This window comes from Stenotrophomonas sp. Ps181 (assembly GCF_025697425.1).
Lineage (GTDB): Bacteria > Pseudomonadota > Gammaproteobacteria > Xanthomonadales > Xanthomonadaceae > Stenotrophomonas > Stenotrophomonas sepilia.
Genome location: NZ_JAHWBI010000001.1, coordinates 455251 through 511971, shown reverse-complemented (window position 1 = coordinate 511971; position 56721 = coordinate 455251). Strand labels below are relative to the sequence as shown.

Below are 56721 nucleotides of genomic sequence, written 5' to 3'. Positions count from 1 at the left end.
CCGGCCATGCCCGCCCGCGCATCGTCGAGGCCATCGCCGGGCAGGCGCGCACGCTCGACTACTCGCCGGCATTCCAGATGGGCTCGCCGCCTGCCTTCGCGCTGGCACAGCGGCTGGCCGCACTGGCTCCGGCCCCGCTCAACCATGTGTTCTTCACCAGCTCCGGCTCGGAGGCGGTGGATACCGCGATGAAGATCGTGCTGGCTTACCACCGCCAGCGTGGCGAGGGCCAGCGCACGCGCTTCATCAGCCGCGAGAAGGACTATCACGGCGTCGGTTTCGGTGGCATGGCCCTGGGCGGTCTGCCCAACAACCGCAGGGCGTTCGGCCTGCAGCTGGGCGGCGTGGACTATCTGCGCCACACCCTGGACCTGCAGCGCAACGCGTTCAGCAAGGGCCTGCCGCGCCAGGGCGCGGAGCTGGCCGACGACCTGGAACGGCTGATCGCGCTGCATGACGCCTCGACGATTGCCGCCGTCTTCGTCGAGCCCATCGCCGGCTCCGCCGGGGTGATCCTGCCCGCGCCCGGATACCTGCAGCGCCTGCGCGAGTTGTGCGACCACCACGGGATCCTGCTGGTGTTCGATGAGGTCATCACCGGTTTCGGCCGGGTCGGCATGCCCTTCGCCGCGCAGCGCTTCGGGGTCACCCCGGACCTGCTGACCTTCGCAAAGGCGGTCAGCAACGGCGCGGTGCCGCTGGGCGGCGTGCTGGCCAGCGACGCCGTGCATGCCACGCTGATGCAGGCCCCGCCGCAGGCCATCGAGCTGTTCCACGGCTATACCTACTCGGGGCACCCGCTGGCCTGCGCCGCAGCGCTGGCAACACTGGACGTCTACGCCGAAGAGCGCCTGTTCGAGCGCGCCATCGAACTGGGCGAGTACTGGCAGGAACGGCTGCACGCGTTGCAGGGCCTGCCCAATGTGATCGACATCCGCAACTTCGGGCTGGTCGGTGCGGTCGAGCTGGCGCCACGCCGGGACATGCCCGGCAGCCGCGGCTACGAGGTGTTCCGGCGCTGCTTCCACGACGGCCAACTGCTGGTGCGCTGCACCGGTGACATCATCGCGCTGTCGCCGCCGCTGATCGTGGACAAGGCGCAGATCGACCAGATCACCGGCACCCTGGGCGAGATGATCCGGGTCACCGCCTGAGCCCGGGCCGGCGGTGGCGAGCGGGTACAATGGGCGGTTCCGCTCCTGCTCGTTGCCGTGCCCATGGATATCGTCGTCAAAGAAGAACTCAAGGCCTACATCGACCCGCTGACTGCGGACGAACATGACGCGCTGGAGCGCAGCATCCTGGCCGAAGGCTGCCGCGATGCGCTGGTGCTGTGGGGTAATGTGCTGGTCGATGGTCACAACCGTTTCGGCATCTGCCAGAAGCATGGCCTGCCCTTCAACACCGTGCAGAACACGCGCTTCCAGAGCATGGAAGACGTGCACCTGTGGATGATCGAGCAGCATCTGGGCCGCCGCAGCGTGTCCGACTTCCAGCGTGGTGTGCTGGCACTGCGCAAGCGCGACATCCTGGCCGCCCGCAAGCAGGTCGAGCAGGCGCAGCTGCAGCGCGAAAGCGACGGTATCGCCGAGATTGCCGATGAGGCGGGCGAGGACAGCCCGCCGTGGGAGCCGGCACCGAAGCTCAGCCGCGCCGAGCTGGCCCGCGAGGCCAAGCTGAGTACCAGCCAGGTCGGCATGATCGAGCGCATCCACGCCCAGGCTGCACCCGAAGTGGTGGAGGCAGTGAAGGCCGGCGTGATCTCGATCAGCGCCGCTGCGGCCGTGGCCGACCTGCCCGAAGAGGAGCAGCGGGCCGCCGCCGCCGGTGGCAAGGACGAGCTGAAGCAGGCGGCCAAGCGCGTGCGCGAATCCAAGCGCAAGCCGCGCGCACCGAAGCCGGACGCGGCCGAGATGGACTTCGAGGAGCCCGGCGAGGACGAGATCGCCAGCCGCGACGCCGAAGTGCTGTTGGCACTGGAACAGCTGGGCGAGGATGCCCCGGCACTGCGCCGCCGCGTGGTCGCGTTGACCCGCGAGAACGACACCCTGCGCGCGCAACTGGCCGCGCTGCGCAAGCAGCTGGAAGCACTCTGAACCAGCGGGTAATGCGCGGCCGCTGGCCGGCACCCCCATGAACCTTCCGCGAGCGTTGCGGATGCCGGCCAGCGGCCGGCACTACCAGATGCTCATGCCGTGCCGGTTAGACTTCCGGCATGACGCCTGCCCACGATCCGCGCCGCGCCCAGCTGCGGCGCCTGAAAGCCCTCGCACTGGGCCTGCTGCTGTTGATGCTGGCCGGTTTCGCGATCAGCCATTGGCACGGCGAACGCGGCATCTGGGCCTGGGTTTCGGCTTTCTGCGAGGCTGCTGCGGTCGGCGCGCTGGCCGACTGGTTCGCGGTCGTTGCGCTGTTCCGGCGGCCAATGGGCCTGCCGATTCCGCACACCGCGATCATTCCGCGCAGCAAGGAGCGCATCGGCGACAGCCTGGCGCTGTTCGTGCGCGACCAGTTCCTGGAACCGGGTGTGCTGCTGGCCAAGCTGCAGGTGTTCGATCCGGCCAGCCGCCTCGGTAGCTGGCTGGCCGACCCGGCACGCTCGCGGATGCTGGCCGACATGGCCCGCGGCTGGGCGCTGCAGGCACTGGATTTCTTCGACGAAACCGCGGTGCGGCGGCAACTGCATGCCTTCGTGGTGCAGCAGCTGCGGCAGTGGAATGCCGCTGCCACCGCCGGTGAACTGCTGGCCCTGCTGACCGCCGATGGACGCCACCAGCGCGTGCTGGACGAGGGCCTGCAGCGCCTGGGACGCTGGCTGGAGCAGCCGGAGGTGAAGGAGCGCGCCTCGCAGCTGATCGTGCGCTACATCCAGCGCGAATGGCCGACGCTGTCGAGCACGGTGAACTGGGTCAAGCCGATCGACGAGATCGGCGACAGCCTGGCCGAACGCCTGGCGCGGGCGGTACTGGAAGAACTGCAACAGGTGCTGGCCGAGCCGCAGCATCCGCTGCGCCAGGACTATGAGACCTGGCTGCAGAACTACGTGCAGCGCCTGCGCGAAGACCCGGCACTGGCCGAGCGCATCGAACAGCTCAAGCAGGACATGATCGACCACCCCGCCCTGCAGGACTACGTGCAGGGGCTGTGGGCGCGCATCCATGCCAGCCTGCGCGCCGACCTGCAACGCGAGGACTCGGCGCTGGTCGGCCACCTGCAGCGCAGCCTGGCGTCGCTGGGCAGCAGCCTGCAGGCCGACCCGGCCCTGCGCGAGGCCCTCAACCAGCACCTGCTGGAAGGTGCGCAGCGCCTGACCGGGCGCCTGCGCGAGGGCGTGACCACGCATATCGCGCAGACCGTGAAGGGCTGGGACGAGCGGCACCTGGTCGAGCAACTGGAACTGAGCGTGGGTCGCGACCTGCAGTTCATCCGCTTCAACGGCACCCTGGTGGGCGGGTTGATCGGCCTGCTGCTGCATGCGGCAACCGTGGTGTCCAGGTTCTAGCTCCGGCCGATGCCCACGATCAGCGCGCTTGATTCATAAAATGCGAATACATATCATTTACTGATCGGTTGTACGCTTAGCCAAACGGGCACGAAGACGCGCCCATCGCCCGCGTACTTCCCCGACCTCTGGGCTGCCCGTCTGCGCGGGCAGTGCTTCGTCGATGGGACACGCTGGGCGACATGCGCAGGGCGCAAGGGGGCCGCGGACGCGTTCCATCCCTTCTCCTACCTGCAGGAACGCCGTGGACCGCTCGCCCACACCCGCCAGCCCCCGCACCTTGTTCTCCAACCCGCGCTGGGGCGTGCTGTCGCGCTCTTTGGCCGCGATTTTCGGCGGCTATGCGCTGGCCTCGATGACCAGCGTGTTCTGCGCGGTGGCATTGCCCGGCGCGCGCGGCCAGACCGTGCTGACCGGCATGCTGCTGGCCATTCTGGTGGCTGCCTGCGCGGCGCTGTGGGCCTTTGCCACCCGCAGCGCGCTGCGCGCCTGGGTCGGCATCCTCGCCCCCGCCCTGCTGATGGCGGCGGTCGCGCGCCTGTTGGGAGCCTGGGCATGAAGAACGGATTCCGCCAGTCGATGGCCTGGCTGCATACCTGGACCGGGCTGCTGGTCGGCTGGTTGCTGCTGCTGATCTTCATGGCCGGCACCGCCAGCTACTATCGGGAGGAAATCAGTCGCTGGATGCGCCCGGAGCTGCCGTCCAGCAACGTCAGCATCGACGTGGCCGCGCAGCGCGCGGTGGCCTACCTGCAGGCCAATGCGAGCCACGCCGAGAACTGGTTCGTCACCCTGCCGCAGCCGCGCAACCCGGCCATGCAGATGTTCTGGCGGCTGCCGCCGGAACTGGCCGACCCCAGTCGTGGCCGCCGCGGTGGCTTCGGCGACGCCACGCTCGACCCGAACACCGGCCAGGCATTGAAGGCGCGCGAGACCCGTGGCGGCGACTTCTTCTACCGCCTGCACTTCGACCTGCACTACATCCCGGTGTACTGGGCGCGCTACCTGGTCGGGTTCTGCGCGATGTTCATGCTGGTGGCGATCATCACCGGCGTCATCACCCACAAGAAAATCTTCAAGGACTTCTTCACCTTCCGCAAGGACAAGGGCCTGCGGTCCTGGCTGGATTTCCACAACGTCAGCGCGGTGATGGCCCTGCCGTACCACGCGATGATCACCTACACCGGCATCGTCACTCTGATGATCATGTACCTGCCGTGGGGGGTGAAAGTCGCCTACCCGCAGGACGAGGACAAGTTCTTCAGCGAAGCCTTCGGCGGCATGCCGGAAGTGACTGCGCCGGCCCAAGGCCGCGCCACGCCGCTGCCGATCGCACAGCTGCTGGACAGCGCGCGTGCACACTGGCACGGCGTGGAAGTGGCCGGCTTCACCGTGTCCAACCCGGGCGCAGCCAATGCGGTGATCGACATCCGCCAGCGCGACGGCAGGCGTTTGTCCACCGACACCCCGGCGCTGCGCTACAACATGGTCAGCGGTGCGCTGCTGGAAGAGACGCCGCCGTCCGGCGGCGCCACCGCCACCCGTGGCGTGCTGTATGGCCTGCACCTGGCGCGCTTCGCCGACTGGGGCCTGCGCGCACTGTTCTTCCTGTCCGGCCTGGTCGGCTGCCTGATGGTCGCCAGCGGCGTGGTGCTGTGGGCGGTGAAGGAGCGTCCCAAGCATGCCAAGAACGGGCGTACCGGATTCGGCCTGCGCCTGGTCGATGCGTTGAACATCGGCACCGTGGCCGGCCTGCCGATCGCCTTCGCGGCGTACTTCTGGGGCAACCGCCTGCTGCCGCTGCAGATCGCCGAGCGCTCCAGTGCCGAGGCCAACGTGTTCTTCTACGCCTGGGGCGGCGCGCTGCTGGCCGCCTTCATCTGGCCGAAGCGGATGATGTGGGCGTGGCAGCTGTACCTGGGTGCGGCCGCGTTCGCACTGGTGCCGGTGGTCAATGCGCTGACCACGCACGCGCATCTGGGCATCACACTGCGCAGCGGTGACTGGGTACTGGCCGGCGTCGATCTGTCGATGATCGCGTTCGGTGCAATGCTGGCGCTGTGCGGCTGGCGCATGCAGCGCTGGACGCCACCGCTGAGTGCGGCCGAGAAGAAGAAGCGTGCGGCCGCTGCGGCTGCGCCGAAGGCATCGGTGAACACTGCAGAAGCGGCCGAAGCGGAGGCCAGCACATGATGCTGCTGGCACTGGCGCTGTCGTTCTCTGCGTTCACCGCGCTGTCGCTGTCGATGGAAAGGCACCAGCACGACTTGCATGGCAAGGCCGCGGCCGCACCCGCACGGCGGATGCAGTGGCGGGTGCTGGGCTGGGCGCTGCTGACGGCGGCGTTCGCACTGTGCGTGGCCGACCACGGCTGGGCGATGGGCCCGGTGCTGTGGCTGGGGGCAATGACCCTGGCCGGCGTGGCGCTGTCGTTCGGGTTGTATCCGTATCGTCCAACGTGGATTGCGCCGCTGGCGATCGCGCTGCCGGTGCTGGGGTTGGTGCTGGAATTGCTGTAGCCGCAGGACGGGGACGGCGGCATCAACGCATGGCGTGGATCTACAGGCCCAATGCGGTAGTGCCGGCCGCTGGCCGGCATCCCGCGGACCTTCCACGGTTCTGACGCAGTTGCCGGCCAGCGGCCGGCACTACCGGGCTTACCCCAACCGCTTCAGTTCCCATGCGCGGTGGATGCGCGCGTTGCGCTCGAAATCCGGACCAATCGTGCGTGCAGTGATCTCGCGGCACTGGGCGAACTCGGCGATGGCGTTCTCTTCCAGCTTGAAGCGGCGGAAGTTGTTGGAGAAGTACAGCACGCCACCCGGTGCCAGCCGCGCCACCGCCGCACGCAGCAGCTTCAGTTGTTCGCGCTGCACATCGAAGTCATCGGCGCGTGCGGAGTTGGAGAAGGTCGGCGGGTCACAGAAGATCACGTCGTACTGTCCACGGTCGCCTTCCAGCCAGGCCATCGCGTCGGCCTGGACCAGCAGGTGCTGGTTGCCCCCCTGCCCGTTCAGCGCCAGGTTGTCGTAGCACCACTGCAGGTAGGTAGCCGACAGGTCGACGCTGGTGGTGCTGGCGGCACCCGCCACGGCGGCCTGCACGCTGGCCACGCCGGTGTAGCAGAACAGGTTCAGGAAACGCTTGCCACGCACCTGCTCGGCCATCATCCGGCGCAGCGGGCGGTGGTCAAGGAACAGGCCGGTATCCAGGTAATCAAACAGGTTCACCTGCAGCAGCGCGTTGTTCTCGCGCACCACGATGAACTCGTCGCGCTGCTCGAAGCGGCCGTACTTGCTGCCGCCCTTGCCGCGCTCGCGCGATTTCATCGACACCTGCTCCGGCGGCACGCCGAATACTTCGCGCGCGGCGGCCAGCAGCTCATTGCGGCGGCGGCGCACGTCGTTCTCCGGAATCGCTGCCGGTGCCGCATATTCCTGCACATGCAGGAAGGTACGCCGCCTGCCACCCTCTTCCTCGTAGACGTCGATGGCCGCCGCGTACTCCGGCAGGTCGGCGTCGTAGGCGCGGAAGCAGGTGATGTCCTCGCGGGCACGCCAGCTCTTGAACTTCTTCAGGTTCTTGCGCAGGCGGTTGGCCACCATCTGCGCGCCTTCGCTCAGCTCGCGGGGCTGTGCCGGATCACGGCCCGGCACCGCGATCGGATCGCAGACGATCAGCGCGCATTCCAGCGCACCGTTGAACATCTGGTACTTCTTGCTGGCGCGCAGGCCGGTAGCGAAGGCCAGTTCGTCATTGCCACACAGCAGGCTGGCGCGCCACTGCGGCACCGCCTTCTGCAAGGCATTGCCCAGTGCGCGGTACAACGCCGGATCGGCGGCCAGGCGCTCGTCGTACGGTGGGTTGCAGACCACCGCACCGATCTCCTGTTCGGGCGCGGCCAGGTCGGCGACATCGGCGCGGGTGAAACGGATCGCGTGGGCGACGCCGGCGACCTCGGCGTTCTCGCGGGCCGCCTGGATCGCGGCCGGGTCGATGTCGCTGCCGTGGATGACCGGCTTCAGCGCGGCCAGGCCGGCCGCTTCGCGCTCACGTGCTTCGCTCTGGATGGACTTCCAGGCCGCCTTGTCGAAACCCAGCCAACGGCTCGGCGGCAGGCTGCCATGCCGCATCAGGCCGGGGGCAACGTCGGCGGCCATCAGTGCGCCTTCGATCAGCAGCGTGCCGCTGCCACACATCGGGTCCAGCAGGCCACCGCCGGCGGCATGCAGGCGCGGCCATTGCGCGCGCAGCAGCAGCGCGGCTGCCAGGTTTTCCTTGAGCGGCGCCTCGTGGGCGGCACCGCGCCAGCCACGGCGATGCAGCGGGCCACCGCCGAGGTCGATCGACAGCGAGGCGCGGCCCTTGCGCAGCGAGAGGTTGACGCGCACGTCGGGCAGATCGGTGTTGACCGAGGGCCGCTCCAGGCCTTCGTCGCGCATGCGGTCGACGATCGCATCCTTGATCCGCTGCGCGGCAAAGCGTGCATGGGTGATCTTGTCGCCGGACACGTGCGCATCCACCGCCAGGGTCATCTCCGGCGAGATGTGCTCGTGCCACGGCAGTGCACGCACGCCGTCATACAGGGCCTGCTCGTCCGGGCAGTCGAACTCGTCGATCGGCCACAGCACCCGGCTGGCCAGGCGCGACCACATCACGATCCGCAGCGCCTGCGCCAGTTCGCCCTCGGCATTGACGCCGGCAATGGTGGCAGTGGCCTTGCCCAGGCCCAGGGCCGACAGTTCATCGGCAAGCAGGTATTCCAGGCCCTTGGCGCAGGAGACGAAGAATTTCACGGGATCGGTTCGCAGGTGGTCGGGCGCGGCAGGGGAGCCGCGCCAGTCGAAAAGGAGGGCCGTGGGAACGGCCGGCAGGCCCGCGCCGGGGGCGGCGGGGCTGCCATTGTAGTCAATGCGGGCCGGCGCGCCGTGCGCCCCGGCTTCACAGTTGGCGCAGCAGGCGCTCGAAGGCCTGTGCGGAAGCGTCTACGTGGCGCTCCAGGCGGTGGCCATCGTCAACCAGCAGCAACTGCGCCGAACGCGCCTGCGCCCAGGCAATCACGCCGGCAGCCGGCACTACATCGTCATGCCAGGCCTGCACCACCGTGGTCGGCACCGCAGAGGCGTCCAGCGCCGGCATCGGGCCCATGGTGGTCGGCGGCACCATCAGGAACAGGCCGGCGACCGGCACCTGCAGCGAGGCGATGGCGGAGATGTAGGCGCCCAGGCTGGAGCCGGCCAGCACCACCGGCCCCTGACGGGCAGCGATGGCGGCGCGTTCAACCAGACGGCGCAGGCGGGTCGGCACGTCGCCCACCCGGCTGACCTCGCTCATCGCGTCCAGGTCGGTGTAGTCGGGGCGCTCGTGGGTCCAGCCCAGGCGTTGCGCCACCTCGGCCAGCGCGGTGACCTTGGTCGCCTCCGGGCCGCTCTCGAAGCCATGGGAGAGGATGCAGTGGCCGCGGCTCATGCGCGTGCTCCGTGGGCGCGGGCCGACGAGGAAAGGGAAGGCAGGTTCATGCCGCAATGCTAGCATCGCCGGATGCCCAACCCGCTCCTGCCCGGCCTGCAGCTGCAGCCCCTGCCCTATCACGACCGACTGCCGCTGCGGGATCCCGCCTCGCTGGAAATGGTGGTGATCCACTGCACCGAGCTGCCCGATCTGGCGATGGCCCGCGAGTACGGCGAGCGCGTGCTGTACGACAGCGGCGCCGGCAACAGCGGGCACTTCTACATCGACCGCGATGGCAGCGTAGTGCAGTACGTGGCGCCGGAACGCGTGGCCCATCACGTGCGCGGCATGAACGCGCATACGCTGGGCATCGAGCTGGTCAACCGCGGGCGCTATCCGGACTGGTTCGACAGCCGCCACCAGGCGATGGACGAGGCGTACACCGAGCCACAGCTGGAAGCGCTGGAGCGGCTGCTGCTGGCGCTGGCGGTGCGCTATCCGTCCTTGCGGCGGATCGCAGGGCACGACCAGCTGGATCTGGAGCAGGTGCCGGCCAGCGATGATCCGACGCTGAGGGTGGCACGCAAGCGCGATCCGGGGCCCTTGTTCCCGTGGGCGCGGGTGCTGGCGAAGGTGCCGCTGCAGGGGTTGGAGTAAGCAGCAGGGCTGCGCCCTGCACCCGCAGAGGCAACGGCAACGGCAACGTCAACGGCAACGGCAACGTCAACGTCAAACTCTGGCATTCCGTGGGATGGCGGGGTGGGTCCGGTTGCGGGGGACGCCGTGAACCCGTCCATGGGGTCTTGGCCGCGGCATCCATGCCGCGGACACCCCCGCAACCGGACCCACCCCGCCTTCGACAGTTTCCCGCTGCTGTTGGTGGGTGCCGACCTTGGTCGGCACGGGGTCGTATCCCGTTGCCACGCAACGGGCTCTGACCCCCGATTTACGCTCGATGGGTCAGAGCCGTTTTCCGTTGGAAAACGGATCCGACCGCGCGCTTCTCAGGCGCCGGTCGCCACCGGACGGCTGCTGTCGCTCACCCACCCACTCCACGAATTGGTGGGTGTCGACCTTGGTCGGCACGGGGTCGGATCCCGTTGCCACGCAACGGGCTCTGACCCACGATTTACGCTCGATGGAGTCAAAGCCGTTCTCCGTTGGAAAACGGATCCGACCCCGCGCTTCTCAGGTGCCGGTCGCCACCGGGCGGCTGCTGTCGCTCACCCAACCGCTCCAGGAGTCGGCGTAGATGCGTGCGCCGCTCAGGCCTGCGCTTTCCATCGCCAGCAGCAGGTGGCAGGCGGTCACGCCTGAGCCGCACATCAGCACCACCTGCTGCGGATCACGGTTGCCGATCACGCCCTGCAGTTCGGCGCGCAACTCCTGTGCGTCGCGCAGGCGGCCGTCGAGCACGTTCAGTGCAAACGGGCGGTTGACCGCGCCCGGCACATGCCCGGCCACCGGGTCCAGCGGCTCCACTTCACCACGGAAGCGTTCACCCGCGCGCGCGTCGACCAGCCAGCCCGGCGCATGCTTCAGCCGCGCGGTGATTTCATCGGCGTTGGCGATCTGGGTGGTGTCGAAACGGCCCGGGTAGGCCGGCAGCGACGCGACCATGCCCTGCCCGGCTGCCAAGGGATGACCTGCGGCCTGCCAGGCGGCAATGCCGCCGTCGAGTACGGCCACCCGGGTGTGCCCGATCAGGCGCAGCAGCCACCACAGGCGCGAGGCGGCCATGCTGCCGTCGCTGCCATCGTAGACCACGACCTGGGTGTCGGGGCCGATGCCCCACTGCCCCAGCGTCGCGGCAAAGGCATCGCTGTCCGGCAATGGATGGCGACCATGGCCGACGCGGCTGAGATCGGACAGATCACGATTCAGATCGGCATACACCGCACCCGGGATATGACCTGCCAGGTACTGGCCGCTGCCCGCCTGTGGATCGGCCAGCGAGGAACGCGCATCAACCACGCGCACGGCGGTGCTGGCGGTGGCACGCGCATCGACCACGCGTACGCCTTCGCCCAGTGCAGCGGCCAGGGTGTCGACATCGACCAGGGTGGTCCACGGCTGCTTGATCGGGTTCATTGCACTTGCTCCAGGCGGCGACGCAGGTTGTAGAGAATGGCCGCGGTGGCACCCCAGATGCGCTGGCCGGGCCAGCTGTACTCAAGGACGTGACGGATGCGGCCGCGATGGTTGATTTCGACCTGGCGCAGGCTGTCAGGGGTCATCAGGTAGTCCAGCGGCACCTCGAACACTTCGGCCACTTCGCTGGGCTGCGGCACCGGCACGAACTCCGGATCGACCACCGCCACCACCGGCGTGACGCGGTAGCCAGTGATGGTGACGAAGGGATCGAGATACCCCAGCGCCTGCACCTGGCCGGGCGCCAATGCGATTTCTTCCTGGCTCTCGCGCAGCGCGGCCGCCAGCGCGTCGCGGTCATCGGGTTCGGTGCGGCCGCCGGGGAATCCGACCTGGCCACCATGGGTGCGCAGTGTTTCGGTGCGACGGGTGAGGATCACCTGTGCACCGTTGGCGCGCGGAACGATGCCGGCCAGCACCGCAGCCTCCACCGGAGGCCCGGGCGGCAGCAGATCGACCAGCTCACTGCGGTTCCAGCCGTCGCCGGCAGGTGGGTGGGCCAAGGGGTGCAGCGCGCGCATCAGTCGTTCGTGGTCGGCCAGCGAGCCGCGCAGGGAGTGCTGCAGTTGTTCGCGCAGGGGCTGCACGCGATGCAGGATGCGGCTGCGTTCCTCGTTGCTCATCGACGACCACCGCGCGATCTCATCGATATGCCGCCCGCAGCCGGCGCATTGCCGGTCCGGATCCAGCGTGCACACTCCGATGCAGGGACTTGCGACAACACGCGCCGTTTCTTCCATTGTTTGCACCCGCCAACAGTAGCGCGATCGGGCTGAATTTGCGCGCGCAGCGTGGGCGTTTCCTCGATGTGACCCAAGAGCAGTCGACTGACAGTCGACTCTACCGTCAGGCACTGCGCAAACAAAAACGCGCCGGTGGGGTCACCGGCGCGTTTGGTTTGCTGCTTCGATTTACTTGACGCTGACCAGCTTGATCTCGAACTGCACAGCCACGTTCGGCGGGAACGGGGTGCGCGGATCGGCACCATAGGCCTGGTCCGGCGGCAGGGTGACTTCCCACTTCGAGCCTGCCGGCATCTGCAGCAGGGTCTCGCGCATGGCCTTCATTTCGACTTCGCTGACCTTGATCGACGGGATCTGCTGGGCCGGGCGGGCTTCGGTCGGGCGCTGGCCGTACGGGAACGGACCGGCCACTTCCAGCTGCACAGTGCTGGCCTGGGTCGGCTTGGCACCCTTGCCGGCTTCGATCACGCGGTACTGGACGCCGCTCGGCAGGGACTGCACGCCGGCCTTGGCCTTGTTCGCCGCGATGAACTGGTCGCTCTTGGTCTTGTTTTCGGCAGCCGCCTTTTCGTACTCGGCCTTGGCGGCCTGGGCACGGCCCTGCTCGCGCTTCTGGAACGCTTCAACGGCCGGCTTCAGCTGCTCGGCGGTGATCGCCGGCTGCTTCTTGGCGTAGGCATCCTGCAGGCCCTTCACCACCGAGTTGATGTCCAGCTGCTCACCACGACCGGTCAGCTCCGCCAGGTTGTTGCCGTAGTCGTAACCGAAGTAGTAGCTCAGCTTGCCCTTTTCGGACGAGACGTCCTGGGCGAAGGCATTGCCCGTCAGGGCCAGGGCCGCGACGGCGACCGCGATAGAACGCAACTTCATCAAACAGTTCTCCAGGGGTGGTAACTCAGGGACGTTCTGCGCCGCCCTGAGGCGACGGGTTAGGATAACGGGCGCAACGTGTAACCGCTACTCACGATGCAGGCTATGACCCGTCTGCGTTTGCAGAGTTCAATATCACTTTTTTTTAACGTTCCAGGAGTTTCCCCGTGGCCGATGCCCTGATCGCTGTCGCTGACGACGGCGCCATCCGCACCGTGACCGTCCAGCGCCCGGACAAGCTCAATGCCCTCAACGCCGCGACCCTGCAGGCCCTGGCCGATGCCTTCAGGGACGCCGCCGCCGATCCGGAGGTGCGTGTCGTGGTATTGACCGGGGCGGGCCCCAAGGCGTTCGTGGCCGGTGCCGACATCGCGGAAATGAACACTCTCAGCGCCGTTCAGGGACGTGATTTCTCGCTGCTGGGCCAGGCGCTGATGCGCCAGATCGAACGCATGCCCAAGCCGGTCATCGCACGCGTGAATGGTTTCGCACTGGGCGGTGGCCTGGAACTGGCGATGGCCTGCCACCTGCGCATCGCCGCGGATACCGCCAAGGTCGGCCAACCGGAAATCAACCTGGGCCTGATCCCCGGCTTCGGCGGCAGCCAGCGCCTGCTGCGCCTGTGCGGCCGCGCCGCCACCCTGGAGCTGTGCCTGCTGGGGGCGCCGATCAACGCCGCGCGTGCGCTGGAACTGGGCATCGTCAACGAAGTCGTGCCGGCCGACGCGTTGGACAACCGCGTGCAGGACGTCGCCCGCCAGCTGGCGCGCTCGGCGCCGCTGGCCCTGCGTGGCCTGCTCGACGCGGTGCACGTGGGCGGCGAATGCAGCCTGGAGGCCGGGCTGGAATACGAAAGTGCGCAGTTCGGCCTGCTGTTCGCCACCGAGGACATGCGCGAAGGCACCAGCGCCTTCCTGCAACGCCGCGCGCCGGCCTTCCAGAACCGCTGACGCCATGGCATCCCGACCCAACCCCGTGCAGTTGTTCGCCCGGGTCCAGGCAGACGATCTCGATGGCGCCCTGCAGGCCGGGCTGATGGACTACGCCGTCCGTGCCGGCGACGACCGGTTGCTGCCCGACCACCCCGACCTTCCGCAACGCCTGTGCCAGGCCCAGCAGCAACTGCACGCGGCCTGGGCTGCACGCGAACGCTACCGCGCCCGTGCGGTGCGCCTGGCCCGCCGCGAGGCCGAGCGCGATGCACGTCGCACCCCGGCACCCGCCCCGGACGTGAAGCCCGCCCTGCCCGCTGCGGCAGCCGCGATTCTGGCCCGGGCCAAGGCCCGCGCCCGCGGCAAGGAACAGTGATGGCCACCACGAAGAAGACCGCACGCGCCCCGGCGCGGCGTGGCGGCACGATGCCGCGCGCCGACGTGGTGGAGATGTTCACCCGCCTGCGCGAACTCAACCCGCACCCGAAGACCGAACTGGAGTACAGCTCGCCGTTCGAGCTGCTGGTAGCGGTGGCGTTGTCGGCGCAGGCCACCGACGTCGGCGTCAACAAGGCCACGCGCCGACTGTTCCCGGTCGCCAACACGCCGGCGAAGATCCTTGCGCTCGGCGAAGATGGCCTGAAGCCGTACATCGCCACCATCGGGCTGTTCAACGCCAAGGCAAAGAACGTGATCGCCACCTGCGCGATCCTGCTGGAGAAGCATGGCGGTGAAGTGCCGCGCGATCGCGAAGCGCTGGAAGCGCTGCCGGGTGTCGGGCGCAAGACCGCCAACGTGGTGCTCAACACCGCGTTCGGCGAGCCGGTAATGGCGGTGGACACGCATATCTTCCGCGTCGCCAACCGCACAGGACTGGCGCCGGGCAGGAACGTGCGCGAAGTGGAAGACAAGCTGGTGAAGGTGATTCCGGCCGAGTTCCTGCTCGACGCACATCACTGGCTGATCCTGCACGGGCGTTATGTGTGCAAGGCGCGCAAGCCGGATTGCCCGGGCTGCGTGATCGCCGACCTGTGCCGGTTCAAGGATAAGACCACGGCCGAGTGACGGCATCCACGCAGGGCGTGGATCTACTGCAACCGGGTCGCAATCCGGGCGTCATACGCAAGCGGTTTCAATGGCAGGCCCTGCCGTGACGGGGCCTGCGGCGGATGTCTGCCGCGCGTGAACTGTCACATTTACGCAATCTTTACCTTCTAGCCTGCGCGCATCTTCCCACCTGCCTGCAAGGCTCCTCTCCATGAAACTGCATCACCAACTCCTGACGGTGGCCGTGGCTGCTGCGCTGTATGTGCCGGCTGCACACGCCGAAGTCGCCATCGACGTGATCGGCGGTTCGGAAATCACCTTCGAAGGCCTGGTCCAGGCCGACGGCAACTGGTTCCACAACGATGTGGTCGACCTCAACGGTGGCGACGCCGGCAACGGCAAGAACAGCGAATTCGAACTGCGTCGCGCCGAGCTGGTGCTGAAGGGCAAGGGCCCGGGCAACGTGGAGTGGGTGGTCGGCTATGACGCCAAGGCCGACAAGTTCCTCGACACCAACGTGAAGTACAAGCTGCTGGGCAACGCCAACCACTTCCTGCAGCTGGGCCAGTTCAAGCAGCCCAACAGCCTGGAAGAACTGTCCAGCACCAAGAACAACGATTTCATTTCCAAGGCAGCGGTCACCAATACCTATGCCATCGCCCGCCGCCTGGGCGGCGCGTACAGCTACGGCCAGGACAACTGGTCGGTGACCGCCAGCGCCTTCGGCCGCGAGCTGACCCGCAACCTGGCCCACGGCAGCGGCTACGGCGCGCGTGGCACCTGGGCCCCGATCAATGAAAAGGGCCAGGTCCTGCACTTCGGCCTGAGCTACGTCAACTACGACGCCGACGCCGACACCCTGCGCGTGCGTGCGCGTCCGAATGCCGACCTCGCCACTGCCCGCCTGGTCGACAGCGGCAACCTGACCGACACCGACCGCGTCAGCACCATCGGTGCCGAAGCGATGTACTTCCAGGGTCCCTTCAAGGCCCAGGCCGAGTACTACACCAGCAAGGCCAAGCGCTACGACCACGACAACTACACCAGCGACGGCTACTACATCAGCGGCGTGTGGAACGTGACCGGCGAGACCTGGAGCTACAAGGGCGGCACTCCGGGCACCGGCCTGCCGAACAACCCGGCCGGCGGCCAGTGGCAGCTGGGCGTGCGCTACGACCACATGGACCTCAATGACGGCAACCTCGCCGCCAACCCGGTCGCCGGTCGCCCGCCGATCGTCGATGGCGTGCTGGGTGGCAAGATGGACATCTGGACCGTGGGCGCCAACTGGTATCTGCGTTCCAACTTCAAGCTGATGCTCAACTACGTGATGGTCGACAGCAAGAAGTACAGCTCCACGGCGCGCGGTTTCGTCAACGACGATCCCAACATCCTGGAAGCCCGCGCGCAGTTCTTCTGGTAAGTCCAGCCGCCTGCGTTGAACCGCGAAGGCACGGCCCCGGCCGTGCCTTCGTCGTTGAGTGGTACCCGTGCCGCCCTGCCGGCGCAGCGGACGTGACATCCCTCATGACGCGTGTCACGCCCGCGTCATATGACAGACGCGGACGTGTCACGCAACCGTTATGGAATGTGCACCGAAACGTCGGGCAACCGCCCTTCGACCACCACCCCAGGAGTCTCCCCGTGATCCACGCCTTCAAATCGCGCGCCGCTGTCGCCATCCTGGCTGCATCGTCCGTGTTCGCCGCCAACGCCGCCGACATCACCGGCGCGGGCGCATCGTTCATCTACCCGGTCATGTCCAAGTGGTCGGCCGACTACAGCGCCGCAACCGGCAACAAGGTCAACTACCAGTCCATCGGTTCCGGCGGCGGTATTGCCCAGATCAAGGCCAAGACCGTTGATTTCGGCTCTTCCGATGCGCCGCTGAAGCCGGAAGACCTGGCTGCTGCAGGCCTGGCGCAGTTCCCGTCGGTGATCGGCGGCGTGGTGCCGGTGGTCAACGTGGCCGGCATCGCCCCGGGCGCGCTGAAGCTGGACGGCGCGGTGCTGGCCAACATCTTCCTGGGCAAGATCAAGACCTGGAACGACCCGGCCATCGCCGCACTGAACCCGGGCGTGACCCTGCCCAACGCCAAGGTCACCGTCGTGCATCGTTCGGACGGCTCGGGCACCACCTTCAACTTCGTCAACTACCTGTCCAAGGTCAGCCCGGAGTGGAAGAGCTCGGTCGGTGAAGGCACCTCGGTGCAGTGGCCGGCCGGCATCGGCGGCAAGGGCAACGAAGGTGTTGCCGCCTATGTGAAGCAGATCAAGGGCGGCATCGGCTATGTCGAACTGTCCTACGCGCTGCAGAACAAGCTCTCCTACACCGCGATGAAGAATGCCGCCGGCAAGTTCGTGCAGCCGAGCGACACCTCGTTCGCTGCCGCCGCTGCCAGCGCCGACTGGGCCAGCGCCCGCGACTTCTACCTGGTGATGACCAATGCGCCGGGCGCCGAGTCCTGGCCGATCACCGCCACCAACTTCATCCTGGTGCAGAAGACGCCGAAGAATGCTGCCAATGGCAAGGCGACCCAGGAGTTCTTCCGCTGGGTCTACAAGAACGGCGACGCCCAGGCCCGCCAGCTGGACTACGTGCCGCTGCCGGACAGCCTGGTCCGCCAGATCGAGACCTACTGGTCGCAGAACCTGAAGTAAGCGCGTTCCCCCGCAGGAACGGGGGCGGCGGGTCCTCTCTCCCCCGCCGCTCCCACCCGGGCGCGAGATCCTCGAGATCTCGCGCTCTTCTTGTTTTCGGGCATGCACCTGCCTTTGTAGAGCCGAGCCACGCTCGGCTGCGCTCTGGAGCGCGCGGACCAACGGTCCGCAGCTACCGAGGGCAGGGAACAGCCGAGCGGGCTCGGCTCTGCCTTGCACCGGCCGTCATATCAGCGCGCAGATCCGGGGTTTCCGGGCCCCGGCCGGATCGGCGCCAACCCTGTGAAACCCTTGTCAGAACGTGATCCAGGACACCTCTGTCATGGTCGTAATACGGCTGTAACAAAAACATCATTTCATAGCCGCATCCGCCGACCACGTCGGCTCTTCCCCGCTATGGAGTGACCATGAAACTGCACTCGGCCGGCCTTGCCGCCCTTTCCCTGGCCATCGCCCTGGGCCTGTCGGCCTGCGGTGGCGACAAGCAGGCCGCGCAGCAGCCGGCTGCCGACGCTGCCGCTGCCCGTGCCAAGGTGACCGCCGAAGTGTCCGGCGCGGGCGCGTCCTTCATCTTCCCGCTGGTCTCCAAGTGGTCGGCTGACTACAACGCCAGCACCGGCGCCAAGATCAACTACCAGTCGATCGGCTCCGGCGGCGGCATCGCCCAGATCAAGGCCGGCACCGTCGACTTCGGTTCGTCCGACAAGCCGCTGAGCAGCGAGGAGCTGGCCCAGGCCGGCCTGGCGCAGTTCCCGTCGGCCATCGGCGGCGTGGTGCCGGTGGTCAACATCGAAGGCCTGGAAGCCGGCAAGCTGCGCCTGAGCGGCGCCCTGCTGGCCGACATCTTCCTGGGCAAGGTCAAGACCTGGAACGACCCGGCGATCGTCGCCGCCAACCCGGGCGTGAAGCTGCCGGACGGCAAGATCACTCTGGTCCATCGTTCGGACGGTTCGGGCACCACCTTCAACTTCTCCAACTACCTGTCCAAGGTCAGCCCGGAGTGGAAGAGCAAGGTCGGCGAAGGCACCTCGGTGCAGTGGCCGGACGGCGTCGGTGGCAAGGGCAATGAAGGCGTTGCGTCCTACGTGAAGCAGATCAAGGGCTCGATCGGCTACGTCGAACTGGCCTATGCCCTGCAGAACGGCATGCCGTACACCGCCATGCAGAACGCCGCCGGCAACTGGGTCGAGCCGAGCGCGGAAACCTTCGCCGCGGCGGCCGCCAGCGCCGATTGGGCCAGCGCCAAGGACTTCAACCTGGTCATCACCAATGCTCCGGGCGAGCAGGCGTGGCCGATCACCGCCACCAACTTCATGCTGATGCAGAAGCAGCCGAAGGATGCCAAGCGCAACCAGGACACCCTGGCCTTCTTCAAGTGGGCCTTCGAGAACGGCCAGGCCCAGGCCAACGAGCTGCACTACGTGCCACTGCCGGCCGAACTGGTCAAGCAGATCGAGGCCTACTGGGCGACCGACCTGAAGTGATGGACTCGACGGTGCCCGCCCCGCGCGGGCACCGCTTGTTCTACGCCGTGCCGCCCCGCCCCTTCCTGGCCCAGCCGTCCCCATGAATGCCATCGCCCAGCCTGTAGCCGCCCCGTCCACGCGTGATGCGCGTGATGCCCGCAACGACAAACTGTTCCGATGGGTGCTGGTCGGCACCGTCATCTTCGTACTGATCGCCCTGGCCTGCGCCGCGCTGTCGATGCTGTGGGGCGGTCGCCATGCCCTGCAGATGCAGGGACTGAGCTTCTTCTTCTCCGCCGACTGGAATCCGGTCGAAAACAAGTTCGGCGCCCTGGCTCCGATCTACGGCACCCTGGTCACCGCCGTCATCGCGATGGTCATCGCCGTGCCGGTCAGCTTCGGCATCGCCTTCTTCCTCACCGAAGTCGCGCCGCGCTGGCTGCGTGGCCCGGTCGGTACCGCCATCGAACTGCTGGCCGGCATCCCCTCGATCATCTACGGCATGTGGGGCCTGTTCGTGCTGGTGCCGGTGATGACCGAGTACGTCACCCCGTTCCTCAACGAGACCCTGGGCGAATGGCCGGTCATCGGCCCGATGTTCCAGGGCCCGCCGCTGGGCATCGGCATGCTCACCGCCGGTTTCGTGCTGGCCATCATGGTCATTCCGTTCATTTCCTCGGTGATGCGCGAGGTGTTCCTGACCGTGCCCACCCGCCTGAAGGAATCGGCCTACGCGCTGGGCTCCACCAAGTGGGAAGTGAGCTGGGACATCGTCCTGCCCTACACCCGCTCGGCGGTCATCGGCGGCATCTTCCTCGGCCTGGGCCGCGCACTGGGCGAAACGATGGCGGTGGCCTTCGTGATCGGCAACAGCGTGCGCCTGTCGCCGTCGCTGCTGGAACCGGGCACCACCATCGCCGCGCTGATCGCCAATGATTTCGGCGAAGCCACTGAAACCTACCGTTCGGCCCTGCTGCTGCTCGGTTTCGTCCTCTTCATCGTCACCTTCGTGGTGCTGGCCATCGCCCGCCTGATGCTGATGCGCCTGTCCCGCAAGGAGGGCAACTGATGTCCACCACCGCTGATTCGCTGTACCTGCGCCGCCGCATCGGTAATGTCGTTGCGATCACCGCTTCCTGTGCCACTGCCCTGTTCGGCCTGTTCTTCCTGGGCTGGATCCTGTTCACCCTGGCCTCCAAGGGCCTGGCCGGGATCAACCTGGACCTGTTCACCAAGATGACGCCGCCGCCGATGCAGGACGGCGGCCTCGCCAACGCCTTCTTCGGCAGTGCGGTGATGTGTGCACTGGCCATCGGCATCGGCACCCCGCTGGGCGTGCTGGCCGGTACCTGGCTGGCCGAGTATGGCAACGCCCGCAAGGTCGGCACCGTGGTCCGCTTCGTCAACGACATCCTGCTGTCGGCGCCGTCCATCGTGCTGGGCCTGTTCGTCTACACGCTGTACGTGATGCAGACCGGCGGCAACTTCTCGGCGTTCGCCGGTGCCCTGTCGCTGGCCTTCATCGTGCTGCCGGTGGTGGTACGCACCACCGACGAGATGCTGCGGCTGGTGCCCTCGCAGATGCGCGAAGCGGCGCTGTCGCTGGGCATCCCGCAGTGGAAGGTGATCGTGCAGGTGCTGTACCGCAGTGCTTCGGCCGGCATCATCACCGGCATCCTGCTGGCGCTGGCCCGCATCTCCGGCGAGACCGCTCCGCTGCTGTTCACCGCCTTCGGCAACCAGTACTGGAACAACAACATCTTCCAGCCGATGGCTTCGGTGCCGGTGGTGATGAACCAGTTCGCCGGCAGCCCGTATGAATCCTGGCAGGTACTGGCCTGGGCCGGTGCCCTGGTGCTGACTGTCTTCGTGCTGCTGGTCAGCCTTGCCGCCCGCGGCATCCTGCTGCGCAACCGTATCTCCCATGACTGACCTTTCCGTGGATAACGCCATGAACGACCTTTCCAACGCCGTGCCGATGCAGCGCATCGCCGTGCCGTCCTCGCACGAGAGCCTGCACACCCCGGCTCCGGTCAAGCTTGCCGCGCGCGGACTGGACTTCTACTACGACAAGTTCCATGCCCTGAAGGGCATCAACCTGGAGATTCCGGAGAAGCGTGTGACCGCGCTGATCGGCCCTTCCGGTTGTGGCAAATCGACCCTGCTGCGCATCTTCAACCGCATCTACGCGCTGTACCCGAAGCTGGAAGCGCGCGGTGAAGTGCTGCTGGACGGCGAGAACATCCTGTCGCCGAAGTACCCGATGAACCGCCTGCGTAGCAAGGTCGGCATGGTGTTCCAGAAGCCGGTGCCGTTCCCGATGACCATCTTCGAGAATGTCGCCTACGGCATCCGCCACCACGAGAAACTGAGCAAGGCCGACATGGCCGACCGCGTCGAGCAGGCGCTGCGCCAGGGCGCGCTGTGGGACGAAGTGAAGGACAAGCTGGGGCAGAGCGCACTGGGCCTGTCCGGTGGCCAGCAGCAGCGCCTGTGCATCGCCCGTGCCGTCGCCCTGCGCCCGTCGGTGCTGCTGCTAGACGAGCCGACCTCGGCGCTGGACCCGATCTCGACCAGCCGCATCGAGCAGCTGGTGGAAGAACTCAAGCACGAGTACACGATCGTGATCGTCACCCACAACATGCAGCAGGCCGCGCGCGTGTCCGACTACACCGCCTTCATGTACCTGGGCGACCTGATCGAGCACGACCGCACCGAAGTGATCTTCTCGCAGCCGTCGCAGCGGCAGACCGAGGACTACATCACCGGTCGCTTCGGCTGAGACGACGGTCGAGCGTGGCTCGACTCTACAGACAACGCCAGTCGAGCATGGCTCGACTCTACAGAGCGGAACAACCATGAACCTTCCCAACGACCACATCGTCAAGAGCTACGACGAAGAACAGCAGCGCCTGGTGGCCGAAATCGTGCGCATGGGCGAGATGGCCGTCGCCCAGCTCGAAGCGGCGATGGACGTGATCGAGAAGCGCGACGAGAACGCTGCCCATCGCATCATCGCCAACGACGAAGCGATCGACGCGCTTGAGCAGCAGATCAGCCACGACGTGATGCGCCTGGCGCTGCGTGGGCCGATGGCGCGCGACCTGCGCGAGATCCTCGCTGGCCTGCGCATCCCGGCCGACATCGAGCGCATCGGCGACTATGCAGCGAACGTGGCCAAGCGCTCGATCGCGCTGGGCAAGGTGCCGCCGCTGCCGCAGATCCAGGGCCTGCGCGCGCTGGGCCGCCTGGCCGCGCAGCAGGTGCGCCGTGCCATCGCCGCCTACCGCGACAACGATGCCGAGGCCGCACTGGCACTGCGCGAGGACGACGCCCGCCTGGACGCCCAGTACACGGCGCTGTTCCGCGAGCTGCTCACCTACATGATGGAAGACCCGCGCAACATCACCCCGTGCACCCACCTGCTGTTCATGGCCAAGAACCTGGAGCGCGTGGGCGACCACGCCACCAACATCGCCGAGAACGTGTGGTTCCTGGTGCACGGGGAGCAGCCGCTGCCGCCGCGTGAAAAGCGCGACGAGACCTCCAGCACCGGCCAGCCCTGACGCTGCACTGCAACACCGGAGTCGACTCCAAGGTGGCCGCTGTCCCAGTGACAGCGGCCTTCTTGTTTCTGGGCGTTCCGGCGATTCATCCACGCATGGCGTGGATCTACCGGGAACCGTGTTCCCCTTCTGTAACAAACCTCACGAAAATTTGAGTTCTTGGCGAGGATTCGTTGAGTAGGATCGCTGCACCATCGTTTCCACCGGCATCCCTGCCGGCCACCCGGGCACCCGCCCACACCACCCAGGAGCACCACCGATGAGCAGTTCCAACAAGACCCTGTCCCTGCTGACTGCTACCGCCCTGGCCGCCGGCCTGGGCATGACCGCCAGTGCCTCGGCCCTGAGCATGAGCGACCTCGCCCAGGGCTACCTTGTTGCCGGACAGGCAGCCAAGGCCAGCACCGATGCCAAGGCCGCCGACGCCAAGATGGCCGCCGACGCGACCAAGCACGCCGAAGGCAAGTGTGGTGCCGGTGGCAAGAGCGGCGAAGGCAAGTGCGGCGCCGACAAGGGCAAGGCTGCCGGTGCGGCAGCTGGCGACAAGGCCAAGACCGGCGACACGAAGTCGGCCGAAGGCAAGTGCGGCGAAGGCAAGTGCGGTGGCAAGCACTGACGCCCGCGCCAGCCTCGTCCACCCGCGGTCGCCGCTTCGTGCGGCGGCCGCCGGGTTGGGCCTGCGCCGGGCGCTGCTGCAGGACCTGCGTGACGCCCCGGAAGGCGACTTCGACTTCCTCGAATGCGCACCGGAGAACTGGATCCATGTCGGTGGGCCGGCCGGTGATGCACTGGCCGAACTGGCGCAGCGCCATCCGCTGAGCTGCCACGGCCTGTCGCTGTCGCTGGGCGGCAGTGCACCGCTGGATACCCAGTTGCTGGAACAGGTCGGCCGGTTCCTCGAAAAGCACCGCGTGCCGCTGTACAGCGAGCACCTCAGCTACTGCAGCGACGACGGCCACCTGTACGACCTGCTGCCGATTCCCTTCACCGACGAAGCCGTGCGCCATACCGCGCAGCGCATCAGCCGCGTGCAGGACCTGCTGGGCCGTCGCATCGCAGTGGAGAACGTGTCCTACTACCTGGCACCCGCGCCGGCGATGGACGAACTGGCCTTCACCAATGCCGTGCTTGCCGAAGCCGACTGCGACCTGCTGCTGGACGTCAACAACGTCTACGTCAACGCCTGCAACCACGGCTACGATGCCGATGCCTTCATCGCCGGTCTGCCTGCACGGCGCATCGTCTGCCTGCATGTGGCCGGTCATCTGGATGAAGCCCCGGACCTGAAGATCGATACCCACGGCAGCGCGGTGATCGATCCGGTCTGGGCGCTGCTGGCGCGTACCTATGCACGCATCGGCCCGCGCCCCACCCTGCTCGAACGCGATTTCAATTTCCCGCCCTATGCAGAACTGCAGGGCGAACTGCAGACCATCCGCCGCCTGCAGGCTACGCATGCCGGGGCGGCACATGGCTGATTCCGCCGACACCCTGCGCGCGCAGCAGCACGCCTTCACCGCGCACCTGCGCAACCCGCAGGCGGTACCCGCACCGGCCGGACTTGAGCCACGCCGGGTCGCGGTATACCGGCACCTGCTGTTCAACAACCTGCTCGGCCTGTTGAACAACGGTTTCCCGGTCTGCGTGCGCCTGCTCGGAGAACCGGCCTGGAGTGCCCTGGTGCGCCACTACTTCGCCACCCACCGCTGCCAGACACCGCTGTTCACCGAACTGGCCGCTGAATTTGTGCAGTGGCTGCAGGCGCAGCCACAGCTGCCCCACCCTGCGCTGGCCGAGCTCGCTCATTACGAGTGGGCGGAGACCGCGCTGTACCAGCTTCCTGCCGAACCGCTGCCGGTGCCGGGTGACATCGATCCGCTGCTGGTGCCGCTGCAGCGCTCACCGCTGGCGTGGCCGTTGCTGTACCAATGGCCGGTGCACCGCCTTGGCGCCGAGGACGCACCGACCCAGTTGCCGGCTGAGCCGACCGGCCTGCTGGTGCGTCGCGAGGCCGATGGCGAGGTGCGCTTCGCCGTACTCAGCCCGTTGGCGGTGTACCTGCTGTCCAGCATCGGGGAACAGCCCGGCCTCGATGGACATGCCTATCTGAAGCAACTGGCCGCCGCGCATGGCCTGGCCGAACAGGCGCTGGCCGAACCCGGTGCCGCGCTGCTGCAGCAGTTCCTGCGGGCCGGCGTGATCGGCCCACTTTACCCACCTGCCTGACACTCTCTTTCCCCCGGAGATGCACCGATGAAGCTTCCGCCCCTGGCCGCCGCGCGCGGCCGGCTGGACCGTCTCGCCCCCTGGTTGGCGCCGCTGGGCCTGCGGCTGCTGCTGGCCTGGGAATACTTCGAATCCGGCCGTGAGAAGCTGCACGGCCAGAACTGGTTCGCCGACCTGCAGGACGCCTTCCCGTTCCCGTTCAACCAACTGCCCGCTGCCCTGAACTGGCAACTGGCCACCTGGTTCGAACTGGTCGGCGCGGCCTGCCTGCTGCTTGGCTTCGGGACGCGCTTGGCCGCCGCCAGCCTGCTGGTGCTGACCGTGGTGGCGACCTATGCGGTGCATTGGCCGATGCAATGGAATTCGCTGGGTGACCTCGCGATGGGGTATGCCATCAGCGACCAGGGCTACGGCAACTTCAAGCTGCCGGTGCTGTTCATGGCCATGCTGCTGCCGCTGATCTTCACCGGCGCCGGCAAGCTGAGCGTGGACGCCTGGTTGGCCCGGTGGCAGCCATCCGTCACGACGGCACGGCCTGCGGTGCGCTAGATGCCGACCGTGGTCGGCGCGCCGTGTGCCAACCAAGGTTGGCACCTACCGGAATCCTGAGCGTGCGGTGCCCGGTAGGTGTCGACCTGGCTCGACACACGCCCCCCCAGGGAACCCATGCACAGAAGGCTGGCCGGGCGCTCAGGGTCGCTCTGCTAGAATTCACGCATGACTGACCCCACCCCCGCACCTGCCGCCGTTCCCGATTCCGCAGTTCCCCAGGCGCAGCGCGCGATGTCACAACGCTTCCGCGGCTTCCTGCCGGTGGTGGTGGATGTGGAAACCGGCGGCTTCGACAGCCAGCGCAATGCGCTGCTGGAAATCGCCGCGGTGCCGATCGAGATGGACGAGAACGGCCTGCTCTACCCCGGCCAGACCGCCAGTGCCCACGTGGTCCCGGCCGAGGGCCTGGAAATCGACCCGAAGTCGCTGGAAGTGACCGGCATCATCCTCGACCACCCGTTCCGGCTGGCCAAGGAAGAAAAAGCGGCGTTGGACCACATCTTCACTCCGGTGCGTGCGGCGATGAAGAAGTACGGCTGCCAGCGCGCGATCCTGGTGGGCCACAACGCCCATTTCGACCTTGGCTTCGTCAACGCGGCCGTGGCCCGCACCGGCCACAAGCGCAACCCGTTCCATCCGTTCAGCGTGTTCGACACGGTCACCCTGGCCGGTATCGCCTATGGGCAGACCGTGCTGGCGCGTGCAGCGACGGCCGCCGGCCTGGGCTGGGATGCCAACGAGGCGCACAGCGCGGTGTATGACACCGAGCAGACCGCGCGGCTGTTCTGCACCATCGCCAACGCCTGGCCGCGCTGAAGCAGCCAACGACGCAACCGCACCCACCCCACCGCGCAGTAGATCCACGCCAGGCGTGGATGAACTCAACCGATGCTCGTGCGATCGCGGCCGTCGCTCTTGGCGCGGTACAGCGCGCGGTCGGCGCGCTGGTACAGCAGCGCCGGGGTACGGTCGTCGGCATCCAGCTCTACCAGGCCCGCGCTGAAGGTGACACGCAGGCCCGCCACGCCGGCCCAATCGGGATGATCATGGAACAGGCCACGCAGGCGCGCGCACAGCTGTGCGGCTTCCTCCAGGCGGGTGTCGTTGAGCAGCAGCGCGAACTCTTCGCCGCCGGTGCGCGCCGGCAGGTCGGAGTCGCGGCACGCCGCTGCGATCAGTGACGCCACCTGCACCAGCACGGCATCGCCGATGCTGTGGCTGTGTCGGTCGTTGACGTCCTTGAAGTGATCGATGTCGAGCACCACCAGGCACAGCGGATGACCACTGCGCTGTGACCGGGCGAAGTCACGCGCCAGCGTTTCGTCGAAGGCGCGGCGATTGGCCAGGCCGGTCAGGGCATCCTCGCGGGCCTGCCGCTCGAAGGCTTCGGCCTGGCGCGCCAGGCGCTCGGCCAGTTCGGTCTTTTCCTGGTTCAGCGCCTGCAGGTGCACCGTCTTGGCCTGCAGGTCGAAGGTCGCTTCGTCCACCCGCCGTGCCAGGCGCAGGTTGCTGGCCTTAAGCTGCTGCAGCAGCAGCCGGTACAGCGCCACCAGTCCAGCCAGCAGCAGCATCCCCGCCAGCACCTGCACGCTGCGGCGCTGCCACCAGAACGGCTCCACGGTGAAGCTCCACACCGCCTCCTGTTGGCCCCAGCTGCCGCCGGGATGGGCGGCTGCCACATGCAGGGTGTAATCGCCCGGCGGCAGTCCGACGAACTCAACGCTGCGCTGCGGGCCGCGCTCGACCCAGCCCGCATCCAGCCCGTCCAGCCGCGTGCGGTAGCGGATCCGGTCAGACATCAGGTAGCTGAGGCCGACATAACTCACCGCCAACCGGCGCCCCCCTGGAACATGGTTGCGATCCGGCCCTTCCCAATGCACCGGCGCGCCATCCACCTGCACGCTCTCGATCGCGGCCGGCGGCGATGGCCGCTCGCGGAAACGCTGCAGGCGCTGCGGGTCGACCGTGCTCAGGCCGCCCGCGGTGACCACCCAGAACGTGCCGTCCTGGCGCAGGATCGCCGATGGGCTGGAGCTGCCGTTGGCCTGTGCATTGGCCATGCCGTCGATCTCGTTGTAGCGCTCCACCCACACCCGCGGCGTGCGGCCATCGGCCACGGCGTTGAGGGTGGCCATATCGGTGCGCAACACGCCGCGATTGCTGCTGATCCACACATTGCCAAGGCGATCCGGCACCAGCTGGAACACCGCATCCACCGGCATGCCCTGCTCAAGCCCCACCCGCGCCAGCCTGCCGCTGCGCCAGCGGTAAAGGCCGCGATCACTACTGATCCACATCGCGTCGCCCAGCTGGTGGAAGCCGAACACGCTGCGGCCACCGCCCAGCGGCGCCAGGTCGATCGACTGCACGTGGTCGCCGCGCAGCACGCGGATACCTTCGATGGTGCCGATCCACAGGTTGCCCTGATGGTCATGCTCCAGCGCGGTGATCAGGCCGCCGGGCATGCCCGGCACGTTCGAGACCTGCACCCGGTCGCCGTCGATGCGCACCACGCCCTTCTGCGTGCCGGCCCAGACCACGCCCTGCGGATCAACGCTGATCGCACGGATGTTGCCACCCGGCATGCCGTCGGCTGCGGCGTAGTTGTGGCGCAGGTGGCCGTCGCGGCCGAGCCGGTAGACACCATCGCCGAAGGTTCCGACCCACAGGTCCCCGTCCGGCCCCTGTGCCAGGCTCAGCACCGAAGGTGCCTTGCCGCCGCGGTTGTGCAGCGGCATCGCCCGGAAACGGCCGTCCGCGGTCCGCATGTCAAGCCCGCTGGCGCTGCCGACCCACAGCTGGCGATCGCGATCCTCGAATACCGTGCGCACGTAGTCGCCACTGAGCCCATCGCGCTCGGTGTAGCTGCTGAACAGAGTTTCGCGCAGGCGATAGAGCCCGCCGTTGGCGCCCACCCAGATGCTGCCTTCGGCATCCTCGCGCAGGCTGACCACGCGTCCACCCGGAAGGTTCAGGCCGGCCGGCAGTCGCTCCAGGCCATGTGCGGAGATGCGCAGCAGGCCCTGGTTCTCGGTGCCCAGCCACAGGTCACCGTGCCGGTCCTGCAGCATCGAGGTCATGTGCAGCTGGCCCGGCAGGCGGTGCACCAGCACCAGCTGGTCGTCCTCTACCCGGTACAGGCGCTCACCGGCGACGATCCACAACGCGCCATCCGGCGCACGGTAGGGCCACGACAGGCCACTGCCGGCACCCAGCCCCCACGCAGCGGGGGCGCGCTTGAGCACGCCATCGTTGTCGCGCAGCACCAGCCCGTCCAGCGTACCGACCCAGACCCGGTCCTGCGCATCGACCACCAGCCTGGTGAAGCTCATCGCCATCGGCAGGTCCGCCGCCGGCGCCTGGTAGACAATGCCGCTGTCCGGCGTCAGGTAGCCGATGCCCTTGCCTTCGTACAGCAGCCACAGCCGACCCTGGCTGTCCATCTGCATGGATTGGATCAGCACCTGCGGCGTATCGGCCTGGTGCTCCCAGACCCGCCATTGCCCATCACTGCCACGGTGGCTGACGTTGCCGCGTGAATCGCTGATCCACAGTCCGCCCTGGCGGTCGACGAACAGAGCGCCGATGCCGTTGTCGCGCAGGCCCGGGCGCGTGCTGCGGTCGAACACGGTGAAATCCAGGCCGTTGTAGCGCACCAGCCCTTCCCAGGTGGCGAACCACAGATGGCCTTCCGGTGTCTGCGCAATGTCGCGCAGCGAGTTGTGCGGCAGGCCATTGCGCGAGGTCCATACATCAATGGCGTAGTCGCGCAGCGGCGGCGCGCCTTCCTGCGCAGCCAACGGCTGCGCGAGGGCCAGCAGCAACCACAACAGGCCCTGCCGCAGTACCCGCCTGGCGCCTGATGCGCAGCACTCCGCCCAGTGCCTCTCGTTCCCCTGCCCGCCCATCACCGCAGCGGCGGCGGCCAGGTGCGGCTGCAGGACGCGGCTGCGTGCGAGGACAGCCGGACAGCGTGCAATGGCATGCCGGCGGGAACGGGCTGGCTCATCGGGGCGAGACTGGGGAGATGCGCAGATGATAGGCCAAACCCCGGCCCCGGCGTCACCGTTTGCAGTCTCCCGGCTCAGCCGGCGCGGCCGGGTGCCACCACCTGCGCACTGGCCGGCCACTGCACCACGGCTTCCAGCCCTCCCTCGGCCCGGTTGCGCAGCCACAGCCGGGCGCCGTCCTTCTCGGCCAGGGCGCGCGCGATGGTCAGGCCCAGGCCGGCTCCGCCGGTCTGGCGCGAACGCGAGGTCTCCACCCGCACGAACGGATCGAACACCGCCTCCAGCTGCTCCTCGGCCAGGCCCGGGCCGTCATCGGCCACCACCACGGTAATCGCACCGCCGCTGCGCTCAACCCGCACCCGTGCCCGCTGTGCGTACATCACCGCGTTGTCCACCAGGTTGGAGAACAGGCGGTGCATCGCCAACGGACGCAACATCAGCACCGAACCACTGCCGCCTTCGAAGACCACATCACCGCCGCCTTCGGCGGCGTCCTCGACAATGCTCTCCAGCAGCGAATCCAGGTCCAGTGCGGCGCGCTGCTCGGCACTCTCGGCACTGCGCGCCAGTTCCAGGCCCTCGCGCACCAGCGCCTGCATCGCCGCCAAGTCGCCGATCAGGCGCTCACGCAGGGCCTCGTCGCTGACATTCTCCAGGCGCAGGCGCAGCCGTGTCAGCGGCGTCTGCAGGTCGTGGGTGATCGCCGCCAGCATCTGCGTGCGTTCGGCCAGGTGCCGCTGCAGGCGGTGCTGCATGGCGTTGAAGGCTTCGGCGGCACGCTGCACTTCGCGCGGCCCGCGCAGTGGCAACGGGTCGCGCTGCAGGTCATCGCCAAGGTCTTCTGCGGCTGCGGCCAGTTCCTGCAGCGGCGCGCTGGCCATGCGCGAGACGATATAGGCCAGCACGGCAATCGCCAGCACCAGCAGGGTCAGGAACCACGGGTCCACGGCGAGGATGCCGTTGTGCGCCACCGCCGGCGAGTCCAGCGCCAGCTTCAGCAGCGTGCCGTCGTTGAGGGTCACGTCCACTGCACGGCATTTGGGCGGGATGAACGCGGGGTCGCGTTCGCGCGGCGGCCGCCGGTGGCCCGGCGGCGGCGGCGGCAGCAGCTCCTGCAGTTTGGGAATGCAGGAGCGGAACGAAGCGAAGTGCACGTGCGCGCGCGACACCGGCCCGGGGCGGTCTTCCAGTACTTCCATCAGCGCCGTGTCGGCCCGCCCCAGGCGTGCGCCCGGCTGCAGCGCGCGCACGCTCGGCCCGCCGATCGCCAGCAGGCGCTCGCGCAGCTCCGGATTGCCGTCCAGCAGGTTGACGTAGCCCTGCAGGCGGTCGGCGATGCGGTTCAGGTTCTGCCGCTCGAACTCCTGCTGGCGCTTGGAGGTGGCCAGCATGGTCGCGCCGATCGCAGCCACCGCCATGCCCAGCAGCAGGATCACGAACAACCGCCCGACCATCGAGGACAGGAAATGGCGCAGGCGCTTCATCGCGGTTTATTCCAGGTTGACCGACGAGGCCAGCACGTAGCCTTCGTTGCGCACGGTCTTGATCAGTCCATCCGGGCCACCATCGTCGCCCAGCTTGTTGCGCAGGCGGCTGACCTGCAGGTCGATCGCGCGATCCTGAGCCTCGTAGTTGCGGCCACTGCTGAGCGCGACCAGCTGCTCGCGCGACAGCACCTTGTTGGCGTGGGCGATGAACACCCGCAGCAGGCGGAACTCGGCGCCGGACAGCACCACCACGCGGCCATCCGGATCGACCAGGTGGCGATGCTCCAGGTCGAATACCCAGCGCGAGAAACGCGCGCGGCGTACCGCCAGCGGTTCCAGGTTGGCCGGCAGCGCCTCGGTCCGGCGCAGCACGTTGCGGATGCGCGCCAGCAGCTCGCGCGGCTCGAACGGCTTGGCCAGGTAGTCGTCGGCGCCCATTTCCAGGCCCAGCACGCGGTCGATCGGCTCGGCGCGCGCGGTCAGCATGATCACCGGCGTGTTCGAACGCGCACGCAGGTCACGGCACAGGGTCAGACCATCCTCGCGTGGCAGGTTGAGGTCCAGCACGATCAGGTCCACGTGCTCGCGGTCCAGCAGCTGGCGCATGGCGGTGCCATCGGCCGCAGTGCTCACCTGGTAGCCGGCGCGGCCGAGCTGTTCGGCCAGCAGCGTGCGGATGTCGTTGTCGTCGTCGACGATCAGCAGTCGATGCATCGGGTTTTCAGTCTCCATGTCGCGATCATCCCGTGTCGGCAGCTGAACCGCATCCGGGGCAATGCGTACCAGTGTATCCACCCGTGGGCGGGATACCTGTGGTTACGCCTGTTCACCGACAGTGTTACATACAGACATGCCCCGAGGATTGAGCCATCCATCGCCCGGTCTTCACAATGCCCACCAACGCCGCCCTCGCGGCCTCGAGAGTGAAGCCACGACGTGACGTTCCGCCTGCTGCCAGCGACCCGCCGGAGTCGCCTGATGCTGATCGCCCTGCTCGCCCTGATCATCGCCGCGACCGCCTGGTGGCTGCTGCGCAAGCCCGCCGCCCCGGCGGTGGCCACCTCGCCGGTCAGCCGCGGTGACATTGAACAAACGGTGGATGCCACCGGCGTGATCGACGCCTACAAGCTGGTCAGCGTGGGCGCGCAGGCGTCGGGCCAGATCAAGTCGCTGAAGGTACAGCTGGGCGACACCGTGAAGGAAGGCGACCTGATCGCCGAGATCGATGCCACCACCCAGCAGAACCAGGTGCTCAACGCGCAGGCCTCGCTGGACCAGGTCACCGCCCAGCGCGCGGTGCAGCAAGCCACCCTGCGCCAGGCCGAACTGGAGTTCGCGCGCCAGCAGCAGATGCTGGCCGCCGAGGCCACCTCACGCCAGGAATACGATGCCGCCGAAGCACAGCTGAAGACCGCCCGCGCCCAGCTGCAGTCCTACGAGGCGCAGATCAAGGGCCGCGAAACCGAGCTGGGCACCGCCCGCGCCAACCTGGCCTACACCCGCATCACCGCGCCGATGGACGGCACCGTGGTCGCGGTGGTGGCCGAGGAAGGCCGTACCGTGAACGCCAACCAGACCGCACCGACCATCGTCATGCTGGCGCGGCTGGACGTGGTCACCGTCAATGCCGAGATCTCCGAGGCCGACGTGGTCAAGATCAAGCCCGGCATGCCGGTGTACTTCACCACCCTGGGCGACCCGGACCGCAAGTATCACGCCACGCTGCGCCAGATCAATCCGGCGCCGGCCTCGATCGCCAACGAGAGTTCGTCCAGCTCCAGCAGTTCCTCCAGCTCCAGCTCCAGCAGCGCGGTCTACTACAACGCGCTGTTTGATGTGGAAAACCCGGACGGCACGCTGCGCATCGACATGACCGCGCAGGTCTCGGTACTGCTCAAGCAGGCCAAGGGCGTGCTGATGGTGCCGGCGGTGGCACTGGGACCGAAGCGCCGTGGCGATGAGCGGATGGTGCGGGTGCTGGACGACAAGGGCCAGCCGCAGCCGCGCAAGGTCACCGTGGGCATCAACAACGGCGCCTCGGCCGAGATCCTGTCCGGCTTGAAGGAAGGCGAGCGCGTGGTGGTCGGCGAAGCCGGTGCGGCCGGTGCCAGCGCCGGCGGCGGCAACCGCGGCGGCATGCAGATGCGGGTCGGCGGCCCGGGCATGGGGCGCCGATGAGCACGACGGCGCCGCTGCTGCGCCTGCGCGACCTGCGACGTGAATTCCCGGCCGGCGACGATGTGATCGCCGTGCTGCGCGACGTCCATCTCGACATCCACGCCGGCGAGATGGTCGCCATCGTCGGCCAGTCCGGCTCGGGCAAGTCAACGCTGATGAACATCCTCGGCTGCCTTGACCGCCCCACTCGGGGCAGCTACCAGGTGGCCGGCCGCGAAACCGGAAAGATGGAGCCGGACGAACTGGCCGAACTGCGCCGCGAACATTTCGGTTTCATCTTCCAGCGCTACCACCTGCTCGGCGACCTCGACGCGCGCGGCAATGTGGAAGTGCCGGCCGTGTATGCCGGCAGTCCCGGCCCGGTGCGCAACGCGCGTGCCGAGCAACTGCTGCAGCGGCTGGGGCTGGGCGACCGCATGCATCACAAGCCAGGCCAGCTCTCCGGTGGCCAGCAGCAGCGCGTGTCGATCGCACGCGCCCTGATGAACGGCGGCGAGGTGATCCTGGCCGACGAACCGACAGGCGCGCTCGATACGAAATCCGGTGAGGAAGTGATGGCGATCCTCGGCGAACTGCATGCCGAAGGCCACACCATCATCATCGTCACCCACGACATGAGCGTGGCCCGGCACGCACAGCGCATCATCGAGATCCGCGATGGCGAGATCATCGCCGACCGCGCCAATCCGGATGCGCCGAGCTACCGCGCCCAGCGCGAAGCCAGTACCGGCGTCGCCCACGGCAACAGCTGGCGGGCGGCCCGCGACCGCTTCACCGAAGCGTTCCGCATGGCGCTGCTGGCGATGAACGCCCATCGCCTGCGCACCTTCCTGACCATGCTCGGCATCATCATCGGCATCGCCTCAGTGGTCTCGGTGGTGGCCCTGGGCAACGGCTCGCAGCAGCAGATCCTGCAGAACATCAGCGCGCTCGGCACCAATACCATCGACGTCTACCCCGGCCGCGGTTTCGGCGACATGCGCTCGGCGCGGATGCAGACGCTCAAGGCCAGCGATGCCGACGCACTGGCGAAGCAGAGTTACGTGGACAGCGCCACCCCCAGCGTGTCGACCTCGGTCACTGCGCGCTACCGCAACCAGTCTTCCACTGCGCAGGTCAGCGGCGTCGGCGAGCAGTTCTTCCGGGTCAAGGGCGTGACTCTGCTCAGTGGCAGCTTCTTCGATGCCGATGCGGTCAAGGGCCTGGGCCAGGTGGCGGTGATCGACGAGAACACCCAGACCCAGTTCTTCCCTGATGTCGACCCGGTCGGGCAGGTGATCCTGCTCGGCAACGTGCCGGCACGCGTGGTCGGCGTGGCCAAGCGCCAGAGTTTCGGCTTCGGTGGCAGCACCAGCCTCAGCGTGTGGGTGCCCTACACCACGGTGATGTCGCGCATGCTCGGCCAGAGCCATGTCTCCAGCATCACCGTGCGCGTGGACGACAACACACCGATGGATGCCGCTCAGGAAGCGATCACCCGCCTGCTGACGATGCGCCACGGCACCGAGGATTTCTTCCTCAGCAACAGCGCCGAGATCCGCGACACCATCGAGCAGACCACGCGCACGATGACCCTGCTGATCGGTGCCATCGCCGCCATCGCGCTGCTGGTCGGCGGCATCGGCGTGATGAACATCATGCTGGTGTCGGTGACCGAGCGCACCCGAGAGATCGGGGTGCGCATGGCCGTCGGTGCACGACAAAGTGATATCCGCCAGCAGTTCCTGATCGAAGCGGTGCTGGTGTGCCTGCTCGGTGGCGTGCTCGGCATCGGCCTGGCCCTGCTGCTGGGCTCAATGATCGGCCGCTTCGCCAGCGACTTCCAGGTGCTGTTCTCCACCGCCTCGATCGTTGCCGCCTTCGCCTGCTCGACCCTGATCGGCGTGGCGTTCGGCTTCCTGCCCGCGCGCAACGCCGCGCAGCTCGACCCGGTAGAGGCCCTAGCCCGCGAATGAAGATGATGATCCGACTGCCCTTCCCTGCCCCCTCGCGCCGGCTGCTGGCGGGTGCCGTTCTGCTCGCCCTGTCTGGCTGCGCCTCGGTCGGCCGTTATCCGGTGGCCGATCCCGACGTGCCGGCCCAGTATGGGCGTGGCGATGCCACCCTCAACGCACCGGCCGACGACCCGCGCAGCAGCCTGGACACACCGGGCCACGACATCCGCCAGGACACCTGGTGGACCGGCTTCGGCGACGAACGCCTGGACCGCCTGGTGGCGCAGGCGCTGGCCGCCAACAGCGACCTGGCCGCCGCCGGCCTGGCCGTGCAGCGTTCACGCCTGCAGGCCGGCCTGGCCAGCAACGCGCTGTGGCCGCAGCCTTCGTCATCGGGCGTCAGCGGCAATGCCAGCCGCGCCACCGACCAGGCCGACGACTGGCGCCGCAGCTATTCCACCGGCGTTTCGCTGGGCTGGGAGGTCGATCTGTGGGGACGCCTGCGCACCCAGCGCGACATCGCCCGCTGGGAAGCCGAAGCCAGCGAGGAAGACCGGCAGAATACCGCCCTGCTGGTGATCAGCGACACCATCACCCAGTACTGGAACCTGGCCTACCTGAACCAGTCGATCGCCACCGGCCAGGCCAATCTGGAGCGGCTGGAGCGCACCCGCGAACTGGTGCAGGCCCGCTTCGACGCCGGTGCGGTATCGCGCCTGGAAGTACGCCAGGCGCTGCAGAACCTGCAATCGCAGCGCTCCTCGCAGAGCGCGCTGGAACAGCAGCGGGTGGAGGTGCGCAACGCACTGACCGTGCTGCTGGACGGCACACCCTGGCCACAACAGGACGAACCGCAGGACCTGCTGGGCGCACGCAGCCCGCGCATTGTCGAGGGGCTGCCAGCCGATCTGCTCGGCCGCCGCCCCGACCTGCGTGCGGCAGAACTCCGCCTGCGCAACAGCCTGAAGACCATCAAGGTCACCGCCACCCAGTACTACCCGGCGCTGAGCCTGACCGGCAGCCTCGGTTCCAGTGCGACCTCGCTGGGCGATGTACTGCGCAATCCGGTGGCCACGCTGGGCGCGGGCCTGTCACTGCCGTTCCTCAACCTGCAGCGCGCGCAGCTGGATACCGATATCGCCGGCACCAGCTATCAGATCGCCGCGACCAATTTCCGCAAGACGCTGTACACCGCGCTCTCGGAAGTGGACAACGCACTGTCCGCGCGCGAGCAGCTGGCGCGCCAGGTCGCTGCCTCGCAGGCTTCGTACGAGGAAGCGGTGGAAGTGGAGCGCGCGCAGGAAGTGCGCTACCGCGTGGGCGCCACCGATCTGCGCACCTGGCTGGAAGCGCAGCAGACCCGGCGTGATGCCGAGCTGTCGCTGGCGCGCGTGCGCCAGGGCCAGCTGAACAACGACGTGACCCTGTTCAAGGCACTGGGTGGCAGCGCGGGATAGCGGCTTCTGTAGAGCCGAGCCCATGCTCGGCTGCTTTCCTGATCGGGTATGCGATAGCCGAGCGTGGGCTCGGCTCTACAGATCAACCGCGCTGGCGCACGGCCTCGAACAGGCTGACGCCGGCGGCGACGGAGACGTTCAGGCTCTCGATCTCACCCGGCATCGGGATCTTGACCAGGCCATCGCAGTTCTCGCGGGTCAGGCGGCGCAGGCCGTCGGCTTCGCCGCCCAGCACCAGCGCGATGTTGCCCTTCAGGTCCAGCTGGTACAGCGAGGCGGTGGCCTCACCGGCCAGGCCGTAGATCCACACGCCCTGCTTCTGCAGGTCCTTCAGGCAGCGCGACAGGTTGGTTACCGCCACCACCGGGATCAGATCAGCGGCACCGGCCGAGGTCTTGCGCACGGTGGCGTTGACCGTGGCCGACTTGTCCTTGGGGATGATCACTGCGGTTGCACCGGCCGCAGCGGCCGAGCGCAGGCAGGCGCCCAGGTTGTGCGGGTCCTGCACCTCGTCCAGCACCAGCAGCAGGGCCTTGCCCTCGGCCGCAGTGACCAGGCCTTCCAGCTCGTTCTCGCTGTAGGTGCGGGCGGCGGCATAGCGCGCGGCCACGCCCTGGTGTCGCACCGAACCGCCGACGCCGTCCAGCGCCTGGCTGTTCACCTTGCGCACGTCGATGCCCTTGCGGCGCGCGTTTTCCTCGATCTCGGTCAGGCGCGGGTTCTTCGCACCGGCCTCGACCAGCACTTCGCGGACGTTCTCGGCGTCGTTCTCGATGGAGGAGGCGACGGCGTTGACGCCGACAATCCACTGGCTGTTCTTGCTCATGCGGGCGGGGACCGGAAAGGGGGTGGCTATGGTAGAGCATCGGCGGCGGCCGCGCTTCAAGGCAGCCGAGCATGGACTCGGCTCTACACAAACCTCAACGGCTGCGGGGCGGCCAGTGCGGGGTGTCGTGGTCGGGGTGCTGGTGGGACACGATCGTGGCCAGGAAATCCAGCGCCGCGATGTCCTCCTCGGTACGTCGGGCCGGCAGGCTGGCCAGGCTGTCGACGAAGGGCAGCTTGCGCTCGACCCCGTACTGGATCGTCGGCGGCAGGCGTTCGGGTTGGTCAAACGCGCCGGCAGCCACCGCCACGCCATCGGGCGCTTCGTAGGTCAACGGCGTGCCGCAGTCGGCGCAGAACCCGCGCCGCACCACGTTGGAGGACTGGAAATAGCGCGGCTGGCCCCGGGTCCAGTTGAACTGCACACCGCGTACGGACACCAAGGGCGCGTAGAAGGCACCAAAGGCCTTCTGGCACATGCGGCAGTGGCAGATCGAGCTGTGGGTCAGCTCGCCACGGGCCTGGAAGCGGATTGCGCCGCACTGGCAGCCGCCGCTGTATTCGGGTTGGCCTTGCATGCGATGTCTCCTGGTGGTGCCGGCCGCTGGCCGGCAACCCGTCGGTGCCGAGGGTGCCATGGATGCCGGCCAGCGGCCGGCACTACCACGGTCATCAATATTTCTCTTTCTTCCGCTTGGCCGGCTTGCCCCGCTCAGGCAGCGGCGGCAGGCCATCGCCCTCGTCCTCACCCTTGTGCTCGACCAGGCGGAAGTCGATCTTGCGCTCTTCCATGCTGGCCTTCAGCACCAGGATGCGCACGCGGTCGCCCAACCGGTAGCTGCCGCCGCGGCGCTCGCCGGTCAACGTCTTGCGGGTTGCGTCGAACTTGTAATAGTCCTGCGGCAGCTGGGTCACGTGGACCAGACCCTGCACCTTCGACTCATCCAGCTCGACGAACAGGCCGAAGCTGGTCACGCCGCTGATCACGCCGTCGAACTGGCCACCCACGTGTTTTTCCATCCACGCCGCGCGGTAACGCTCGTCGACCTCGCGCTCGGCCTCGTCGGCACGGCGCTCACGCTCGGAACACTGCAGCGCCAGCGCGGCCATCTCGCGGGCGTTGTAGGTGAACTTGTCCAGCGGCTTGCCGGACAGCGCATGCTTGATCGCGCGGTGTACCAGCAGGTCGGGATAGCGACGGATCGGCGAGGTGAAGTGCGCGTAGGCCTCCAGCGCCAGGCCGAAGTGGCCGTGGTTCTCCGGGCTGTAGATTGCCAGGCTCTGGCTGCGCAGCAACACCGACTCCAGCAGCGTCGCATCGGGGCGGTCGCGGATCTTCTTCAGCAGCTTGGTGTAGTCACCCGGGCGCACCTTCGACCACGGCGGCAGGCTCAGCTTGAACTCCTTGAGGAATTCCAGCAGGTCGGCGTACTTGGTTTCCGGCGGCTTCTCGTGGATGCGGTATGGCGCCGGCACGTGGCGCGACAGCAGGTACCTGGCCGCCTCGACGTTGGCCGCGATCATGCATTCCTCGATCAGCTTGTGCGCGTCGTTGCGCACCAGCATGCCGGCCTGGGTGACTTCACCACGGTTGTCCAGCACGAAGCGTACCTCGCTGCTTTCAAACTCGATGGCGCCACGCTTGGCACGTGCCTTGGACAGCACCTTGTACAGCTGGTGCAGTCGCTGCACCTGCGGCAGCAGGCTGCCCATCCAGGCCTTGGTATCGGCATCGTCCTCGCCCACCGCCTTCCACACCTGGGTGTAGGTCAGGCGCGCGTGCGAGTTCATCACCGCCTCGTAGAAACGCGAATGCGTGACCAAGCCGTCGCGGTCGATCTGCATGTCGCAGACGAAGCACATACGGTCGACCTTCGGCATCAGCGAGCAGATGCCGTTGGACAGGGTTTCCGGCAGCATCGGCACCACGAAGCCGGGGAAGTAGACCGAAGTCGCACGCTTCTGCGCTTCCTCGTCCAGCGGCGTGCCGGGGCGCACGTAGTTCGAAACATCGGCAATGGCCACCACCAGGCGGAAACCGTCGGCATTCGGCTCGCAGTACACCGCGTCGTCGAAGTCCTTGGCATCCTCGCCATCGATGGTGACCAGCGGCGTGCTGCGCAGATCGACGCGGTCGCCGATCATCGCCGGTTCGACCACCAGCGGCACCGAGGCCGCTTCATCCAGCACTTCCTGCGGGAACTCGAACGGCAGCTCGTGACCGTGGATGGCGGTCTCCACCACCAGCGAGGCGGTCAGCTTGTCGCCCAGCACTGCAATGATGCGGCCGATCGGCGGGCGGCGGCTGTCCGGGGCCTGGGTCAGTTCGCAGACCACCAGCTGGCCGTCGCGCGCGCCACCGGTCTGGTCCGGCGGTACCTGCACGTTGCGCTGCACGCGCTTGTCATCGGGCACCACGTAGTTGATGCCCATCTCAATGCTGAAGCGGCCGATCAGGCGGGTCATGCCGCGTTCGAGCACGCGCGCAATGCTGCCTTCGCGACGGCCCCGGTGATCGATGCCGGTCACGCGGGCGAGCACCTTGTCGCCGTGCATCACCTTGCGCATCTCGTACGGCGGCAGGAACAGATCGTCGCCCCCTTCGACCGGGCGCAGGAAGCCGAACCCTTCCGGGTTGGCGATCACCACGCCGGTGACCAGGTTCAGGGTCTGGATCGGAGCGAAACCGCCACGGCGGTTCTGCACCAGCTGGCCATCACGGACCATGGCACCGAGCCGGCGCGCCAGCGCCTCGGCCCGGTCCGGTGCGGTCAGCCCCAGGCGCGCGCCCAGCTCCTCGGCCGTCTGCGGGCCTTCGCAACGCTCCAGCAGGGCCAGGATGGCCTCGCGGCTGGCGATGGGTTGTTCGTATTTCTCGGCTTCGCGGGCGGCATAGGGATCGTCGATCACCTTGCCGGTCGGCGGCAGCTTGCGGCCCGGGGCCGGGCCGGGTGCAGCCGCATCAGCGCTGCGGACCTTGCGGCCGCGCGGCGGCGTGCCGCCTTCATTCAATTCGGGGAACCAGCCTGGCAGCGGCTTGCCCGGCTTGGCGGTGCGGGCTGCGCCCGCCTTCGGGCCCTTGTTCGGGGCCTGGCTGCGGGACTTGCTCCCGCCCTTGCTTGGTTTTTTGGTAGTCATCGCCCTACATGGTAGCCGTTGATGGCGTGCAGAACGGGTCAGCGCCCGCCCTGGAGGGGTTGGATGAAATAATTTCAGGAAGTCATTGACAGTCCCCGGATTCATCTTCACAATTGCGCCTCTGGAACGCCCAGGTGGCGGAATTGGTAGACGCACTAGTTTCAGGTACTAGCGGGTAAAACCGTGGAGGTTCGAGTCCTCTCCTGGGCACCAACGAAAAAACTCCTCGCTTCGGCGGGGATTTTTTTTTGCCTGCGATCCAGCGCGGGAACGCCCCTTCCTTGAGCAGGACACCGCGAGGCGCTGTTCGGAGTGTCTTCACCATGGTGTTGACACCTCCGTAACAACACCCCATAATTTCGCTCCTCGACGCCCAGGTGGCGGAATTGGTAGACGCACTAGTTTCAGGTACTAGCGGGTAAAACCGTGGAGGTTCGAGTCCTCTCCTGGGCACCACGTCGAGAATGAGAAAAACCCGCGAAAGCGGGTTTTTTCATGCCCGCAATTCGGGCCTTTGCAGAGTCGCGCCATGCTCGACCCCTGTGATGATCAATCGAGCATGGCTCGGGTCTGCAAAAGGCGACCGCGAACGCCGTCAGACCAGCGGCCGCAGCACCAGTTCCAGCCCAAGCAGCAGCAGGAACCCAAGGAAACAGGCGCGGAACACCCGCGCACTGATCCGCTGCCGGATCACCTGCCCCAACCACATGCCCAGCAGCGCCGGCAGCACCGCCAGTGCACTCAGCCCCAGCTGCTGGATGCCGAACGCACCGTGCAGCACCAGGCCGGTGGTCAGCGAAATCGTCGACACGGTGAACGCCAACCCGAGCGCCTGCACCAACTCTTCGCGCTGCAACCCCAGCGACTGCAGGTACGGCACGGCCGGCATCACGAACACGCCGGTGGCGCCAGTCACCACGCCCGACAACGCCCCCACCAGCGGCCCCAGCCAACGCTCGCGCCGCTGCGGCACGCGGAACACCGGCGCAAGCAGCGCATAGGCCGCATAGACCACCAGCGCCAGGCCCAGGGCAACGCGCGACCCAGTGCGATCGACCCGCACCAGCAGCGCGGCCGACCCCAGCGTCACCACCACCACCGCGAGCATCATCGGCCACAACCGCCGCACGATGGGGCCCAGTGACGGCCCGGACAGCAGCTGCCACGCATTGGTGACGAAGGTGGGAATGAACAGCATCGACGCCGCCGACACCGGCGACAGCGTACTGCCCAGCAGGCCCATCGCCACCGTCGGCAACCCCATGCCGGTCACGCCCTTGACCACGCCGGCCAGCACGAACACCACCACCAGCAGCACATAGAAGTACATCGGTTCATTCATGCCTTCATTGGATCGACCGGCGACTCGGCGCACAATGCGGTCTTCCCGGCCTCGCCTTCGGCTGATCCGAAGGCACAGGCGTTGCGATGAGGGCATCACATGCGGATGGATATCGCCGACCTGCGCCTGTTCCTGGCGATTGCCGAGGCGGGCAGCATCACGGCCGGCGCAGCGCAGGCGAACCTGGCACTGGCTTCAGCCAGCGAACGCCTGCGCACGATCGAAGCCGACGCCGGCACCGCGTTGTTGAACCGGCACCCGCGTGGCGTCAGCCTGACCGAAGCCGGCGCCGCCCTCGCCCACCATGCGCGACTGATCGTGCAGCAGCAGGCGCAGCTGCGCGGCGAGCTGCAGGCATTCGCGCACGGCGCGCGTGGCACCCTGCACCTGTATGCCAACACCGCTGCGCTGACCAACTATCTGCCCCCGCGGCTGGCACCGTGGCTGGCCGAACGCCCGCGCCTGCACGTGGAACTGCTGGAGCGCACCAGCCCCGAAGTCGTGCGCGCGATCATCGCTGGCCAGGCCGAGGCCGGCATCATCAGTGATGCGGTCGACGCTGCCGGCCTGCAGCAGCATGTGGTCGCCGAAGATCCGCTGGTGATGCTGCTTCCTGCCGATCACCGGTTTGCATCACTGCGCAGCGTGACCTTCGCCGATGCCGCAGGCGAGACCTTCGTTGCCCTCGCCGATGGCAATGCGCTTCAGATCTACATCGAAGACCAGGCCCGCGACATCGGGCGCCGCCTGGATGTGCGCATCCGCATGAAGACCTTCGAGGGTGTCTGCATCATGGTCGGCCACGGCATCGGTGTCGGCATCGTGCCGCGGAGCATCGCGCGCCAGCATCGACGCAGTACGCATACCGTTGCGGTGCCGCTTGCCGATGGGTGGGCACAGCGCCGCCTGTGCGCCTGTTTCGCCGGGTGGGCGCAGCTGTCACCGGCGATGCGCAGCCTGCTGCACCACCTGGGCGTGCAACCGCAGAAAAAAGTGTGAAATGTTGTTGACACACTCTCTGCCGTACCGCACAATTCATCTCCTGAGTCGCCCAGGTGGCGGAATTGGTAGACGCACTAGTTTCAGGTACTAGCGGGTAAAACCGTGGAGGTTCGAGTCCTCTCCTGGGCACCACGACTCAAGATGATCAAACCCGCGAAAGCGGGTTTTTTCGTTTTCGGGGTTTGGCGAACGTGGCGTCCCACCTACCGATCGAACTGTCGTATCTCGCACCATCTGGGAATCGCCTACTGGCGCATACCGCATCCCCGTGCGTCGGCCCCCTCCCCTGGACGGCCCGCTTTTGGGCCCCATTTCACGTTGGCCGTTCAATTCGTACTTTTCCTAGTAGATATCCACCCGATTCCTTTTCGGTGGAGCCGGTTGCAGGTGTATCGCCACGACCTGACCAGCGCCCCTCCTCTCCCCAAAAGGACGCACCAATGCAGCGCAGCATCATCTGCCCTCACTGCCATACCGGCTCGAACCATGGCGTAACCGTATGCGTGGGATGCCAGGCCGAGGTCCACTACGGTGCATCCAGGGAGGCGGTCATGTTCGTCTTTGTCGCCGCCATTGTCTGCGCCACACTGGTCGGCAGCCAATTGCAGGCCACTGCCGGCTGGCTCACAGGCGCGGCCGTTCTGGTGGCGGGAATGTGGGCCATTTCCCGATTGTTCCGTGATCGGGTGGTGTTCAAGCGCGTCTATCGCACGCGTTGAACCTGCATCGTTGCAATGCTCCGATGACACGGTCCGTGCGATCTGCGTAGCACAAGCAAGGACCCCGCCTGGCGGCGGGGTCAAAATACAGCACGGTGTTTCCAGGGAGTTTCAGTGTCCGCCGCCGGCGGCCGCACCGGCACCCGCACCGAACGGCGGCTTGGCCAGCCACAGGAAGGTGATGATCGCCAGGAAGATCCAGCCCAGCAGGAAGAAGATGTCGTTGAAACCCATCTGCGATGCCTGGTGGTTGATCATGTTGTTCAGTACCGCCGCGCCATGTTGCAGGTCGCCCTGCCCCATTGCGGTGACCTGCTCCTGCATTCCCGGCTGATAGGCCGAGATGTGCTCGGTCAGGTCGGCATGGTGCACCTGGGTACGCCGCGCCCACAGCCACGTCGTCAGCGAGGCCGCGAAGCTGCCGCCCAGCGTGCGCAGGAACGTCGCCAGGCCGGAGCCCGCCGCGATCTCGCGCCCATCCAGGTCCGACAGCAGGATCTGCAGCACCGGCATGAAGAACAGCGCCACGCCAATGCCCATGATCAGCTGCACGCCGGCCACGTGCATGTAGTCCACCTGCAGGTTGAAGTTCGAGCGCAGGAAGCTGGTCATCGACAGCACGATGAAGGCCACGGTGGCCAGCATCCGCATGTCGAAGCGCGACGCATACTTGCCCACGAACGGGGTCATGATCACCGGCAGTACGCCGATCGGCGCGGTCGCCAACCCTGCCCAGATCGCGGTATAGCCCATGTCACGCTGCAGCCACTGCGGAATCAGCAGCGCCACGCTGAAGAACGCCGCATAGGCCACCACCATCGCCAGCGTGCCGGCACGGAAGTTGCGGTGCCGGAACAGCTTCAGGTTGACGATCGGATCCTTGTCGGTCAGTTCCCAGATCAGGAACACCGTCAGCGTCACCACCGCCACGCAGGCCAGTACCACGATCTTCATCGACGAGAACCAGTCCTCGTCGTTGCCCAGGTCGAGCACCAGCTGCAGCGCGCCGACACCGATCACCAGCGTGACCAGGCCGACGTAGTCCATCTTCGGCTTCTCGATCTGCTCCGGGCGTCCCTTCAGCTGGTTGCCCACCACCAGCGCAGCGAAGATGCCCAGTGGCACGTTGATCAGGAAGATCCATTCCCAGCTGTAGTTGTCGGTGATCCAGCCACCGAGGATCGGGCCGCAGATCGGCGCCACCACCGTGATCATCGCCAGCAGCGCCAAGGCCTGCCCGCGCTTCTCGCGCGGGTAGATCGAGACCAGCAGCGACTGCGTGATCGGGTACATCGGGCCGGCCACGAAACCCTGCAGCGCACGCGACACCACCAGCATGCCCATGCTCTGCGCAAGGCCGCACAACAGCGAAGTGATGACGAAGGCCAGGGTGGCCCAGACGAACAGTTTGCGTTCGCCGAAACGGCGGCTGAGCCAGCCGGTCAGCGGCAGCGCGATGGCCGTGCTGACCGCGAACGAGGTGATGACCCAGGTCGCCTGCTGCGAACTGGCGCCGAGATTACCGGCGATGGTCGGCAGCGAGACGTTGGCGATGGTGGTGTCGAGCACCTGCATGAACGACGCCATCGCCAGGCCTACGGTGCACAGGGCGACGCTGGGGGGCAGGAACCCGGAGGCCGCAGCCGGCGCCGCCGGTGCGCCCGGAGCGCCGGGCGCGGCTGGAGCTTGTGCGGACATGGCGACCTCAGCCCACCTTCGCCTGCTGCTGCGGCAGGTTGCCCTGGATGATCGTGTGGATCACCTCGTCGGCATCATGCAGCTGCTTGGCATACACGTCGGTGTCGAACACCGTGCCCTTGGCCGGGGTGCTCGGCAGCACTTCGCCCTTCTGGTCGCGCAGGCTCACTTCGGCCTTCATCGACAGGCCGATGCGCAGCGGGTGTTCGGCAAGCTGCTTGGCATCGATGGCGATGCGCACCGGCACGCGCTGCACGATCTTGATCCAGTTGCCGCTGGCGTTCTGCGCCGGCAGCAGCGAGAACGCCGAGCCGGTGCCCAGGCCCAGGCTCTGGATGCGACCCTTGTACTTCACGTCGCCGGCGTACAGGTCCGACTTCAGCTCCACTTCCTGGCCCAGGCGCATGTGGCGCAGCTGGGTTTCCTTGAAGTTGGCCTCGACCCACATCTGCTCGGTCGGCACCACGGCCATCAGGGCATTGCCCGGCTGCACACGCTGGCCGACCTGCACCGAACGACGGGCGACGTAGCCGGAGACCGGCGCGACGATGCCGGCGCGGGCGTTGTTGAGGAAGGCCTGACGCAGCTGTGCGGCGGCGGCCTGCACGTCCGGCTGGGTGGCGATCACGGTGTCGTCGACCAGCGCGCGGTTGCGCTCGACGGTCTCGCGCGAACCGGCCACGGCGGCTTCGGCAGCAGCCAGTTCGTCACGGGCGTGGGCCAGTTCTTCGTTGGAGATGGCGCCGGTGGCGGCCAGGTCCTTGCGCCGGGCGTAGTCGTCGCGCACGCGCTTCAGGGTCACCTGCCGGGCGTTCAGTTCCGCCTGCGCGCCTTCCACGCTGCGGTACAGGCCACGGGTCTGGCGCACGGTCCTGGCCAGGTTGGCTTCGGCCTGCTGCAGCGCCACCGCGGTGTCGGACGGGTCCAGCTGCACCAGCAGCTGGCCGCGCTCCACGCGCATGCCGTCATCGGCATTGATGGCGACCACGGTGCCGGCCACCAGCGGGGTGATCTGCACCTGGTTGCCCTGCACGTAGGCATCGTCGGTCTCTTCGAACCAACGGCCGAACATGAAGTACCACAGCGCCAAAGCGGCAAGCAGCAGCACGACGATCACGAACAGGCCGCGCAGCAGGTTGCCGCGGCGGTTGGGGGCGGCCGGGGCCGCGGTGTCTTGGGTCTGGCTCATGTCGGAGATCTTCAGGAATGCGAGGAATCGGAATGGGAGGCGATCGGTGCGCGGTCGGCGTCAGTGGGCTGGAAACCACCGCCCAGCGCCTTGCTCAGGCGCACCGAGGACTGCACCTGCTGCGACTGCAGGCCGGCCAGCTGCTGCTGCGACTGCAGCAGGGTGGACTGCGCGGTCAGCACGTCCAGGTAGCTGCCGATGCCGGCGCGGTAGCGCTGCTGGGCCAGGTCGAAGGCAGCGCGTGCGGTGTCCACCGCCTGCTGCTGCGACTGCGCCTGCTGTGCCAGCGAGCGCACCGCGTTGACCTGGTCGGCCACATCACGCAGCGCATCGAGCACGGTCTGGTTGTAGTTGGCCACCGCCAGGTCGTACTGCGCATCGGTATTGGCCAGGTTGGCGCGCAGCTTGCCGCCTTCGAAGATCGGCAGGCTCAGCGCAGGGCCGATGTAGGCGAAGGTGGAACTGCTCTTCAGCAGGTCGCCCACATTCGGGGCGACCACGCCGGCCAGCGCGGTCAGGTTGAAGCTCGGGTAGAACTTGGTCTTGGCAACCTTGATCTGCTTGTCGGCTGCTTCAACGCGCCAGCGTGCGGCCACGATGTCGGGGCGGCGGCCAAGCAGTTCGCTGGGCAGCACGCCCGGCAGCTGCAGTGCCACCGGATTCAGCGGCCGCGGGCGCTGGATCGACAGGCCACGGTCCGGGCCCTTGCCGACCAGCGCGGCCAGTGCGGTGCGGGCAGCGTCGATACGCTGCTGGGCGGCCTGCACCTGCTGCTGCGCGGCCGGCACGCGGGCCTCGGCCTGGCGCACCTGCAGATCACTGTCGATGCCGGCGCGGCGGCGCTGGCGGGTCAGCTCAAGTGACTTCTGTGAACGGCTCAGCTCTTCCTCGGCCACGTCGTTGAGCTGCCACGCGTAGGCCAGGTCGGCATAGGCCTGGGTGATGCCGGTGGACAGGTTCAGGCGGGCGGCCTGCGCTTCAACGGTGGCGGCGTGCGCACCGTCCACGGCGGCTTCCCAGGCGGCGCGCTTGCCGCCCCACAGGTCCACGCCGTAGCTGAAGTCGAAGGCGACCTGGCTGCTGCCGGCGTAATGGCCACCGATCTCGCTGCCTGCCATCGACTCAGGCAGGCGCAGCCCGGTGTAGCCACCGGACACCGACAGGCTCGGCAGTTCGTCGGCACGTGCGGTGCCGACCTGGGCCTGGGCCTGGCGCAGGCGGGCATCGGCGGCGTCCAGGCTCGGGTGGCCGGCCAGGCCCTCGGCGACCAGCGCGTCCAGCTGCGCATCACCCAGTGCCTTCCACCAGTCCTGCGCCGGGAAGCCGGTGGCGCTCAGGTCGGTGTCGGCCAGGGTGCGTTCGCTGTGCAGGCTGTCCACGTCAAGCACGTGGCCCTGCGGGTTGAGGCCACGACTGCTGGCGCAGGCGGCCAGGGCCAGGGCCAGCGCTGACACCAGCAGCGCGCGCCCGGACCGGCGGAGAGTGGAATGCGGGATCGGGTTCATGGGGTCGTCAGTGAATCGCGGATTCGGGTAAGGAGGGACAGCAGCAGCGTGCGCTCGTCGGCGGAAAGATCACGCAGGGCGTAATCCATCACCGCGTCGCCACGCAGCTTCAGGCGCGCCCACAGCGCGCGGCCTTCATCGGTCAGCACGATCTGCAATGCCCGCCGGTCCTGCGCATGCGGTTCGCGGCGGACGCAGCCCAGCGCTTCGAGCTTGTCCAGCAGCCGGGTCACCGCGCTGGGCACCTGATCGATGGCCTGGGCCAGTTCGTTGGCGGTGCACGGTGCCATGTTCGAAAGCACCTTCAACCCGATGTAGTGGGTGAAGCCGATGCCCAGATCTTCTTCAGCCATGGACGCGTCGAGTTGGCGGACCAGGCCGTCGCGCACCTGGCGCAGCAGCAGGCCGAAGCTGGGGGGAGTGGTTGCAGGACAGATCATGGGGGAGCATTCTCTTCCAAAAAAAATATTTCTCAATGGAAATATTCGATCTGGCATCGAATGCTGTGTTGCAGCAGTGGGCTGGATCGGTGAAGGCGCCTACCTTAATGACCTGGTCAGGTGGCCCGGTAGTACAATCCAGCCAATGGATGACACATTTCAGCCAGCAGACATGATGAACAAGGCAGAAATCCCCGCTCCCAAACGCCTGCTCAGGGACGATGCACTGGACTGGTTCGAGCGCAACGACGGCCCATCGGTGGTCGCCTACCGCTTCGACAGCCCGCAGGGACTGGTCCGTGAAGTGGACTGGCATCATCACCAGCGCGCGCAACTGATCTACGTGGAGCGCGGCCTGCTGACCACCCGCACCTCGCACGGCACCTGGTCGCTGGCGCCGGGTTCGGCCGGCTGGATGCCGCCGCTGGAGCCGCACACGGTCACCCTCGACGGGCCGCTGCGCGGCTGGGGCATGGCGCTGGCCGCACCCGCCTGTGCCGCCCTGCCCGCCGACCCCTGCGTGCTGGGCCTGTCCAAGCTGGCGCAGGCGCTGGCCGAGCGCATCTGCGAATGGCCGCTGGGCGATGACACCACGCCCGAGCGCCAGCACATCATCGAGGTGCTGCTGGACGAGATCCGCACCGCGCCGCGTCAGCGCATGCATCTGCCGATGCCGCATGACCGGCGGCTGCTGAAGATCGCCTCGCAGCTGCTGGCCGACCCGTCCGACGAACGCAGCCTGGCCGAATGGGCGCACTGGGCCGGCCTGTCACCGCGCAGCCTGACCCGCCACTTCCGCGACGAGACCACGCTCAGCTTCGCCCAGTGGCGGCAGCAGGCCCGGCTCTCCGAAGCCCTGCGCCAGTTGACCGATGGCCGCAGCGTCGCCGACATCGCCCATGCACTGGGCTTCAGCAGCGCCAGCGCGTTCGTCACCGTGTTCCGCCGCCACTTCGGGCTGCCGCCGGGGCGCTACCTGGCGCGGGCCGGCCACGGCCTGGAAACCGGGCTGGACCCTGCGCGCGGCTTGGCATCCCCCGCCGCATCCGGATAATCACAGGATTGCGAGCGGCGACCGCCGTCGCCGCCTCCCGACATAGGTAACAACGCCGCATGACCGAACTTGCCCGTCCCGTGTTCCACGGATTCGAACAACTGCCGCTGCGCGAGTACGCCGAACGCGCCTACCTCGACTACTCGATGTACGTGGTCCTGGACCGTGCCCTGCCGTTCATCGGCGACGGCCTGAAGCCGGTGCAGCGCCGCATCATCTATTCGATGAGCGAGCTGGGCCTGAATGCCGCGTCCAAGCCGAAGAAGTCCGCGCGCACCGTCGGCGACGTCATCGGCAAGTACCACCCGCACGGCGACAGCGCGTGCTACGAAGCGCTGGTGCTGATGGCGCAGCCGTTCTCGTACCGCTACCCGCTGATCGAGGGCCAGGGCAACTTCGGCTCCAGCGACGACCCGAAGTCGTTCGCGGCGATGCGTTACACCGAATCCAAGCTGACCCCGATCGCCGAAGTGCTGCTGGGCGAACTGGGCCAGGGCACCACCGACTGGGCACCGAACTTCGACGGCACCCTGCAGGAACCGACCTGGATGCCGGCGCGGCTCCCGCACCTGCTGCTCAACGGCACCACCGGCATTGCCGTGGGCATGGCCACCGACGTGCCGCCACACAATCTCAACGAGATCGTCAGCGCGCTGCTGCACCTGCTCGACAACCCCGATGCCAGCGTGCGCGACCTGTGCGAACACGTGCAGGGCCCGGACTATCCGTCCAGCGCCGAAATCATCACTGCGGCCAATGACCTGCGCAACATCTACGAGACTGGCAACGGCAGCGTGCGTGCACGCGCGACCTTCACCAGGGAAGCCAGCAACATCGTGATCACGGCGCTGCCGTTCCAGGTGTCGCCGTCGAAGGTGATCGAGCAGATCGCCGCACAGATGCGCGCCAAGAAGCTTCCGTGGCTGGAAGACATCCGCGATGAATCCGACCACGCCAACCCGGTGCGCGTGGTGCTGGTGCCGCGTTCCAACCGTGTCGACGCCGACCAGCTGATGGGCCACCTGTTCGCCACCACGGACCTGGAGCGCAGCTACCGCGTCAACCTCAACGTGATCGGGCTGGACGGCCGTCCGCAGGTGAAGAACCTGAAGATGCTGCTCAGCGAATGGCTGACCTTCCGCAGCAACACCGTCACCCGCCGCCTGCAGCACCGCCTGCAGAAGGTCGAGCGCCGCCTGCACCTGCTGGAAGGCCTGCTGGTCGCGTTCCTCAATCTGGACGAGGTGATCCACATCATCCGTACCGAAGACGAGCCGAAGGCCGCGCTGATCGCGCGCTTCGGACTGTCCGAGGAACAGGCCGAGTACATCCTGGAAACCAAGCTGAAGCAGCTGGCCCGCCTGGAAGAGATGAAGATCCGCGGCGAGCAGGATGAACTGGCCAAGGAGCGCGAGAAGATCCTCGGCATCCTCGACAGCAAGGCCAAGCTGAAGAAGCTGATCCGCGATGAACTGACCGCCGACGCCAGGAAGTTCGGCGACGCACGCCGTTCGCCGCTGGTGCAGCGCCAGGCGGCGCAGGCGATCGACGAGACCGAGCTGGTGCCGAGCGAAACGATGACCGTGGTGCTGTCGGAGAAGGGCTGGATCCGTGCCGCCAAGGGCCACGACGTCGATGCATCCGCGCTGTCGTACCGTGAAGGCGACGGGCTGCAGGGCGCGGTGCGCGCACGCAGCACCCAGCAGGTCGCGTTCCTCGACAGCGAAGGCCGCGCCTACTCGACGCCGGTGCACACCCTGCCCTCCGCGCGTGGCAATGGCGAACCGCTGACCGGCCGCTTCTCGCCGGCACCGGGCACCAGCTTCGTGACCCTGGCCAGCGCCGAGCCGGACACCCGCTTCGTGCTGGCCTCCAGCCACGGTTATGGCTTCGTCACCCGCTTCGAGAACCTGATCGGCCGCAACAAGGCCGGCAAGGCGATGCTGAACCTGTCGGCCGGCTCCTCGGTACTGACCCCGTCGGTGGTCGCCAACGTCGCCACCGACCGCATCGTGGCGGTGACCAGTTCGGGCAACCTGTTGGCGATCGCCGCCAACGACCTGCCGGAACTCGACAAGGGCAAGGGCAACAAGATCATCGAGATCCCGAAGGCCAAGCTCGCCACCGAACGCGTGGTCGCCATCGTGGCGATCAGCCCGGGGCAGACCCTGCAGGTGCGCAGCGGCCAGCGCACCATGGGCCTGAAGTTCAACGAGCTCGACGCCTATCTCGGCGCCCGCGCCACCCGCGGCCACCTGCTGCCACGCGGCTGGCAGAAGGTGGAAGGGCTGTCGGTGGAGTGAGGCACCGCTCCTGGTAGGTGTCAACCTTGGTTGACACGCATTACCCCGGTAGACGCCAACCTCGGTTGGCGTTTTCCATCCCAATGGGGTCAGAGCCGTTTTCGTTGAAAACGGATACGACTCCGGACACGAAAAAGCCGGGGCATTCCCCGGCTCTTTCGTTGTCGGCTGGCGGGCAATGGAGCAGCTGGCGGGCGAAGGCTGGCTGGCGGTGCTCCGGTGCTGGCGGGCGACAGAACGCTGTGCTTCCGGTAGAGCCGACCGCGGGTCGGCTGCCTTTGGCTCCCGGTAGAGCCGACCGCTGGTCGGCTGCTTCCCGCTTCTGGTAGAGCCGACTGTTAGTCGGCTGCTCCAACGAAAACCAGCCGACCAGCGGTCGGCTCTACCGGAAGGCAGCCGAGCATTGGCTCGGCTCTACAAAAAGCGGGGCCGGCTCAGTGCGCCGGGGCGCCGCTGCCGTCGATCTTGCTCAGCTGGTACAGCTCCAGGCCGATGCGCTTGATCAGGCCCAGCTGCTGTTCCAGCCACCAGGCGTGGTCTTCTTCGGTGTCCTTCAGCTGCGCCAGCAGGATGTCGCGGCTCACGTAGTCACCCTTCTCCTCGCACAGCTTCATGCCGGCGGCGAGATTGTTCCGAACGGCGTATTCAGTGTCGAGATCCTTCTGCAGCATCTCTTCCACGGTCTTGCCCGGCTCCGTGGCATGCGGGCGCATGTCCGGGTCGCCGCCCAGGAACAGGATCCGGCGCAGCAGCGCATCGGCGTGCTGGGTTTCCTCTTCCATCTCGTGGTTCAGGCGTTCGTACAGCGCGAACAGGCCCTGGTCCTCGTAGCGGCGGGAATGGATGAAGTACTGGTCGCGGGCAGCGAGCTCGCCGCGCAGCAGTTCCTTCAGGCAGGCGATGACGTCCGGGTTGCCTTTCATGGGGGGCTCCTGTGAATCGATGCGGCATAGGGTGCCGCATTTCAAAATACGGTGATCTAATCGGAATCAGTCGCAGTTGCGCCTGCGGCTACAATCGGCCCACGAGTTCGGAAAGGACGTGCGATGCGACGTACATGGCGTTGGGTGCTGGGCGTGTTGATCGCCATCGTGCTGGTCACCGCACTGGTGCTGTGGCTGCTGCTGCGCGGCAGCCTGGCCGACCTGGACGGCGAGCATGCGTTGCCGGGACTGGCGAGGCCGGTCACCCTCGAGCGCGATGCGCTGGGCGTGGTCACCATCACGGCCGGCAGCCAGGCCGACGCGATGCGCGCACTCGGCCGCGTACACGCGCAGGAACGTTATTTCGAGATGGACCTGATGCGCCGCAGCGCCGCCGGCGAACTGTCCGCACTGTTCGGACCGAAGGCCATCGACGCCGACAAGCGCATGCGCGTGCATCGGCTGCGCGCGCGCACCGAGGCACACATGGACGCTGCATTGGGCGACAACGGCGATGCCGTGCGCGCCTACGTGGACGGCGTCAACGAAGGCCTTGCCGACCTCTCCGTGCGGACGTGGGCATACCTGCTGCTGCGGCAGTCACCGCAGCCTTGGCAGGCCAGCGACAGCGTGCTGACCGGGCTGGCCATGTACGCCGACCTCCAGGATCCCGGCAACCAGACCGAGCTTGCGCTGAGCCGCATCCGTGCGGCGGTGCCGCCGGCGCTGTACACACTGATCGCCCACGACGGCACTGAATGGGATGCACCGCTGTTCGGCGAACCGACCGGCAACGCCATGCTGCCCGATGCCAGCCAGCTGGACCTGCGCACGCTGGAGGGAAAGCCGGGCACCGGGCAGGAAGAAGCCGACGCCGTCGGCAGCAACAACTTCGCGGTGGCCGGTGCGCTCACCGCCGACGGCCGCGCCATTGTTGCCGACGACATGCACCTGGGCCTGCGCGCACCCGGCCTGTGGTTCCGCGTGCGCCTGCGCTACCCGGACCCGCAGGCCGCTGGCGGCCAGGTCGACGTCACCGGCTTCTCGCTGCCGGGCCTTCCGGCCGTGATCGTCGGCAGCAACGGGCACATCGCCTGGGGTTTCACCAACAGCTACATCGACACCGCGGACTACCGCACCGAACCGGCCAATGCCGCAGTGACGGTGCATGAAGAACGGATCGCGGTGGCCGGCCAGGCGGATGTGCTGTTCCCGGTACGCGAAACCGCCTGGGGACCGATCCTGCACACGCATGCCGATGGCAGCGGCGACGCGCTGCGCTGGGTCGCCCAGCTGCCCGGTGCGGTGCGCCTGGACTTCGGTGATCTGGCCCGCGCCGGTGATCTGGACGCTGCGCTGCAGTTCGCCGACCACGCCGGCATTCCCGCACAGAACCTGGTGGTCGGCGACCGCACCGGACGCATCGCCTGGCGCCTGATCGGCGCCCGCCCGGATCGCGGTCCGGGCTGCGCGCCGGCCGGCTTCAACGCCGCCCACAACCAGGACTGCGCCCCCTGGCCGATCCGCAGCGATGCCTCGCCGGCATTGATCGATCCCCCCAACCATCGCCTGTGGACCGCCAACGGCCGCGTCCTCGACGGCGAGGCACTGGCCCAGGCCGGCAACGGCGGCTATGACCTTGGCGCCCGCGGGCGGCAGATCCGCGACCTGCTGGCGATCCAGGAGCGCTTCGATGAACACGACCTGCTGGCGATCCAGCTCGACGATCGCGCGGTGTTCCTGCAGCGCTGGTGGGCACTGCTGCACGACGTCATCGAACGCAGTGACGACCCTGCACTGAAGCGCTTGAAGGAGGCCAGCCATCAATGGGACGGCCGTGCCTCGGCCAGCTCGGTCAGCTACCGGGTGGTGCGCGAGTTCCGTACGCAGGTGATGACAACACTGTCCGATGCACTGCTGGCACCGGCCAATGCGCAGCTGGGCGATGACTATCTGGAGCCGCGCCTGGCGCAGCTGGAAGGCGTGGCCTGGCCGATGCTGCAGCAGCGTCCGGCCAATCTGCTGCCACCGGCCTTCGACAGCTGGGATGCGCTGCTGACCGACGCCGCACGCCGCACCGAGAGCGAGCTGGCCAGGCAGGGCCCACTGGCCAAGCGCAGCTGGGGCGAACGCAATACGGCGGCGATCTGCCACCCCATCGCACGGGCGCTGCCGGACATTGCCAAACACTGGCTGTGCATGCCGGCCGACCGCCTGCCCGGCGACCGCGACATGCCGCGCGTGCAGACGCCGGGCTTCGGTGCTTCCGAGCGCATGGTGGTTTCGCCCGGCCACGAGGCCGACGGCATCGTGCATATGCCCGGCGGCCAGAGCGGGCACCCGCTGTCGCCGTACTGGGGCGCCGGCCACGAAGACTGGGTGCATGGGCGGCCGACGCCGTTCCTGCCGGGCAAGCCGCAGCACACGATGACGCTGGTGCCGGCATCGCGGTAGTGCCGGCCGCTGGCCGGCATCCATGCAGGTGTGTCCAGCATCATGAGGTTGCCGGCCAGCGACCGGCACTACCGTTCGACGCTCAGCCCCTGCGCCGCTCGATCAGGTTCAGCAGTGGCCCGGTCATCGCCGTTGTCACCAGCGCCATGATCACCAGCACCGCGAACAGGCGGTCACCGAGCAGGCCAAGTTCGTAACCCAGGTTGAGCACGATCAGCTCCATCAGGCCACGGGTGTTCATCAGTGCACCCAGCCGCCACGCCTCACGGGTGGGCATGCCGGCACTGCGTGCGGCACTGAAGGTACCCAGCAGCTTGCCCGTCGTGGCTACCGCGATCACCACCACGCACAACAGGACATCGCTGGCCTGCAGCGTGTCGGCGCGCATGCGCAGGCCGGTCATGGCGAAGAACAGCGGCAGCAGCAGCGTCACCGCGAACGGCTCGACGCGGGCCATCAACAGGTTGCGCAGCTGCGCGTTGGACGACACCGCCACGCCCGCCGCGAACGCACCGAACAGCGCGTGGATGCCCAGCATTTCAGTGACCAGCGCACTGCCCAGCGACAGCAGCAGGATGCCGAGCAGCCAGCGTCCCTCACGGCCCGGCGCGATCTGCTGGCGGGCGAACCACGGCCTCACCAGCCCCAGCATCAGCGCCACGAACGCGACCACGCACAGCAGGTTGAGGCTGGCCGGCAGCCATCCGCTGGCCTGGGCGGCGGCCACGATCAGCGCCAGCAGGCACCATGCGGTGGCATCGCCCAATGCCGCGCAGGCGATGGCGGTCTGCCCCAGCGGTGTCTGCGTGATACCGCGGTCGGCAAGGATGCGCAGCAACACAGGGAAGGCCGTGATGCTCATCGATATGCCAACGAAAAGCGCGAATGCGGTGAAGCCCACGCCCTGCGGGCCGTGCTGCGGGTACAGCCAGATCGCCAGGGCGACGCCAAGCACGAACGGCACCGCGATGCCGGCATGGCTGACCGTAAAGGCAAAACGCCGGCGTCCACGCAGCGCCGCCAGGTCCAGCTCGGCACCGGCCACCAGCAGGAACATCAGCACGCCCAGCTGGCTGAGCATGCCAAGCGGCCCCAACGAGCTGGCCGGGAACAACGCACCATGCAACTGCGGCAGCAAGCTGCCGAGCACCAGCGGGCCCATCATCAGGCCGGCTGCCATCTCGCCGATCACCGCCGGCTGGCCCAGCCGCTTCAGCAGCGCACCGGCGCCCTTGGCTACCAGCAACAGCACCAGCAGCTGCAACAGGAACAGGCCCAGCGGCGACGCCAGATGCTGCGCCCAGGTGGCTTCGGCCATGGTCGTGGCCGTGGCACGGGCACCAGCCTCGGGCGCCGCCGGACCGGCATAACGGGCCAGCAGCACGCCGGCCAGCAACGGCACCCCAGCCCAGGCCAGGTAGCGCCATCCCCACTTCGTCGGTGGCACCTGGCCCCCGCTGTGTACGTCCATGAACATTCCCCAATGTGCAGGGGGGCGATCATACAAAAAGGGGACGGAGGGGATTAAGTCGTTAGTGGCACAGGCGCCCCGGCCCCCCTCCGTCCCCTTTCGGCGCTTACGCCAGTGCCTGCTCGTGCACGCCAGCGACCGCGCGCCCCGACGGATCTGCAGCTGCGGCGAAGCTCGCATCCCACGCGATCGCCGCCGGCGACGAGCAGGCGATGGACTTGCCACCCGGCACGGTCTCGGCGGCCGCACGGCTCGGGAAGAACTGCTCGAACAGATGACGGTAGTAGTAGGCCTCCTTGGTCTGCGGCGGGTTGTGCGGGAAGCGCTTGTCGGCCGCTGCCAGCACACGGTCGCTCACCTGGGCTTCGGCATGCGCCTTCAGCCCGTCGATCCAGCCATAGCCAACGCCATCGCTGAACTGCTCC

Annotated in this window: 49 protein-coding genes and 3 tRNA genes (2 of these 52 cut by a window edge); 33 read left to right on the top strand and 19 right to left on the bottom strand. The window is 67.5% G+C overall.

The genetic code is table 11. From position 1 onward, the window contains the following. From KXV01_RS02355 to KXV01_RS02330, 6 genes are all read left to right on the top strand, one after another. On the top strand, positions 1-1154 hold the 3' portion of the coding sequence (locus KXV01_RS02355) for an aspartate aminotransferase family protein (RefSeq protein ID WP_263467492.1). It extends 199 nt beyond the left edge of the window; 1154 of the gene's 1353 nt are visible here — the last part of the coding sequence; the start codon falls outside the window, past its left edge; its stop codon occupies positions 1152-1154. A 63-nt stretch (positions 1155-1217) separates the two neighbouring features. Further along, positions 1218-2096, top strand: coding sequence for a plasmid replication/partition related protein (locus KXV01_RS02350; protein WP_049437941.1), 879 nt, complete (start codon positions 1218-1220; stop codon positions 2094-2096). Between the two features lie 119 nt (positions 2097-2215). Further along, positions 2216-3502 (top strand): DUF445 family protein, encoded by a 1287-nt coding sequence (locus KXV01_RS02345; protein ID WP_049416341.1) that lies wholly within the window; start codon positions 2216-2218, stop codon positions 3500-3502. 244 nt (positions 3503-3746) lie between these two features. Next, complete coding sequence (locus KXV01_RS02340) at positions 3747-4061, top strand: DUF3649 domain-containing protein (RefSeq protein WP_049416344.1); 315 nt, start codon at positions 3747-3749, stop codon at positions 4059-4061. Beyond that, entirely contained in the window at positions 4058-5695 is a 1638-nt protein-coding gene (locus tag KXV01_RS02335; RefSeq protein ID WP_111096489.1) for a PepSY-associated TM helix domain-containing protein, read from the top strand. Before KXV01_RS02340 ends, KXV01_RS02335 begins: the two co-directional genes overlap by 4 nt. Beyond that, positions 5692-6021, top strand: a complete 330-nt coding sequence (locus tag KXV01_RS02330) for a DUF3325 domain-containing protein (RefSeq protein ID WP_049416349.1) — start codon at positions 5692-5694, stop codon at positions 6019-6021. The genes KXV01_RS02335 and KXV01_RS02330 overlap by 4 nt, the downstream gene beginning before the upstream one ends. 138 nt (positions 6022-6159) lie before the next feature. Here the strand turns inward: KXV01_RS02330 and rlmKL are convergent, their stop codons facing one another. Together rlmKL and KXV01_RS02320 are read right to left on the bottom strand one after the other, a co-directional pair. Next, on the bottom strand, positions 6160-8298 hold the full coding sequence (gene rlmKL, locus KXV01_RS02325) for a bifunctional 23S rRNA (guanine(2069)-N(7))-methyltransferase RlmK/23S rRNA (guanine(2445)-N(2))-methyltransferase RlmL (protein WP_263467491.1): 2139 nt from the start codon (positions 8296-8298) through the stop codon (positions 6160-6162). Between the two features lie 145 nt (positions 8299-8443). Further along, positions 8444-8971 carry a hypothetical protein gene (locus KXV01_RS02320; RefSeq protein WP_263467490.1) on the bottom strand — a complete coding sequence of 176 codons (528 nt, stop codon included), beginning with the start codon at positions 8969-8971 and terminating at the stop codon, positions 8444-8446. Positions 8972-9043: 72 nt separating this feature from the next. Here KXV01_RS02320 and KXV01_RS02315 point away from each other — a divergent pair, with 72 nt between their 5' ends. Beyond that, complete coding sequence (locus KXV01_RS02315; protein ID WP_049416357.1) at positions 9044-9610, top strand: N-acetylmuramoyl-L-alanine amidase; 567 nt, start codon at positions 9044-9046, stop codon at positions 9608-9610. 531 nt (positions 9611-10141) lie between these two features. On the opposite strand, the gene KXV01_RS02310 is transcribed toward KXV01_RS02315, so the two are convergent. From KXV01_RS02310 to KXV01_RS02300, 3 genes are all read right to left on the bottom strand, one after another. Beyond that, on the bottom strand, positions 10142-11044 hold the full coding sequence (locus KXV01_RS02310) for a sulfurtransferase (protein WP_180880789.1): 903 nt from the start codon (positions 11042-11044) through the stop codon (positions 10142-10144). After that, positions 11041-11844 carry a CoA pyrophosphatase gene (locus tag KXV01_RS02305; protein ID WP_263467489.1) on the bottom strand — a complete coding sequence of 268 codons (804 nt, stop codon included), beginning with the start codon at positions 11842-11844 and terminating at the stop codon, positions 11041-11043. The genes KXV01_RS02310 and KXV01_RS02305 overlap by 4 nt, the downstream gene beginning before the upstream one ends. A gap of 171 nt (positions 11845-12015) precedes the next feature. After that, entirely contained in the window at positions 12016-12717 is a 702-nt protein-coding gene (locus KXV01_RS02300) for an FKBP-type peptidyl-prolyl cis-trans isomerase N-terminal domain-containing protein (protein ID WP_005408797.1), read from the bottom strand. Between the two features lie 167 nt (positions 12718-12884). Here KXV01_RS02300 and KXV01_RS02295 point away from each other — a divergent pair, with 167 nt between their 5' ends. From KXV01_RS02295 to rnt, 15 genes are all read left to right on the top strand, one after another. Further along, the gene (locus KXV01_RS02295; protein ID WP_049411256.1) at positions 12885-13667 is read left to right on the top strand and encodes an enoyl-CoA hydratase-related protein; all 783 of its coding nucleotides are present in this window, start codon (positions 12885-12887) and stop codon (positions 13665-13667) included. A 4-nt stretch (positions 13668-13671) separates the two neighbouring features. Then, complete coding sequence (locus KXV01_RS02290; RefSeq protein ID WP_049411258.1) at positions 13672-14025, top strand: hypothetical protein; 354 nt, start codon at positions 13672-13674, stop codon at positions 14023-14025. Continuing rightward, positions 14025-14714, top strand: a complete 690-nt coding sequence (nth, locus tag KXV01_RS02285; RefSeq protein WP_049411262.1) for an endonuclease III — start codon at positions 14025-14027, stop codon at positions 14712-14714. The genes KXV01_RS02290 and nth overlap by 1 nt, the downstream gene beginning before the upstream one ends. A gap of 193 nt (positions 14715-14907) precedes the next feature. Beyond that, entirely contained in the window at positions 14908-16119 is a 1212-nt protein-coding gene (locus tag KXV01_RS02280; RefSeq protein WP_049411264.1) for an OprO/OprP family phosphate-selective porin, read from the top strand. A gap of 221 nt (positions 16120-16340) precedes the next feature. After that, entirely contained in the window at positions 16341-17357 is a 1017-nt protein-coding gene (gene pstS, locus KXV01_RS02275) for a phosphate ABC transporter substrate-binding protein PstS (RefSeq protein WP_019659077.1), read from the top strand. A gap of 407 nt (positions 17358-17764) precedes the next feature. Further along, positions 17765-18841: a phosphate ABC transporter substrate-binding protein PstS gene (gene pstS / locus KXV01_RS02270; protein WP_164282824.1), complete on the top strand. Its 1077-nt coding sequence runs from the start codon at positions 17765-17767 to the stop codon at positions 18839-18841. Positions 18842-18923: 82 nt separating this feature from the next. Next, positions 18924-19892, top strand: a complete 969-nt coding sequence (gene pstC / locus KXV01_RS02265) for a phosphate ABC transporter permease subunit PstC (RefSeq protein WP_012479635.1) — start codon at positions 18924-18926, stop codon at positions 19890-19892. Next, entirely contained in the window at positions 19892-20755 is an 864-nt protein-coding gene (gene pstA / locus KXV01_RS02260; protein ID WP_049438223.1) for a phosphate ABC transporter permease PstA, read from the top strand. The genes pstC and pstA overlap by 1 nt, the downstream gene beginning before the upstream one ends. Before the next feature lie 19 nt (positions 20756-20774). Beyond that, entirely contained in the window at positions 20775-21605 is an 831-nt protein-coding gene (gene pstB, locus KXV01_RS02255) for a phosphate ABC transporter ATP-binding protein PstB (RefSeq protein ID WP_049411272.1), read from the top strand. Between the two features lie 76 nt (positions 21606-21681). Continuing rightward, positions 21682-22389, top strand: coding sequence for a phosphate signaling complex protein PhoU (gene phoU, locus KXV01_RS02250; protein WP_005415893.1), 708 nt, complete (start codon positions 21682-21684; stop codon positions 22387-22389). Positions 22390-22648: 259 nt separating this feature from the next. Continuing rightward, positions 22649-23005, top strand: coding sequence for a hypothetical protein (locus tag KXV01_RS02245; protein WP_049438226.1), 357 nt, complete (start codon positions 22649-22651; stop codon positions 23003-23005). Then, positions 22992-23867, top strand: a complete 876-nt coding sequence (locus tag KXV01_RS02240; protein ID WP_012479633.1) for a DUF692 domain-containing protein — start codon at positions 22992-22994, stop codon at positions 23865-23867. Before KXV01_RS02245 ends, KXV01_RS02240 begins: the two co-directional genes overlap by 14 nt. After that, positions 23860-24615 (top strand): putative DNA-binding domain-containing protein, encoded by a 756-nt coding sequence (locus KXV01_RS02235; RefSeq protein ID WP_099495099.1) that lies wholly within the window; start codon positions 23860-23862, stop codon positions 24613-24615. The genes KXV01_RS02240 and KXV01_RS02235 overlap by 8 nt, the downstream gene beginning before the upstream one ends. A 27-nt stretch (positions 24616-24642) precedes the next feature. After that, a complete protein-coding gene (locus tag KXV01_RS02230) occupies positions 24643-25164 on the top strand; it encodes a DoxX family protein (protein WP_111190926.1) in 522 nt (173 codons plus the stop codon). A gap of 234 nt (positions 25165-25398) precedes the next feature. Further along, entirely contained in the window at positions 25399-25983 is a 585-nt protein-coding gene (rnt, locus tag KXV01_RS02225) for a ribonuclease T (protein WP_005408782.1), read from the top strand. A 65-nt stretch (positions 25984-26048) separates the two neighbouring features. Here rnt and KXV01_RS02220 read toward each other — a convergent pair whose 3' ends face one another. The 3 genes from KXV01_RS02220 to KXV01_RS02210 all read right to left on the bottom strand — a co-directional run bounded on the left by KXV01_RS02220 (position 26049) and on the right by KXV01_RS02210 (position 31396). After that, positions 26049-29075 carry a ligand-binding sensor domain-containing diguanylate cyclase gene (locus KXV01_RS02220; RefSeq protein ID WP_263467488.1) on the bottom strand — a complete coding sequence of 1009 codons (3027 nt, stop codon included), beginning with the start codon at positions 29073-29075 and terminating at the stop codon, positions 26049-26051. A 176-nt stretch (positions 29076-29251) separates the two neighbouring features. Continuing rightward, a complete protein-coding gene (locus KXV01_RS02215) occupies positions 29252-30661 on the bottom strand; it encodes an ATP-binding protein (protein WP_049411285.1) in 1410 nt (469 codons plus the stop codon). A gap of 6 nt (positions 30662-30667) precedes the next feature. After that, positions 30668-31396, bottom strand: coding sequence for a response regulator (locus tag KXV01_RS02210; RefSeq protein WP_005415886.1), 729 nt, complete (start codon positions 31394-31396; stop codon positions 30668-30670). A 204-nt stretch (positions 31397-31600) separates the two neighbouring features. Between KXV01_RS02210 and KXV01_RS02205 the strand changes: the two genes are divergently transcribed. Genes KXV01_RS02205 through KXV01_RS02195 form a run of 3 tightly spaced genes read left to right on the top strand, consistent with a single transcriptional unit; the run spans position 31601 to position 36233 of the window. Next, entirely contained in the window at positions 31601-32842 is a 1242-nt protein-coding gene (locus KXV01_RS02205) for an efflux RND transporter periplasmic adaptor subunit (protein WP_049438234.1), read from the top strand. Beyond that, positions 32839-34797, top strand: a complete 1959-nt coding sequence (locus tag KXV01_RS02200; protein ID WP_263467487.1) for a MacB family efflux pump subunit — start codon at positions 32839-32841, stop codon at positions 34795-34797. Before KXV01_RS02205 ends, KXV01_RS02200 begins: the two co-directional genes overlap by 4 nt. Then, positions 34794-36233 carry a TolC family protein gene (locus KXV01_RS02195; RefSeq protein ID WP_099495054.1) on the top strand — a complete coding sequence of 480 codons (1440 nt, stop codon included), beginning with the start codon at positions 34794-34796 and terminating at the stop codon, positions 36231-36233. The genes KXV01_RS02200 and KXV01_RS02195 overlap by 4 nt, the downstream gene beginning before the upstream one ends. Before the next feature lie 82 nt (positions 36234-36315). Here KXV01_RS02195 and rlmB read toward each other — a convergent pair whose 3' ends face one another. The 3 genes from rlmB to rnr form a co-directional block, all read right to left on the bottom strand. Continuing rightward, positions 36316-37059, bottom strand: coding sequence for a 23S rRNA (guanosine(2251)-2'-O)-methyltransferase RlmB (gene rlmB, locus KXV01_RS02190; protein WP_005408775.1), 744 nt, complete (start codon positions 37057-37059; stop codon positions 36316-36318). 94 nt (positions 37060-37153) lie between these two features. Next, positions 37154-37636 carry a GFA family protein gene (locus KXV01_RS02185; RefSeq protein ID WP_049411297.1) on the bottom strand — a complete coding sequence of 161 codons (483 nt, stop codon included), beginning with the start codon at positions 37634-37636 and terminating at the stop codon, positions 37154-37156. A 94-nt stretch (positions 37637-37730) separates the two neighbouring features. Then, a complete protein-coding gene (gene rnr, locus KXV01_RS02180) occupies positions 37731-40196 on the bottom strand; it encodes a ribonuclease R (protein ID WP_049411299.1) in 2466 nt (821 codons plus the stop codon). A 128-nt stretch (positions 40197-40324) separates the two neighbouring features. Here rnr and KXV01_RS02175 point away from each other — a divergent pair. Both KXV01_RS02175 and KXV01_RS02170 read left to right on the top strand, forming a co-directional pair. Then, a tRNA-Leu gene (locus KXV01_RS02175) sits at positions 40325-40409 on the top strand. Positions 40410-40567: 158 nt separating this feature from the next. Further along, positions 40568-40652 (top strand) — tRNA-Leu (locus KXV01_RS02170). A 139-nt stretch (positions 40653-40791) separates the two neighbouring features. Here KXV01_RS02170 and KXV01_RS02165 read toward each other — a convergent pair. Then, positions 40792-41538, bottom strand: a complete 747-nt coding sequence (locus tag KXV01_RS02165; RefSeq protein ID WP_049413258.1) for a sulfite exporter TauE/SafE family protein — start codon at positions 41536-41538, stop codon at positions 40792-40794. Positions 41539-41637: 99 nt separating this feature from the next. Between KXV01_RS02165 and KXV01_RS02160 the strand changes: the two genes are divergently transcribed. The 3 genes from KXV01_RS02160 (at position 41638) to KXV01_RS02150 (ending at position 43259) form a co-directional block, all read left to right on the top strand. Further along, on the top strand, positions 41638-42537 hold the full coding sequence (locus tag KXV01_RS02160) for a LysR family transcriptional regulator (RefSeq protein WP_049413260.1): 900 nt from the start codon (positions 41638-41640) through the stop codon (positions 42535-42537). Positions 42538-42587: 50 nt separating this feature from the next. Then, positions 42588-42672, top strand: a tRNA-Leu gene (locus tag KXV01_RS02155). Positions 42673-42980: 308 nt separating this feature from the next. After that, positions 42981-43259 (top strand): hypothetical protein, encoded by a 279-nt coding sequence (locus tag KXV01_RS02150; RefSeq protein WP_263467486.1) that lies wholly within the window; start codon positions 42981-42983, stop codon positions 43257-43259. Between the two features lie 111 nt (positions 43260-43370). Here the strand turns inward: KXV01_RS02150 and emrB are convergent, their stop codons facing one another. From emrB to emrR, 4 genes are read right to left on the bottom strand one after another with little or no spacing between them, the layout of a single operon-like run. Continuing rightward, complete coding sequence (gene emrB, locus KXV01_RS02145) at positions 43371-44957, bottom strand: multidrug efflux MFS transporter permease subunit EmrB (RefSeq protein ID WP_263467485.1); 1587 nt, start codon at positions 44955-44957, stop codon at positions 43371-43373. A gap of 7 nt (positions 44958-44964) precedes the next feature. Then, on the bottom strand, positions 44965-46146 hold the full coding sequence (gene emrA, locus KXV01_RS02140) for a multidrug efflux MFS transporter periplasmic adaptor subunit EmrA (protein ID WP_049438442.1): 1182 nt from the start codon (positions 46144-46146) through the stop codon (positions 44965-44967). A gap of 11 nt (positions 46147-46157) precedes the next feature. After that, a complete protein-coding gene (emrC, locus tag KXV01_RS02135) occupies positions 46158-47651 on the bottom strand; it encodes a multidrug efflux transporter outer membrane subunit EmrC (protein ID WP_049412200.1) in 1494 nt (497 codons plus the stop codon). Continuing rightward, positions 47648-48091, bottom strand: a complete 444-nt coding sequence (gene emrR, locus KXV01_RS02130) for a multidrug efflux system transcriptional regulator EmrR (protein WP_005415875.1) — start codon at positions 48089-48091, stop codon at positions 47648-47650. Before emrR ends, emrC begins: the two co-directional genes overlap by 4 nt. Positions 48092-48263: 172 nt before the next feature. Between emrR and KXV01_RS02125 the strand changes: the two genes are divergently transcribed. Further along, positions 48264-49145 (top strand): AraC family transcriptional regulator, encoded by an 882-nt coding sequence (locus tag KXV01_RS02125; protein ID WP_263467484.1) that lies wholly within the window; start codon positions 48264-48266, stop codon positions 49143-49145. 59 nt (positions 49146-49204) lie between these two features. Continuing rightward, entirely contained in the window at positions 49205-51448 is a 2244-nt protein-coding gene (parC, locus tag KXV01_RS02120; protein ID WP_111096475.1) for a DNA topoisomerase IV subunit A, read from the top strand. 434 nt (positions 51449-51882) lie between these two features. Here parC and bfr read toward each other — a convergent pair whose 3' ends face one another. Further along, positions 51883-52371, bottom strand: coding sequence for a bacterioferritin (bfr, locus tag KXV01_RS02115; protein ID WP_005415872.1), 489 nt, complete (start codon positions 52369-52371; stop codon positions 51883-51885). A 123-nt stretch (positions 52372-52494) separates the two neighbouring features. On the opposite strand from bfr, the gene KXV01_RS02110 reads away from it, so the two are divergent. Next, a complete protein-coding gene (locus tag KXV01_RS02110) occupies positions 52495-54825 on the top strand; it encodes a penicillin acylase family protein (protein WP_111096474.1) in 2331 nt (776 codons plus the stop codon). An 82-nt stretch (positions 54826-54907) separates the two neighbouring features. On the opposite strand, the gene KXV01_RS02105 is transcribed toward KXV01_RS02110, so the two are convergent. Together KXV01_RS02105 and asnB are read right to left on the bottom strand one after the other, a co-directional pair. Then, the gene (locus KXV01_RS02105; RefSeq protein WP_111096473.1) at positions 54908-56302 is read right to left on the bottom strand and encodes a cation:proton antiporter; all 1395 of its coding nucleotides are present in this window, start codon (positions 56300-56302) and stop codon (positions 54908-54910) included. A gap of 100 nt (positions 56303-56402) precedes the next feature. Continuing rightward, positions 56403-56721, bottom strand: partial view of an asparagine synthase B gene (gene asnB, locus KXV01_RS02100; RefSeq protein ID WP_111096472.1) — the 3' portion only. The gene runs 1373 nt beyond the window's last position; 319 of the gene's 1692 nt are visible here — the last part of the coding sequence; its start codon lies off the right edge, out of view — the gene reads right to left on this strand; it ends in the stop codon at positions 56403-56405.

Excerpts from the sequence above, each read along its gene's own strand:
- KXV01_RS02350 (WP_049437941.1), top strand. The coding sequence starts at position 1,218 with ATGGATATCGTCGTCAAAGAAGAACTCAAGGCCTACATCGACCCGCTG.
- phoU (WP_005415893.1), top strand. The coding sequence starts at position 21,682 with ATGAACCTTCCCAACGACCACATCGTCAAGAGCTACGACGAAGAACAG.
- KXV01_RS02220 (WP_263467488.1), bottom strand. The coding sequence starts at position 29,075 with ATGGGCGGGCAGGGGAACGAGAGGCACTGGGCGGAGTGCTGCGCATCA.
- KXV01_RS02335 (WP_111096489.1), top strand. The coding sequence starts at position 4,058 with ATGAAGAACGGATTCCGCCAGTCGATGGCCTGGCTGCATACCTGGACC.
- KXV01_RS02215 (WP_049411285.1), bottom strand. The coding sequence starts at position 30,661 with ATGAAGCGCCTGCGCCATTTCCTGTCCTCGATGGTCGGGCGGTTGTTC.
- KXV01_RS02200 (WP_263467487.1), top strand. The coding sequence starts at position 32,839 with ATGAGCACGACGGCGCCGCTGCTGCGCCTGCGCGACCTGCGACGTGAA.
- KXV01_RS02210 (WP_005415886.1), bottom strand. The coding sequence starts at position 31,396 with ATGGAGACTGAAAACCCGATGCATCGACTGCTGATCGTCGACGACGAC.
- KXV01_RS02280 (WP_049411264.1), top strand. The coding sequence starts at position 14,908 with ATGAAACTGCATCACCAACTCCTGACGGTGGCCGTGGCTGCTGCGCTG.
- rnr (WP_049411299.1), bottom strand. The coding sequence starts at position 40,196 with ATGACTACCAAAAAACCAAGCAAGGGCGGGAGCAAGTCCCGCAGCCAG.
- parC (WP_111096475.1), top strand. The coding sequence starts at position 49,205 with ATGACCGAACTTGCCCGTCCCGTGTTCCACGGATTCGAACAACTGCCG.
- emrA (WP_049438442.1), bottom strand. The coding sequence starts at position 46,146 with ATGAGCCAGACCCAAGACACCGCGGCCCCGGCCGCCCCCAACCGCCGC.
- rnt (WP_005408782.1), top strand. The coding sequence starts at position 25,399 with ATGTCACAACGCTTCCGCGGCTTCCTGCCGGTGGTGGTGGATGTGGAA.
- KXV01_RS02125 (WP_263467484.1), top strand. The coding sequence starts at position 48,264 with ATGATGAACAAGGCAGAAATCCCCGCTCCCAAACGCCTGCTCAGGGAC.
- KXV01_RS02345 (WP_049416341.1), top strand. The coding sequence starts at position 2,216 with ATGACGCCTGCCCACGATCCGCGCCGCGCCCAGCTGCGGCGCCTGAAA.
- emrB (WP_263467485.1), bottom strand. The coding sequence starts at position 44,957 with ATGTCCGCACAAGCTCCAGCCGCGCCCGGCGCTCCGGGCGCACCGGCG.
- KXV01_RS02290 (WP_049411258.1), top strand. The coding sequence starts at position 13,672 with ATGGCATCCCGACCCAACCCCGTGCAGTTGTTCGCCCGGGTCCAGGCA.
- KXV01_RS02245 (WP_049438226.1), top strand. The coding sequence starts at position 22,649 with ATGAGCAGTTCCAACAAGACCCTGTCCCTGCTGACTGCTACCGCCCTG.
- KXV01_RS02185 (WP_049411297.1), bottom strand. The coding sequence starts at position 37,636 with ATGCAAGGCCAACCCGAATACAGCGGCGGCTGCCAGTGCGGCGCAATC.
- KXV01_RS02235 (WP_099495099.1), top strand. The coding sequence starts at position 23,860 with ATGGCTGATTCCGCCGACACCCTGCGCGCGCAGCAGCACGCCTTCACC.
- nth (WP_049411262.1), top strand. The coding sequence starts at position 14,025 with ATGGCCACCACGAAGAAGACCGCACGCGCCCCGGCGCGGCGTGGCGGC.
- rlmB (WP_005408775.1), bottom strand. The coding sequence starts at position 37,059 with ATGAGCAAGAACAGCCAGTGGATTGTCGGCGTCAACGCCGTCGCCTCC.
- KXV01_RS02315 (WP_049416357.1), top strand. The coding sequence starts at position 9,044 with ATGCCCAACCCGCTCCTGCCCGGCCTGCAGCTGCAGCCCCTGCCCTAT.
- KXV01_RS02230 (WP_111190926.1), top strand. The coding sequence starts at position 24,643 with ATGAAGCTTCCGCCCCTGGCCGCCGCGCGCGGCCGGCTGGACCGTCTC.
- KXV01_RS02300 (WP_005408797.1), bottom strand. The coding sequence starts at position 12,717 with ATGAAGTTGCGTTCTATCGCGGTCGCCGTCGCGGCCCTGGCCCTGACG.
- pstB (WP_049411272.1), top strand. The coding sequence starts at position 20,775 with ATGAACGACCTTTCCAACGCCGTGCCGATGCAGCGCATCGCCGTGCCG.
- KXV01_RS02150 (WP_263467486.1), top strand. The coding sequence starts at position 42,981 with ATGCAGCGCAGCATCATCTGCCCTCACTGCCATACCGGCTCGAACCAT.
- pstC (WP_012479635.1), top strand. The coding sequence starts at position 18,924 with ATGAATGCCATCGCCCAGCCTGTAGCCGCCCCGTCCACGCGTGATGCG.
- KXV01_RS02330 (WP_049416349.1), top strand. The coding sequence starts at position 5,692 with ATGATGCTGCTGGCACTGGCGCTGTCGTTCTCTGCGTTCACCGCGCTG.
- emrC (WP_049412200.1), bottom strand. The coding sequence starts at position 47,651 with ATGAACCCGATCCCGCATTCCACTCTCCGCCGGTCCGGGCGCGCGCTG.
- emrR (WP_005415875.1), bottom strand. The coding sequence starts at position 48,091 with ATGATCTGTCCTGCAACCACTCCCCCCAGCTTCGGCCTGCTGCTGCGC.
- KXV01_RS02165 (WP_049413258.1), bottom strand. The coding sequence starts at position 41,538 with ATGAATGAACCGATGTACTTCTATGTGCTGCTGGTGGTGGTGTTCGTG.
- KXV01_RS02105 (WP_111096473.1), bottom strand. The coding sequence starts at position 56,302 with ATGTTCATGGACGTACACAGCGGGGGCCAGGTGCCACCGACGAAGTGG.
- KXV01_RS02310 (WP_180880789.1), bottom strand. The coding sequence starts at position 11,044 with ATGAACCCGATCAAGCAGCCGTGGACCACCCTGGTCGATGTCGACACC.
- KXV01_RS02195 (WP_099495054.1), top strand. The coding sequence starts at position 34,794 with ATGAAGATGATGATCCGACTGCCCTTCCCTGCCCCCTCGCGCCGGCTG.
- KXV01_RS02110 (WP_111096474.1), top strand. The coding sequence starts at position 52,495 with ATGCGACGTACATGGCGTTGGGTGCTGGGCGTGTTGATCGCCATCGTG.
- KXV01_RS02160 (WP_049413260.1), top strand. The coding sequence starts at position 41,638 with ATGCGGATGGATATCGCCGACCTGCGCCTGTTCCTGGCGATTGCCGAG.
- pstA (WP_049438223.1), top strand. The coding sequence starts at position 19,892 with ATGTCCACCACCGCTGATTCGCTGTACCTGCGCCGCCGCATCGGTAAT.
- KXV01_RS02305 (WP_263467489.1), bottom strand. The coding sequence starts at position 11,844 with ATGGAAGAAACGGCGCGTGTTGTCGCAAGTCCCTGCATCGGAGTGTGC.
- pstS (WP_164282824.1), top strand. The coding sequence starts at position 17,765 with ATGAAACTGCACTCGGCCGGCCTTGCCGCCCTTTCCCTGGCCATCGCC.
- bfr (WP_005415872.1), bottom strand. The coding sequence starts at position 52,371 with ATGAAAGGCAACCCGGACGTCATCGCCTGCCTGAAGGAACTGCTGCGC.
- KXV01_RS02320 (WP_263467490.1), bottom strand. The coding sequence starts at position 8,971 with ATGAGCCGCGGCCACTGCATCCTCTCCCATGGCTTCGAGAGCGGCCCG.